Genomic DNA, 57,671 nt, shown 5'->3' on the forward strand with positions numbered 1-57,671 from the left:
GGGTGGTCTGGGTGCCGATCTGGTCGGCGGTGGCGCGCGCGCCGACGGCGAGGACCAGCGCCGCGCTCACCCGCTCCGGATGGCCGACCATCCACTCCAGCACCCGCATGCCGCCCATGGAGCCGCCGATCGCGGCGGCCAGCCGCTCGATGCCGAGCAGGTCGGCGAGCGCGATCTCGGCGGTCACCTGGTCCCGGATGGAGATGTCCGGGAACCGGCTGCCCCACGGCCTTCCGTCGGGTGCGGGCGACGACGGGCCCGTGCTTCCCTTGCAGCCACCGAGCACATTGGTGGCGATCACGCACCACTCGTCGGTGTCCAGCGGGGCGCCGGGGCCGACCATGCCCGCCCACCAGCCCGGCGCCGGGTTGTCCGGGGCGGCCGCGACGTGCGCGTCGCCGGTCAGCGCGTGCTCGACCAGGATCACGTTGTCCAGCGCGGGGGAGAGTTCGCCCCAGCGCTGCACGGCGAGCCGCACATCGGGGACGACCGCGCCGTTCTCCAGCTTGATGTCGCCCACCGCGAGCACGCCGGAGGTGCCGTCCGGCGGCGGTAGCAGGGCGGTGCCCGGTGCGGTACTCACGGTCACGACGCCGCGTCGAAGCCCGCGCGCAGGTCGGCCAGGATGTCCTGCAGCCCCTCGATGCCGACGGCGAGCCGGACCAGCCCCGGCGTGACGCCGGAGCTCGCCTGCTCGTCGGGGGTGAGCTGGGAGTGCGTGGTGGAGGCCGGGTGGATCACCAGCGAGCGCACGTCGCCGATATTGGCGACGTGGCTGTGCAGTGTCAGCGCGTCGACGAACTTCTTGCCCGCCTCGACGCCGCCCTTCAGCTCGAAGGCGATCACCGCGCCCGCGCCCTTCGGCGTCAGCTGCCTGCCGCGCTCGTACCAGGGCGAGGTGGGCAGCCCGGCGTAGGCGACCGAGGTGACCGCCGGGTGCGTCGCGAGGAACTCGGCGACCGCCTGCGCGTTCTGCACGTGCCGCTCCATGCGCAGGCTCAGCGTCTCGATGCCCTGGCTGATCAGGAAGGCGTTGAACGGCGAGACCGCGGAGCCGAGGTCGCGCAGCAGCTGCACCCGCGCCTTGAGCGCGAAGGCGGGCGCGCCGAGCTCGGCGAAGACTGCTCCGTGGTAGCTGGGGTCCGGGGTGGTGAAGCCGGGGAAGCGATCCTCGCCGGATTCGGTCTTTCCGGTCCAGTCGAAGGTGCCGCCGTCGACGATCGCCCCGGCGATGGCGGCGCCGTGGCCGCCCAGGTACTTGGTTGCCGAGTGCACGACGATGTCGGCGCCGTGCTCCAGCGGCCGCAGCAGGTACGGGGTGGCCACCGTGTTGTCCACGATCAGCGGGACGCCCGCCTCGTGCGCGACGGCGGAGATGCCGGGCAGGTCGAGGATGGCGCTGCTCGGGTTGGCGATGGTCTCGCCGTAGAACGCCTTGGTGTTCGGCCGGACGGCGCCGCGCCACTGCTCGAGGTCGTCCGGGTCGGCCACGAAGGAGACGGTGATGCCCAGTTTGGGCAGGGTGTAGTGCAAGAGGTTGTAGGTGCCGCCGTAGAGGTGCGGGCTGGAGACGATGTGATCACCGGCGTTCGCCAGGTTCAGGATGGCGAAGGTCTCGGCCGCCTGGCCCGAGGCGACGACCAGCGCCGCGACGCCGCCCTCCAGGGCCGCGATCCGCTGCTCCACCACGTCCTGGGTGGGGTTCATGATCCGGGTGTAGATGTTGCCCGGCTCGGCGAGGCCGAAGAGCGCCGCGGCGTGCGCGGTGTCCCGGAAGGTGTACGACGTGGTCTGGTAGATCGGCAGGGCGCGGGCGCTGGTGCTGCCGTCGGGAGCCTGACCCGCGTGCACCTGCTTGGTCTCGAAGGACCAGTTCGCGGTGGGATCGGTCGTCTCGGTCACGTGTTACCTCCAGAAGAGCGCGCTTGCTCCCGGCCGTCGGGAGCCGGGTCATCACCCGGAGCACCCCGCCGCTGCTGGAGGGTTGCCGGCCAGCGAGCCGGGGCTTCGCGCTGGCACTCATGACCTGTTCCACATCGTAACCGGACCGGGGTCTGCCGATCGAACCCCGGCGTGGAGTTATCCACAGGTGACCGTTGTGAATGCGGTCACAGGGGTTCGCGGACCTTTCCGAGTGGGTGGGTGCTGCGCCACGCGTGCCCCTCGTCGTACGCTCGAACGGTGCGCAAGGGGCGTGTCCTCGGTCACGCCGGAGCTACTCGCGGGTAACGAGCCGGGGTGCCCGAAGGGGCGACCCTCGCCGTGCAATGCGAGGTCGGGCAGCAGTACGCTTGTCTTGTTTGCACCACAGGGTCTCGCCGACCAAGCGGGACATAGACGTTGTCTGTTGGACAGCTGGGGTCCGCTCACAAGCGTGTTCGCCTGGCCGTGCAATGAGGGCACACACCCTAGGAGGACACGAAGATCCATGTCCAAGATCAAGGTTGAAGGCACCGTCGTAGAGCTCGACGGCGACGAGATGACACGGATCATCTGGCAGTTCATCAAGGACAAGCTGGTCCACCCGTACCTCGACGTGAACCTCGAGTACTACGACCTCGGCATCGAGTACCGCGACAAGACCGATGACCAGGTCACCGTGGACGCCGCCGAGGCGATCAAGCGGCACGGCGTCGGTGTCAAGTGCGCCACGATCACCCCGGACGAGGCGCGGGTCGAGGAATTCGGGCTGAAGAAGATGTGGCGGTCGCCGAACGGCACCATCCGCAACATTCTCGGCGGCACGATCTTCCGCGCGCCGATCATCATCTCCAACGTCCCGCGGCTGGTGCCGGGCTGGACCAAGCCGATCATCATCGGCCGCCACGCCTTCGGTGACCAGTACCGCGCCACCGACTTCAAGGTGTTCGAGGCGGGCACCGTCACGCTCACCTTCACCCCGGAGGACGGCAGCGAGCCGATCGTGCACGAGGTCGTGAAGATGCCGGAGGACGGCGGCGTCGTCATGGGCATGTACAACTTCAAGAAGTCCATCGAGGACTTCGCGCGGGCCTCGTTCAACTACGGCCTGCAGCAGAACTACCCGGTCTACATGTCGACCAAGAACACCATCCTCAAGGCGTACGACGGCATGTTCAAGGACACCTTCCAGGAGGTGTTCGACGCCGAGTTCAAGAGCCAGTTCGACGCCGCCGGGCTCACCTACGAGCACCGGCTGATCGACGACATGGTCGCCTCCTCCATGAAGTGGGAGGGCGGCTACGTCTGGGCCTGCAAGAACTACGACGGCGACGTGCAGTCCGACACCGTCGCGCAGGGCTTCGGCTCGCTCGGGCTGATGACCTCGGTGCTGCTCACCCCGGACGGCCAGACCTGTGAGGCCGAGGCCGCGCACGGCACCGTCACCAGGCACTTCCGCCAGCACCAGCAGGGCAAGCCGACGTCGACCAACCCGATCGCGTCGATCTTCGCCTGGACCCGCGGGCTCGAGCACCGCGGCAAGCTGGACAACACCCCCGAGGTGATCGGCTTCGCGCAGACGCTGGAGGACGTCGTCATCAAGACGGTCGAGGGCGGTCAGATGACCAAGGACCTCGCCGCGCTGGTCGGCGGCGACCAGGGGTACCTCAGCACCGAGGAGTTCCTCGGCGCGCTCGACGTCAACCTGGCGCGCGCGCTGCGCTGATCCCGTCCCCGACCGGCCCCCGTTCCGCTGCGCGCGGGGCGGGGGCCGGTCCGGTGCTACCGGCCGCCTGCCACCTGCTCTTCGTTCACCTCGAAGGTGAGCGCCGCGTCGCGCAGGTTGGTGGCGTTGGCCTGGAAGACGCCGACGAGCTGGGACAGGGTGTCGAAGACGCCGTCCCGGTTCACCCTGTACCCCTTCTCGCCCTCGGCGAACTGATTGCCCGCCTTGTCGTCGCCCCACGGCTCGCCCTTGCTGGAACAGGCATGGCTGAGGGTGTCCAGGATGTGCTGGGTGGTGTTCGCGACCTCCTCGAATCCGGCCGCGGCCCGGCGCACTCCATCGGGGTCGATCTCCACTGACTGGCTCATTGCGCTGGCTCCCTCGCGTTGCCTGCGGGTATCGCTGTCCTGCATTCACTGTGCCGGGCAACGGGGCTGCTCCGATACCGGTGCCGGTCCATTTAACGACGGTTTAACGCACAGTGAACATCCCTCCCGCATACTGGATTTCGGCGGCCTGTGCGTTCGCCGGTCGCGCAGCTCTCGGTCGGACGGCGAAGGAGATCGCACGGAATGAACAGTCCGCAGCCCGATCCCGCCGCCACTCCGGATATCGCGCTCAAGCTGGGTGCGGCCGCCGCCGCGGAGCCGCAGGCGCCGCCCGGCACCGGCGTCCCCCCGGCGGGTGATCCGCCCCCGGACGATGCCGCGGTCGCGATCGAGCGGCAGGCGACCGAACTCGCGCAGGAGATCGCCAGGGCGCTCGCCGCCGCGGGCCCGGAGGGGTGGCAGCGGCTGGAGGCGCACTTCGCCGTCACGGTCGCGGGCGGGGTGGCCTACACGCTGTACCACGGGGATGCCGAGGCGGTGGCCCGGCTGGAGCCCGCCGCGGAGATCATCGAACTGGCCGAGCGCCAGCGCGCGGTCTCGGCCGAGCTCGGTGACGGCCCGTGGTGGCGGATGGTGCTGCAGCTCGACACCGCGCTGCGGCTCGAGGTCGACTACGACTACGGCGACGAGCCCTTCCCCGACGATCAGCTGCTGATCCCGGAGGCGTACCTGGCCGATCTGCGGGCCTTCCCGCGCCGCCGGGTGCCGGTCTGGCTGGCGGCCTACGTCGGCCACGCCGACCGGCAGCGCCGGTCCCCGCGGCTGGCGGAGGCGCAGGCGCGGGCTGATCGGGAGGCCGGTGTCGCGCCGGTGCGCTCCATCGCGGATTTCCCCGCGCTGCCCGTGCTCTGGGCGCGCTGGGCGGTGATCGCGGCGGCCTTCGTCGCCGTCGGCTCGGCGTGGGGGCCGCGAATCCTGCCCGCGCTCGGCGTCTTCGATGGCGCTTCCCGCGGCGGCGCCACGCTGTACGTGTTGCCTGGCGGTCGCGCGGTGCTGTCCGGCGGGGTGTGGGAGGCTCCCGAGCTCGATGCCGCCTACAACGGCGGCGAGCCCATGCCGGAGCTCTACGCCGGTGCCCCGGGGTGGGTGGCCGACCAGGTGCTCAATCCGCGGGCCGCGCGCGGCGTGCTGTCGTTCTGCTACTGGTGGGAGCGGGACAGCTGGTTCCGCGGCGCCTCGGCGCCCGCGGACCGGCTCACCACCGCCGTCCCCGGCGTGTGGACGGCGGAGACCGCCGTCGATGTGGTCTGCGGGGTGGTGAGCGCCGACCCGAGCGATCGGCAACGCGCGGCCGCGGCGAACCTGGTGGCCGCCGCGGAGTCCGGCGTGGTGTCCCGCGGGACGCTGGCCGCCCTGTTCGACAACCCCTCCGACGACCTCGACGGGGCGCTGTACCAGCTGTCGCTGGCCGGCCTGGTGCTGGAGATCCCGGACGAGCTGCCGCGGGACCGCGCGATCGCCCTGGTGCGCGAACACATACTCGGTCTCGGGGTCGACACCTCCGACTACCCCGTCGACCAGCTGGTCGCGGAGCGGCTGAGCGTGGGCTGGATGGTCTTCGCGCCGACCGGGCCCGGCGAGATCGCGATCGGCCGCGCCCTGTTCTACATCGCGGACGACGGTGTGATCGAGCAGTCCTCGTCCTCCGTTCCGCCGTCCCGCTACGCCATCGGCTTCGCGGAGCGCTTCCGCGATCGGAAGACCCGCGCCGCCGCCGACTTCACCCTGTGAACTCCGCGCCCGTCCTCCTCGGGTAGGCGCTCCTCAGCGCCGGAGGTCGCCCTGGAGCCCGGCAAGGGTCTCCGCGACGGTGTACTCGGTGATCTCGGCATCGCCCGGTGCGCCCAGGTACGCCAGCAACTCGTCGAGCAGCAGCGGCAGCCTGCTCAGGGCGGGGTCGAAGACCTGCCAGGCGGCGATGCCGTCCTCGACGGTGTGCACCAGGGTGCCGACGTACCGATCGAGGGGGACGGAGCGCCCGTCGGGCGCGTTGCGGCCGGAGGGATCCGGCGGCGTGGTCGGGGCCCGCATCCCCTCGGCGGCGACCACGAACACGCGGGGGTGGGTGCCGAGCCGGATCAGCGCCGTCGCCATCCGGTCGGCGCGCGCGGCGGAGCCGACATCGGTGGCCCCCGGCGCGGTGTCGAGCGCTCGGATCCAGTCCATCGCCGTGTCCTCCAGGACCGGGGCCGGGTTGGTGCGCGGCGCCGGTGGCAGGGCGAAGACGTAGTCGATGAAGTCGTGCTCCCCGGGGAGCGCGGCGCGCAGGTCGGCGACGAGCTCGCGGCCGCCGCTGCCCGCGCGGTAGGCGGCCTGGACGGACCACAGGGTTCCCGGCTCGCGATCCACCCGCGCGACGAGGGCGAGCGCGGCGTGCGGCTGTCCGGCGGCGATCTCGTCCCGCACCGCCGCGGCGTACGCGCGCGCCTCCGGCGTATCCCCCCGGTGCGCGGAGCCGGGGACAGGCGGTGCCGACGCCGGGGCCGGCTCAGGCTCGCCGGTCAGCAGCCGCGCCAGGCGGGACGCCTCGGCGTCGGTCAACCGGCCCGTTTCGCGGGCCGACCGCACGGCCGCGGCGAGCGGTGTCGTGTGGAGCTGCCGGTAGGTGCCATCGAGGAAGGCGGGATCGCGCCGCACGGTCGCGTGCCGCAGCGTGCCGAGGAGCGCGCGGACATCGATCGGGCCGGTGCCGCGCAGGGCCGCGGCGAGCCGCGCGGCGTACTCCTCGTCGGCGTCGGTCTCCCGGTTCAGCGCCAGGAAGTCGGGGAACCGGGTCGGCAGGTGGTGCTGCAGGAGGTGCCGGAGCGCTGGGTTGTCCGCGAGCAGCCCGACCCGGGCCGGGTTGCCGCGCAGCCTGGATTCGATGAGGTCGAGGATGGTGTCCTCGGCAGGTGGCGTCCCCTCGGCCGCCCGGTCGAGCACGGCGGCGCGGATCTCGCCGCCCAGGCTCCGGCGGGCCAGCACATGCACGCTCCGCAGCAGGCGATCGTCGGCGTCGCCCGCGGCGAGGAGCCGGTCGAGTTCGGGCAGCGAGCCGGGGCGGCGCACCTCGCCGTCGGGCCCGGGGGGAAGCAACCGGCCGGGGGCGAGCGCGATCGCGTGCGAATCGGTGACGACGACGGTCTGCTCGCGCAGGTACCCGTCCCTCGTCCAGCGCAGCCAGCCCCGGTCGGCGGCGTCGTCCTCGGCGCGGCGCGCGGCGAAGGTGTCGACGATCCGGTCGGCGGGCCCCTCGAACCACTCGGCCCGCTCGGCGTCGAGGTTGATCGTCCGCAGCCAGTCGCGGCTCGGCACCGGCTCGTCGGCCACCGCGGGATCCCAGACCATCCACTCGGCCTTCCCGTCCCGGCCCCGCGTGTACACCAGGTTGGCGACGTGGTGCAGCCAGTTCAGCGCGGTGACCGAGCCGTCCGGGAGGGTCTGGTTCATCATCAGCTCCGCGCCGTTGACCAGAATCTTGCGCGGCTCGGTGCCGAGCGAGATCAGCTCCAGCGCGACGTGATGCGCCGACTGGACGCAGCCGGTGTCGAGGTAGCCGAACGGCATCGGGTAATCGCCGGACCAGTGTTCGAACCGGCTGCCCGCGAGGTGCTCGAACCAGGCGATCGCCGTGCCCCACTCCACCGGCACCGGCTCGCCGCCCGGCTCCCAGGACGAGCCCGGCTCCGCGAAGATGTGGTCCAGGTACTGCCGGTCCGCCGGCAGGTGGTCACGCAGATCGGCGGCCAGGTCGCGGCCGCCGGTGGCGTCGCGGTAGGCGTCCTGGAGCGCGCGCAGGCGGCGCGGATTGCGGTCCAGCTGTTCGACGAAGGCCAGCGTGTGGTCGATATCGCGCATCTCGAGCATCGCTGCCACGTACGCGCGCACCTGCGGCGCCGCCCCGGAGTGCCCCGGTGGCAGCGCCGTCCGGGGCGGGGTCACCCCGGCGGGTAGCTCGTTCCTCGGCTGCCAGCCCATCAGCCGGGCGAGCCGGCGTTCCTCGGCCGCGGTCAACCGCCCCTGCCGCACCGCCTCCCCGGCCACGTCCCGCATGGGCCTGCCGGAGGCGCCGAGGAACGCGTCGTCCAGCCGGTGCGCCGCGTGCGCGGCGTCGGCGTGCGTGAGGATGGTCAGTACCCGGGCGAAATCGACCCGGGTGTCGCCGGACAAAGCGGTGCTCAGCGCGGTGGCGTAGGCCGCTCGGGATGCGGATTCGGCGTCGGAGCGGGAGTCCGGGGCGGCGACGGGCGGCGCTACGGCCGATTCCCGCTCGGTGCCCGCGGTGTCGGGAAGCAGGACCTCGGCGTCGAGAATGATCAGGTCCTCGGCTTCGTCCCTGGTCGCTCCCGTGATGCGGTAGCGGGTGTCGCGGGCGAGGAGGAGTTCGTTGCCGTCGTGCACCCCGCTCTTGCGTCCGATCCACAGCCCGTGCGCGCCCGGTGGCACGGTCAGATTCAGCCGGTAAGCGAACGGCCGCGTGTCCGGTGTGACGACCAGGTCGCGACCGACCGCGGTGGAGAGGTAGCCGGGTTCCCGCTGCACGGTGCCGACGAACTGCCGCGCCATCTCGTCGAATTCCTTCGAGGGTTTCTCGCCGTCGTGGGTCCGCAGGAAGCCGATGTAGTCCAGGCCGCGCACGACCCGGATCGGTTCGCGGTTCGGCAGCGGTTGCCCGGTCGCCTCGTCGAGCAGCTCGATGCCCTGCTCCAGGCGGTCGATACGGGGTTCGGTGCCGTAGTACTTCCGGAAGAGCGGCTGCAGCATCTGCCGGTAGTTCTCGGCCTGCCGGATCATCTCGATGACCCTGTCGTACTCGCTGGGCACGGTGCCGATCCGATCGAGCAGCTGCCAGAGCTCGCCGGCCCGCCGCTGATCTCCGAGCACCGGACCGATGGCGTCCGCCCCGGCTCGGTGGTGCGCCACGAGTTCGGCGAGCGGGGGGTCTTCCCGCCCCGTCAGTTCGGTCAGCAGCGCCGCGTAGCGGGCGCCCTCGCGCCCGTCGGCCAATTCCCGCGCGAGGAGGTCGGGGCCGCCGCGCAGCAGGTCGTTGAAGATCGTGTTGGTGTCGTAGGTCCACACCGCGTGTTGCTGCATCGGGGTGAGCAGGTGCCAGCGGTTCAGCACGGTCTCGCCGTACGCAAGGCCGGCGGCGTCGGAGCCGAAGGCGCGGACGCCGCCGGCATCGACGGTCCCGATATCGGCGTGCCGCGTCCCGGTCGGTGGCGGCTGTTGCCGGTGTCCCGGCGGTGGTTCGAAGGCGACGGGGGTGTGCAGGTCGGCCACGGCGAGCCGGAGCGGGGCACCGTCGTCGGTGCGCGCCACGTGCAGGTGGCCGGGGTGTTCGGCGGAGGCGTAGAGCAGGGTGAAGGGGGCCTCGGCGCTGCCGTGGGAGTAGATGTCGCGTGGTGCGCCGGGCCGGAGCACGACGAGGTTGAGCGCGAGTTCCTCGGCGGCGATGGGCAGCAGGTCGGTGCTCATCAGGTGGTCGGTGGGCAGCGCCGGGTCGCGGAGGACGCCGAGCAGATGGTGCAGCCGGTCCCGGGCGCGTTGCTTGATGGCTTCGTCGAACTGCCGGACCGATTCCTCGAACTCCTCGGCCGCGCGGGTCCGCGCCGCGACCACATCGGCCGGTTCCGGTAGCGGATCGCTGACGCCGATCTCGCCGCGCATGAAGAGGGCGTAGTGCGCCTCGGACCGGCGCAGCCGCTCCCTGTTCTGCGCGAGGCCCCAGCGTGCCCGGCGCCTTTCCTCGATTCCCAGCTCCAGCCGTCCCGCGGGGGTAAAGGAGGGGAGCAGATCGACGTAGTGGTCGAGGTTGGCTGCCATGCGCTCAGCCAGCGCGGTGCGCAGCTCCCCGGCGGTCCGGTATCCGGCCGGAGGCACGAGCACCTCCAGCAGCTGGTTGCCATTGGCCGGGGCCGCCTGCCAGACCGGTTCGGCCGGTTGCCGGGGGTGGCTGCTCGGCTCCGCCGCAGGCCAGGGTTGGCTGCTGGGCTCGGCCGCTGGCTGGAGGTGGCTGCTGGGCTCGGCCGCTGGCTGGGGGTGGTTGGTCGGCTCGGCCGCGGGCCGGGGGTGGCTGCTGGGCTCGGCCGCGGGCCGGGGGTGGTTGGTCGGCTCCGTCCGCACCGGCGGCGCGGCTGCGGCGGGGCCGCGGAGCCGGGTCGCGAACCGCCGCAGGCGGCGGGAGCCGAGCAGGCGGGCGTGGCCGGGTGTCCTGCTGTCGATGACGGGGCTGGGGTTTTCGGGGGCGCCGATGCGGATGCCGGTGGGGAAGGTTCGGGGCGTGGCGACGGGGGAGAGCCGTGGGTGGGCGATCTGGCCGTCGGGGGTGTAGAGGATGGCGTGGACGGCGGTGTGCGGGCGCTGCCCCGGTGCCGTGTGGCCGGGGTCGGCGGCGTCGTGCACGCGGATGGTTCCGCTGTCGTTCACCATCCGGTAGGCGTGGCCGCCGATGCCGTCCGCCGTCGCGGTGGTGTGGACGGTGACGACCAGGGCCTGCGCACCGTAACCCTGGGTGAGCAGGGTGTCGGCGACGCTCTGCTGGTCGGGGTAGGCGCGCAGCTCGCCGCCCGCGGCCTGCTCGAGTTCGCTCCGACTGCGACCGGGCAGGGATGCGGGGTGTTCGGGCAGGCGGATGGTGTTGCCGCGCATGCTGTCACGGATGGCGGTCAGGGTGGTGAGGACGCAGTCGGTGCCGGTCGCCGGTGCCTGGCGCGGCCGGTGGGTGAGCGCGGCGCGGGTGGCGGTGCCGTCACCGTGGAAGATTCCCGCCGCCGGGGCGGGCGTTGTCGCGGGGGCCTTGCCCTTCCCTTCGGTTGGCCCGGTGTGGGTGGTGTCGTCGAGTACGACCTGGGCGGTGATGGTCGTGATGTCGGCGGCGTCGTCGCGGCTGATGCCGGTGATGCGGTAGCGGGTGTCGCGGGCGAGGAGGAGTTCGTTGTCGCGGGGGAGTCCGCTGTTGGGGCCGATCCACAGGGCCGGGGTGCCGGGGGGGAGGGTGAGGTCGAGCCGGTAGTGGAACGTGCGGCCGTCCGGGGTGACGACCAGGTCGTGGCCGACCGAGGTGGACATGTAGCCGGGTTCGTGCTGGACGGTGCCGAGGAGCTGGGTGTGGTCGTAGGGGTAGCTCATGCGCTCGCCGTCGCTGCCGCGGAGGAACGCGATGCCTTCCAGGCCGCGAGTGACGCGGATGGGTTCGGTGCTTGGCAGGGGGCGCATCGCCCGGTCGAGGAGGGTGATGCCGTGTTCGAGGGTGCGGATGCTCGGGGGTGTGCCGAAGTAGCGGTGCAGTGGTTGCAGGACGTCGTGGTGGTAGGGGGCGTCCCCGCGCAGCTGTTCGAGTGCCCCCTCCGGGTCCGGGGCCATGACGATCGTTTGTAGCCCTCGCCAGGTGGGACCTACGTTGTCCGGCTCCGAGAGCACGCTGTAGAGGTCGATGGGCCCGGCGTCGTGGTGTGCGCGGAGTTGTTCGAGCGTGGGTTCCTGGTTGCCGGTGAGTGCGGTGAGCAGGTCGACTTGGTGGGCGGCGCGGCTGTGTCGGTCCAGGATCTGCTGGATGGCATCGCTGCCCTCGCGCAGCAGTGTGTTGGGCAGGGCGGCGAAGTGGTAGGCCCAGACGGCGTGTTTCTGCGTCGGGGTGAGGCGGTGCCAGTGGTCGAGGACGGTTTCGCCGTAGTTCAGCCCGGCGTCGTCGGTGTCGAAGACGCGGGTGCCGGTGGGGTCGAGGTGTCCGGTGTCGGTGTGGTCGGGGTTGGTGGGTGTGGCGGGTCGGGGTTGCTGGGTGGCGGGCGGTGTGAAGGCGGCGGGGGCGCCGAGCCGGTCGGGGTGGAGCAGGTAGGGGGCGCCGGTGGGGGTGGTGGCGAGGTGGAGGTGGTCGGGGTTGCGGGCGGAGGCATAGAACAGGGTGTACGGGGTGCCGGTGGGGGCGTGGGTGTAGATGTCGCGGGGGGCGTCGGGGCGGAGCACGACGACGTTGAGGCCGAGTTCGCGGGCGGTGATGGGGAGCAGGTCGACGCTCATGAGGCGGTCGGTGGGGTGCCGCGGGTCGGTGAGGGCGGCGATGAGGTGCCGCAGCCGGTCCTGTGCGCGCCGGCGTACCGCCTCGTCGAACCGCTCGGCCGATTGCCGGAACTGCTCCTTGCGTTGCTTGCCCGCTTCGTCCACGGGCATGGACTCGGCGGCGGTGTCCAGCCCCGCGCGGCGGCGTTGCGATATCCAGTCGCCGATCTGGCGCATTTCCTCGCGGGATTGCTCGGCCTGCCGGCGCGCGCGGCGCAGTATCTCGGTCTTCGCTTCCTTCTGCCCCGCGAGGGTGAAGGTGGGCAGTAGTTCGACGTAGGTGTCGATGTCGGCGTGCAGGCGCTGGGCGAGGGTGGTGCGCATCGCCGTGCTGGTGGGGTGGCCTGCGGCGCGGGCGAGGGCGTCGAGTACCCGGTTGCCGTCCTCGGGGGACGGTGTCCAGGTCGGCGGGGAGCCGTCGGTGGCCGGGGCGGCCAGCGCGGCGGGGGTGATGGCGAACGCGGGTGTGGCGTCCGAGCGGTGGTCGCGCGCGAGCAGGTCACGGAATCGGCGGCCGGACGGCCCCGCCGCGGGCCGGGGGCGGGTGCTCTGGTCCGCGGGCGATGCGGGGGTGGTGGTCCGGCCGCCGAGGCGGGTCGCGAATCGTTCGAGGCGGCGGGAGCCGAGCAGGCGGGCCGGGCTCGACGTGGCGCCGGGATCGGGTGTGCTGCCGTCGCGGCCTGCCCGGTGGTTCTCGGGGGCGCCGATGCGGAGGCCGGTGGGGATCGTGGGGGTGGCGGCGCCGGCCGGGAGCGGCGGTGCGGCGATCTCGCCGCGGGGGGTGTAGAGGACGGCGTGCACCGGGGCGAGGTGGTTCCGGCCGGGCAGGGTGTGTTCGGGGTCGGCGGTGTCGTGGACGCGGATGGTTCCGTTGTCGTTGAACATGCGGTAGGCGTGGGCGCCGATGCCGTCGGTCGTCGGGGTGGTGTGCACGGCGACGACGAGCGCTTGGGCGCCGGGGCCCTGGATGATCAGGTTGTCCACGACGGCGTAGTCGTAGGGGTAGGCGCGCAGTTCGCCGCCCGCGGCGTCTTCGAGTTCCGCGCGGGTGCGGCCGGGCAGCGCGGCAGGCCGGGATGGCAGGCGGACGACGCTGCCCGGCAGGCTGTCGCGGATGGCGGTCAGGGTGGCGACGACGCAGTCGGTGCCGATCGGCGGGGGTGGATCGGAGCGGTGCGTGACCGTGGCGGTGCCGTCACCGAGGAACGTTCCGGTGGCCGGGGGTGCGGTCGTCGCGGGCGATTTGCCCTTGTCCTCGGTTTGGCCGGTGTGCGTGGGTTCGGCGGTGTCGTCGAGCACGACTTCGGCGTCGAGGATGACCACGTCGGCGGTGTCGTCGCGGGTCACGCCGGTGATGCGGTAGCGGGTGTCGCGGGCGAGGAGGAGTTCGTTGTCGCGGGGGAGCCCGCTGTTGGGGCCGATCCACAGCCCCGGCGTGCCGGGCGGGACGGTGAGTTCGAGCCGGTAGCCGAACGTGCGGCCGTCCGGCGTGACGACGAGGTCGTGGCCGACCGAGGTGGACATGTAGCCGGGTTCGTGCTGGACGGTGCCGATGAGTTGGGTGAAGTCGTAGGGGTAGCGCAGCGGCCGCCCGTTGGTGCCCAGCATGAACTCGATGCGTTCCAGCCCGCGCGAGACGCGGATCGGTTCGGTGTTGGGCAGCGGCCGCATCGCCTCGTCGACGGTGCGAACCCCGTGCGCGAGCACGTCGACGCTCGGCGCCGCGCCGAAGTACCGGTCGAAGAACGGCTGCCGGACCTGCTGGAACTGCTGTGCCTCGGAGATCAGCTGCATGAGGACCGCTTCGGGCTCGCTCGCGGTGAAGATCCAGCCGAGCGCCTGGGACGCCGTGTACACGCGGCGCGGTTCCAGCATCTCGAAGAGGTGGGCGCGCCCCTGCCGGTGGTGTTCGGCGAGCTCGTCCAGCGGCGGAATCGGTTTCCCGGTCAGCTCGACGAGCGCTCCGAGGCCGTCGGCGGCCCGGCGCTCCTGCTCCAGCGTGTACTCGACGGCGGTGGTGCCCTCGCGCAGCAGCGTGCTGTACATGGCGGCGAAGTGGTAGGCCCAGACGGCGTGCTGCTGCATCGGCGTGAGCCGTTGCCACTGGTCGAGGACGGTCTCGCCGTAGTTCAGCCCCGCGTCGTCGGAGTCGAAGACGCGGACCCCGGCCGGGTCGAGGTGTCCGATGTCGGTGCGGTCGGCGTTGGACGGGGTCGGCGGCCGGTGCCGGTGCGGGCCGGGGGGCTGGTAGGCGGCCGGGGTGTGCAGGGCGCCGGGGTGCAGCAGGTACGGGCCGCCATCGGCGGTGGTGGCGATGTGCAGCTCGCCCGGGTGCTCGGTGGAGGCGGAGAGCAGGGCGAACGGAGCGTCGGGCGGGCCGTGCCGGTAGATCTCCCGCGGCGCGCCCGGACGGAGCGCGACGACGTTGAGCCCCAGCTCGGCGGCGGCGATGGGGAGCAGGTCGACGCTCATCATGTGGTCGGTGGGCTGCCGCGGGTCGGCGACGGCCTCGATGAGCTGCCGCAGCCGGTCTCGGCCGCGCTGCTGTACCGCGGCGTCGAACAGCTCCGCCGACTCGTTGAACTGCTCCTCGCGGTGCTTGCCCGCTTCGTCCACCGGCATGGACTCGGCGTCGGTGTCGAGCCCCGCGCGCATGCGCTGCCGTATCCACTCGCCGATCAGGCGCATCTCTTCCCGGTCGTGCTCGGCCCGCCAGCCCGCGCGGCGCAGTATCTCGGTCTTGGCCTCCTTCTGCCCCGCCAGGGTGTATCCGGGAAGCTGCTCCGCATAGGTGTCGAAGCGTGCGGTCATGCGCTCGGCCAGGATGGCGCGCATCGCCTGCGGGCTCGGGTAGCCGAATACCGGCGCGAATAGGTCCAGCAGCCGATTGCCGTCCCGGGCCGAGGATGTCCAGGTCGGTGCGGAGCCATCGGTGGCCGGGGCGAACACCGCGGCGGGGGTGCGGGGCGGGGTGCTGTCGGCTCGGTGGTCGCGGGCGAGCAGGTCGCGGAATCGGCGGGCGGACGGTTCCGCCGCGGGCTGCGGGCGGTTGCTCTGCTCCGTCGGCGAGGTCCGGCCGCGCAGCCGGGTCGCGAACCGCCGCAGGCGGCGGGAGCCGAGCAGGCGGGCGGGGGCGGCCCCGGTGCTGACCGGGAAGGTGCCGGGGCGCGGGTCCTCGGGTGCGCCGATGCGGATGCCGGTGGGGAAGGTTCGGCTCGCTGTGTGTCCGGGGGATGGTGGGTGGGTGATGGTGCCGTCGGGGGTGTAGAGGATGGCGTGCAGGAGGGCTGGGGGGTGTTGTCCGGGTCGGGTGTGTTCCGGGTCGGCGGCGTCGTGGACGCGGATGGTTCCGTTGTCGTTGTGCATGCGGTAGGCGTGGCCGCCGATGCCGTTGGAGGTGGGGGTGGTGTGGAGGGTGACGACGAGGGCTTGGGCGCCGGGTCCCCGGGTGGCGAGGTGGTCGGTGATGGCGCGCTCGTCGGGGTAGGCGCGCAGCTCGCCGCCCGCGGCCTGCTCGAGCTCTCGGCGGGCGCGGCCGGGTAGCGGTGCGGGGTGTTCGGGCAGGCGGATGGTGTTGCCGGGCATGTTGTCGTCGATGGCGGTCAGGGTGGTGAGGACGCAGTCGGTGCCGGTCGCCGGTGCCTGGCGCGGCCGGTTGGTGAGCGCGGCGTGGGTGGCGGTGCCGTCGCCGTGGAAGGTTCTCGGCGCCGGGGCGGGCGTTGTCGCGGGGGCCTTGCCCTTGCCTTCGGTTCGGCCGGTGTGCGCGGGTTCGGCGGTGTCGGCGAGCACGACTTCGGCGTCGAGGATGACCATGTCGGCGGTGTCGTCGAGAGTTACGCCGGTGATGCGGTAGCGGGTGCCGTGGGCCAGAAGGAGTTCGTTGTCGCGGGGGAGTCCGCTGTTGGGGCCGATCCACAGGGCGGGGGTGCCGGGGGGGAGTGTGAGGTCGAGCCGGTAACCGAACGCGCGGCCGTCCGGCGTGACGACGAGGTCGTGGCCGACCGAGGTGGACATGTAGCCGGGTTCGTGCTGGACGGTGCCGATGAGCTGGGTGTAGTCGTAGGGGTAGCGCAGCGGGCGTCCGTTGGTGCCGAGCATGAATTCGATGCGTTCCAGGCCGCGCGAGACGCGGATCGGTTCGGTGCTGGGCAGGGGGCGCATCGCCTGGTCGAGGATGCCGATGCCGCGTTCGAGGGTGTGGATGGTCGGGGCCGTGCCGTAGTACCGGTGCAGTGGTCGCAGGACGTTCTCGTAATGCGCGGCGTCCGTGCTCAGCTGTCCCAGCTCCGCTTCCGGATCCGCCGCGGAGAGGATCGTCTGCAGTGCTCGCCAGGTGGGACCTACGTTGTCCGGCTCCGAGAGCGCGCTGTAGAGGTCGATGGGCCCGGCGTCGTGGTGTTCGCGGAGTTGTTCGAGTGTGGGTTCCTGGTTGCCGGTGAGTGCGGTGAGCAGGCCGAGCTGATGGGCGGCGCGGCTGTGCAGTTCGAGAGTGTTGCGCACCGCACCGCTGCCCTCGCGCAGCAGTGTGTTGGGCAGGGCGGCGAAGTGGTAGGCCCAGACGGCGTGTTTCTGTATCGGGGTGAGCCGGTGCCAGTGGTCGAGGACGGTTTCGCCGTAGTTCAGTCCCGCGTCGTCGGTGTCGAAGACGCGGACCCCGGCCGGGTCGAGGTGTCCGGTGTCGGTGTGGTCGGGGTTGGTGGGTGTGGCGGGTCGGGGTTGCTGGGTGGCGGGTGGTGTGAAAGCGGTTTCGGCGTCGAGGCGGTCGGGGTGGAGCAGGTAGGGGGCGCCGCTCGCGGTGGTGGCGATGTGCAGATGGTCGGGGTTGCGGGCGGAGGCGTAGAACAGGGTGTAGGGGGTGCCGGTGGGGGCGTGGGTGTGGATGTCGCGGGGGGCGTCGGGGTGCAGGACGACGATGTTGAGGCCGAGTTCGCGGGCGGTGATGGGGAGCAGGTCGACGCTCATGAGGTGGTCGGTCGCCTGCCGCGGATCGGCGACGGCCTCGATGAGCTGCCGCAGCCGGTCTCGGCCGCGCTGCTGTACCGCGGCGTCGAACAGCTCCGCCGACTCGTTGAACTGCTCCTTGCGGTGCTTGCCCGCTTCGTTCACGGGCATGGACTCCGCGGCGGTGTCGAGCCCCGCGCGCATGCGGTTCGCTCGCCACTCGCCGATCTGACGAATTTCTTCGCGGTATCGCTCGGCCTCCCAGCGCGCGCGGCGCAGTATTTCGGTCTTCGCCTCCTTCTGCCCCGCGAGGGTGAAAGTGGGGAGCAGGTCGAGGTAGGTGGCGGCGTTGGCGCGCAGGCCTTGGGCCAGGGTGGTGCGCAGCGCTTTGTCGTCGGGGTGGCCGGCGGCGCGGGCGAGGGTGTCGAGTACCTGGTTGCCGTCTCCGGGGGACGGTGTCCACGTGGGCGGGGAGCCGTCGGTGGCGGGGGCGGTCAGTGCGGCGGGGGTGATGGCGAAGGGTTGTGTGTTGTCGGCTCGGTGGTTGCGGGCGAGCAGGTCGCGGAGTCGGCGGGCGGACGGTTCTGCCGCGGATCGCGGGCGGGTGGTCTGGTCCGTGGGCGTGGTGGCGCGGCCGCCGAGGCGGGAGGCGAATCGTTCGAGGCGGCGCGAGCCGAGCAGGCGGGCGGGGCCCGATGTGGTGCCGGGATCGGGTGTGCTGCCGTCGAATCCGGGCCGGTGGTTCTCGGGTGCGCCGATCCGGATGGCGGACGGGAAGCCGGGGATTCCGGCGCGGTCCGGGAACAGGGGGCGGACGATGTCGCCCCGCGGGTTGTACAACACGGCGTAGATGGCGGCGTGCCGGCGCTGCCCCGGCACCGTGTGGCCGGGGTCGGCGGCGTCGTGCACGCGGACGAAACCGCGCTCGTTGACCATCCGGTAGGCGTGCGCGCCGATGCCGCCCGCGCTGGGAGCGGCGTGCTCGGCGACGACGAGCGCCTGGGCGCCCGGCCCCTGGATCATGAGGTTCCGGACGATCGCGCGCTCGTCCGGGTAGCCGCGGAGTTTGCCGCCCGCGGCCCGCTCCAGTTCCCCGCGCGTGCGGCCGGGCGACGGCGCTGGGTGCTGCGGCACCTGGATCCGGCTCGAGCCGAGGCTGTCCCGGACGCCGGTCAGCGCGGTCACGACGCAGTCGGTACTCGCTTGCGTATTCGGCGAGACCGGCCCCGGCCGCGCCGAATCCGTCCGGTTCGCGACCGCGGCGAGGATCGTGGTGCCGTCACCGCGGGCCGTGCGCCAAGGGCGTGACGGGGCGGCGCTGCTCAGCTGGGTGCGCAAACGCTGCACGGGGCTCCGGAAGAGATCACGAAGGTGGCGGCGGTGCGATGCGCTCTCGGTGGGGCGGGATGGGGTGGCGTCGGCCGCCCGGTCCGGAAGGGCGCGGATGCGGGTGACGAGGCCGCGCAACCGGTGTGCGGGGCCGGGAGTGTCGCGGGTGTGCGGGATCGGGTCGCCCGGCCGCGATGGAGTGGCGTTCGCTGCGGTGGTGTGCGGCCCGGCGCTGCCATCGGACGCGGGTACTGGTCGAGGTGCGGGTGTTGTGAGGGGTGCGGGCGCCGTGTGGGGTGCAGGTGCCGTGTGAGGTGTGGGCGCCGGAAAGGGTGTGAGCGCTGTGTGGGGTGCGGGTGCCTTGTGAGGTGTGGGCGCCGGGAGGGGTGCGGGTGCTGTGAAGGGTGTGGGCGCTGTGTGGGGTGCGGGTGCTGGGAGTGGTGCCTGTGCCGTGGGGGGTGCGGGAGCGGGGTGGGACCCGTCTTGCGGTGCGGTCGGCGTGGCGGGGGGCGCGACGACCTGGGCGGGCTGGGCCGCGCCGACCGGTGTGGCCTCGAAGGCGAGGGGTATCGCCTGACTCTCCGCGAACACCTCCGGCATCGCCATCGGTGTGAACGGCGCCGAGGTGACAGGTTGCGGAAGCGCGGGCAGCCTGAGATCGGTGCTCGGCACCGTTCCGCCGGAGAAGCGCGAGCTCCGCTCCCTGGTGACCGCGCCGAGCCGCCGCCAGCCGCGCGCTGGAGGTTGCCGCCCGTCCCGGCTGCCGAGCGGCGGGAGAGTGGCTGCGGGGCGGATGGCCTCGGCGGGCACGGCCAGGTAGTAGTGGTCGGCGGCGACGAGCACCGAGCCGTTCGGCGTGGCGTCGCTGTCCGCGCCGAAGGTCTGGCCGCCGCGGGTGATCCCGTGCGCGTAGAGACGCACGATGGTGCCCTGGGTCGCGAGTGCGGTCGCCGCGGCATGCGGGACCAGGTCGAAGATGTCGACGTTCCATATCCCCCTGCGCCGTATCCGTTCGACCTGCCGGTCGAAGGTCGCGCTGTGCCTGGCGAGGTCGTCCGGTGAGATCGGCGCGCGCAGTTGCTCCGGGGTGAGCGCCGCGCCGTCGTTCTCCGCGGCGGCCATGATGTTCAGGAAGGTCGCCAGGTAGTCCGGTCGCCGTGGCCCCGACAGTTCGTCGGCGGTGAGCCGGCGCAGCTCGGTGAGGCGCTCGTGGAGTTCCCTGCGTGAGCGTGGGGGCGCACTGTAAACCAGGCGCTCCAGGCCGTGGAAGAAGCAGTCGCCGTCGGCGGGCATCGATTCCCAGACGTGCCCCTCGGGTGCGGGAATGCCGTTCACAACCGGAGATCGCTCGCCGCCGACCCGGCCGACCGCCGGGGAGGACGGGTAGCGCCTGCCTCGCTTCGGCGCGAAGAGTGAGGGCGTCGCCTTCGGCCCCGTCCGCTTCGGTGTGCTCGCGGCGTCGGGCTCGGCCGCGGTCGCGGCCTTGGTCGCGGCGTCGGGCTCGGCCTTGCCCTTGCCCTTGTCCGTATCGGACTGCGCGGAAACGGGTTTCGGGACCTGCGAGCTCTCCGGCGCAACGCCGGCCTTCGGGACGATCACACTGTCCGGCGGCGTCTCGATGGTGCGCAGGACCATGTCACCGGTCACCCAGACGGTCCCCTCCGGCCCGCGCACCTCGACGAGCGCGAGCGTGCGCACCCGCTGCCCGGCGGTCGGCGCATTGGTGCGGAAGAGCTTGCGCCGGACGTTGCCGCCACCGCCGCTGCCGCCCTTGGTCGCGGTCTGGCCACCGAGCGGAAGGGCGGTGATACCCGCGCGGTTGTTGTTGTTCTCGGTGAGCTTGCCGGTCATGCTGAAATTCAGCGCGACCGTCGTGCCGTGTTCCTCGCCGGAGGCGGCGCTGTCGACCGTGAACTCGAAGCGGTCGATGGCGGTCGAGGTGGTGGCGTCCTCTTCCCGCAGCGCGTACAGGCTGACCTTGACCTCGATGCCGTCGACGGTGATCTCGGCGGCGTGCTGCCGCGGGGCGGGCGCGCCGTCCGACGGCTCGACGTTGAGGAACGGCGCGGTGGACTGCGGGCCGAGCCGCGTGAAGTTGCCGCTCGCCACGAGCGTGACGAGGCGGTTGTACGTCGCCTCCGCCGAACGGGTGCCGTCGTTGCCGCGCAGCGCGGGATCCACGGCCAGCAGCGCCGCGGCGAGCTGGGGCGACGCGTCGAACTCCCGGATGTCGAAGGACAGCGTGGGACGCCACGGCTCCCGCGACAGCAGCGCGCGCACGTCCGCGGGGATCTTCCCGGCCTGCTCGGTGCGGGCGGACTCCGTTCCGGTCTCGCGCGCGGACGGATCGAACGAGAAGATCCCCGGCCTGGTGCGAACGACCGCGGGGGCGTCGGAGCGCACCGCCGGGAGCGGCTTGGTGTCCGAAACATGCAGGCGGACATGGGAGGTGGCTCGCACCGTGGAGGATTCGGTGGCGCCGGGAGGGGGAAGCTCGGCCGGGACGAGCCCCTGCGCGACCGCGAGCCCCTGCCCGGCCATGATCATCGCGTTGCCGAGCTTCTCGGCCAGGTACGCCGTCAGGACCTCGGTCATCGGCCGCCAGTCGACGGTGACGGTGTACTCGGTCGGGACCTTGAACTCGTACTGCGCGTCGGCGCTGCGCTGCCACGCGCTCAGATCGCGGGTGGAGGTCTGGGTGTCGCTGTGCGTGCTACTGCGCCCGACGCCGACCGTGAAGGCGGGGCGCAGCCCGCTGTCCTTGGTCTCGGTGCCGGTGCTCCGGCCACCGATGGTGACGTTCAGCTCGTTGCTCCGGGAACGGCTGTTCTCGACGCTGGTCGCGTCCGGTTCGAGCAGGGCGTTGCCGTCGGCCCGGATGTGCCGGTGGACATTGTCCAGGGCGGCGGTGCGGGGCACCTGCTTGCCTTCCAGCGTGGCCAGGGTGGTGCCCGCCGGCATGTCCGCGTCCCGCCGGGGGCGGGCGGTGAAGGTGACGCCGACCAGGCGGGGAAAGAGCCCGGTCCGGTCGACGAAGTGGAACGAGTGGTTGCCCTCGGACCCGGCGTTGGCGAGGTTCCGCACGCCGAAACTCGTGGTGTGCGCGTTGATCAGCGTGGCGACGCCGGGGTGGTAGTTGTTCGAGCCGACGACGGTGGCGCCGGGTGCGAGCTTCTCCACCAGCGCCGTGGCGGCGTTCTCCAGGGCGCCGCGGCCGTCGTCGAAGACGACCTCGGTGACCGCGCCGAAGGAGAGCAGCCCCTTGGCGGTCGCCGGTTCGTCGGTGCGTGCGCCCGTGTAGGCGTCGGGGAGCAGGCGGCGCTCGGTCTGCGCCCAGGTCTTGTCGCTCTGCTGCACCCGTTCCTCGGGGACCACCGGGTCGGCGACGCCCTTGTTCGCGGCCCACCGGCGTACCAGCGCCAGGTACTCGGGGTTGTTGTGCAGGTCGTTGTCGGTGAGGAAGAACTCGAATCGCCGCGGCCCGTCGACGATGCCGATGCGGGTGCTGGTGGGCTTACGCGCCATCGCGTTGTGCACGAAGTTGCGCAGGCCGGTCTTGACTGTGACGAGGTAGTGGGAGTCGGCGAGGAAGCGGTACACATTGCCGCCGTAGTCGGAGGTGACCCGCATGGTGTCGGTGGTGTCGGCGGCGGTGACCTGCTTGCTGGTCGAGTCCGTGGCGTGCCAGCCGCCGCTGGGGCGGAAGCCGCCGTCGGCCTTGGCGCCGTAGGCGCCCTGCAGGCTGAGCCCGCCCTCGTTGCCGCTGGTGTGCGTCTTCCCGCGCGCGGTGGTGTTGGTGCCCTCCAGCCAGTGCTCGGTGTCGATGGGCACCGGGCCGAGCGTTTCGATGTTGTCGAGGAAGCCGCGGATGTCGATGCTGTAGTCCCTTCCGGCGACGTTGCCGGAAACCTCGGCCTCGATCTTGTGCGAGTCGCGGAAGACCAACGGCGCGAAGGAGGTCGAGTGATGCGGCGACAGCGCGGCGTGCACGACCGATGCCACCGCTGAGGTGGGGTGCAGCACCGGGACGCCGAATGCGGTGCGCCACAGCCAGTGGCCGAGGCCGGAGGCTCGGTCCCACACCCAGGTGCCGATGTCGGGCTGCGCCGGATCGCCCTCCTCGGTCGCGGCCGCCGCGCTGTCGTCGGGCCAGGCGCCGGGCGGTCGCGGGAGGCTCTCGCTCGCGCCGTCCGCGGCTTCCGCCGGGTCGGCCTCGTCGTCGGAGAGCTCGAAGTAATCGGGGTGGGGCAGCTCGGTGATGTCGATCTCGGCGGGCACGTCCGGGCGCTCGGGCAGGACGGCGGGCGCGGCGGGCGCGGGCACCGCCAGGGTCGGCAGCTCGATGTTCTCCGGTTCGGGAGTGCGCGGGCCGAACCACGACCGGACGGCGGCGGTGAACGCGCTCGCGTCCGGCAGGAAGGCGCCGAGGCTCCGCCGGGAGGCGCCCGCCGGAGCGTCGCCGATGTCCGGCCGGACGGTCGGGAGTAGGTCCGCCGGGGTCGCCGGGAAGTTGCCTGGCATCGCCGGGCGTTCCTCGTCGTCCGCGGCTTCGGCGGCTTCCCGTTCGATATCGCCGATGAGCCCCATCGTGGCCTCGTACAGGATCTCGCCGACCGGGTGGGCGGCGACCACGGCGGAGAGCGGGAGCCTGCCGACGCCGTCGTCGATCGAGGTGGTCGCGGCGCGGCCGAGCCGCTCGGTGACCTCGGCGATATCGGAGTCCCCGTGGTCCCTGATACGCGGCGCGGCGGGCCGCTCGGTAGTGCTGGTCGCGGTCGTCAGGTAGGTCGGGACGGCCAGGTGGAGGCTGCCCGTGCCCTCGATCGGGGCGGGGCCGGGCCCGTGGCTGTAGGCGATCTCCACGTAGTACCTGGTGGGCACGCCGAAGATCTGGATGCCGGGCTCGTCGGCCTTCGGCCCCGGGCTGAAGGTGTAGTTCTCCTCGGCGTGGTTGTGGTCGCTCTGGACGGTCTCCGACGTGCCGCCCGTCCGGTCGTACGAGCCGTTGAAGCTCGCCAGGGCCTGCTTGCCCTCCAGGTCGAGCGGGTTGGTGAGCGCGAACGCGACGCCGAGATCCCACTGGAACGGGGTGTTCTCGGAGCGCTCCCCGGTGGCCAGGATGACGCCGGAGTAGTTCATCGTCTGGACGTACGGGGTCATCCATTCGTGCGTGACGCCCTGGTTCGGGTCGATGTCCCCGCGGTACCCGCCGTCCTCGGTCGGGTAGGCCCGCGCGGCCTTGATGGTGACGGTGATGCGCTGGTTGTCCAGCCCGTCGGACTTCTCGAAGACCGTGCGGGAGCCGCCCTGGAGCATTTCGTCCGCCGACCCGAGAAGGTTCATCCTGGTCTTGATCTGCGCGAGCTTCCGGTAGTTCTCCAGCAGCTGATCCTTGGTGGAGTCGTGCTCGACCAGCTTCGACCAGGCACCCGCGGGGGGCAGGAACCCCCGATCGGAGACGAACGCCTCGATCCCGTCGAGCACGGGCTGCGGGATGCCGACCCGCAGCGGGGTGACCAGCAGCCCGAGCCGGTTCAGGTGCAGCAGGTCGGGGGGCAGGTAGCGCGGTTGGGTCGGCTTGCTGCCCAGCGAGGCCTTGGACGGCACCAGCATGTTGATCGGGTAGCGCTTGCCCGGCGCCGCGGCCGGATCGGCCGGGGCGAGCGGGCTGCCCGCCTTCGGCTGGATCTCCGGCCCGTCGGGCCGGACGAAGGTGATCTCCACCTGCATCTCGGGGGTGATGTGCAGCAGATGCGCGACCAGGCGCAGCGCGCGCGAGGTGTAGGCCCGGCCGCCGTAGGCGATGGACCGGCTGAGCCGCTGCACGCCGCCGACGGTCAGGGGGGTGAGGTTCGCGCCGACCCGGGGGTAGCCGGTCGACTCGTAGGGCTTGGCCTTTCCCAGCCCGAAGGAGAGCGACAGCAGCCCGCCGTGCGCATTGGCGATGGTGGAGGTGGCGAGCGTGCGCAACGCCCGCAGCACGTTGAACTCGAGCCGGGAGGCATTGGGCGTCGTGGTCGGGCCGGTGAGGGTCTGCCCGCCGTGGAAGTCGGGGATCCGCGCCTGGAAGAAGCCGAGCGGCTTGCCCGCGGCGGTGTACAGCGTCGGCGACTGCACCGAGCCGCCGTGCATGATCGGGATGTTGCCGCGGAAGTTGCCGAAGAACTCCCGCAGCTGCGCCGCTGAGCTCTGCGAGACGTGCTCGACCTGGTCCGGGAACGAGGCCATGACATCGGCGAAGAGCCGGTCGTGCTGCGGGAAATCGAGCGGCCCGTAGAAGGGCAGCTCCGCGAGGGAGAGGTGCGGCTCCGGATTCGCCGGATCCTGATGGAACGGCGGCGGGACGGTGGCGTCGTCCGCGGGGTCGACCACCGGCAGCCCGGTGCTCTCGTCCAGGAACTTCGGGAACCACGCCACCAGATCGTCCGGTGCGGGCTCCGCGATGGGCGTCCAGCCCTCCGCCTCCGGCAGCGTCGGCGCCAGCACACCGGCGATCCCGTCGTCGTTGAGCCGGAGCTCCCACTGCATCTCGTAGTCGTGCGGCACCGCGGCGGCTTCGGTGCTGCGCTTCTTGATGATCGACTGGATCGTCGAGTAGGTGGAGGAGCCCGATGACAGCTCGTTGTGCGTGAAGGTGGGGCGCACCGAGAAGCCCACCCGGAGGAAGGTCTCGTCGAAGATGTCCCACAGGCGGCTGTACAGGAGAAGTCCGAAGGACCGCAGATTGTGGCTGCCCGTCGAGTCGCTGTTCTCGACCTGCGCGTAGGTCCAGTCCTGCGTACTCACCGTCGGCCCCTCGTTGGGCCGGGAATCCGCTCGCGCCCGCAGTTTCAGGCGCAGGAACACCGGATACGGCTTGCCCCGGTACTCCACGCTGAGCGGCAGCCCGGACGGGCTCAGCAGCCGGTCCATCTCGGCGGTGGTGAGGCGATGGGTGAGCTTCCGGCCGACGGCATCGCGGAACTCCTGGTCGGGCGCGCCCGTCGCCGCGGCGCGCAGCCCGGTCGCGCGCAGGGCGCGGCCGACCCGCGCGGTCGCCGGACCGGTGGCCAGCATGCGCTCGACCGAATCCCGGAATTGCTGGTCGACCTCGAGATTCTCCAGGGCCGTGCGGATCTCGCCGGGGGTCGCGTCCGGGTTGTGCTCGCGCACCTCCTGCAGCCACTGGGTCGCCTCGAACTTGCCGCCCCTGGTCTCCACCACGTGGATCACGTTCCGGCGCAGCCAATCGATCGTGCGCTGCGGAACCGGCCAGACGTGGACCAGCCCCTGGGCGCCCTGCCGCGCGGCGCCGAAATTCCGGACCGGGTCGCTCAGCGGGCGGGCGCCGATCAGGGTGTTCTCCGGCAGCTCCTCGGCGTTCGCGGGGGCGATGAACACGGGCAGCCCCGCCGCGTCGTAGAGCACCGCGTGGGTGTGCGTCGTCTCGTGCGGGAGGTGCGGCGGGAAGTTCCTGGTGTCGGGGTCGGCGGAGTCGTGCACCGCGACGACGCCGTCGGCGCCGAGGCGCAGCAGGTAGGCGTGGGCTCCGGCGCCGTCGGTGCCGGTCGGGCCGCGGTAGGCATCTACCACCAGCGCCACCGCGCCCGGCCCGAGCGGGGTCAGCTGGGCGGCGATGTCGCCGTGATCGCGGAACGGCCGCAGCGGCGCACCCGCCAGGCCGGGCAACGCCTCGGCGGTGATCCCGGTGACGCCGCTCGGCACCACGCCGAACTGCGGCGCCGGGCGTCCGGTGAACGCCGAGAGCTGCTCCAGCGCGACGATGACGCAGTTCGGCAGGCGCGCGGGCGGGGTCGGCGCCGCGGTGGTGAACCGCGGCTGCTCCCCGGTGCGCTGCGGCTCCGCCGACCCGTCGTGCACCGGCACATCCCGGTCGTGCCTGGCCGGGACCGCGACCTCCGCTGCGGGGTGTCCGGGCCGGTGCGGCGGGTCGAGCGCGGGAATCGCCCGGTGCGGCGGCTGCGCGCCGGGCATGCGGCCGCCCGGCTGCTCGGGGGCTGGGACGGGCCGCAGGGGCGGGCCGTCGTGCCCGCGCACCGCGCTGCTGCCGTCGCCGGCCGGGGGCAGGCGTTCCGCCCGGGCCGGGGCGCCATCGGGGGCTTCGGGGGGACGGGCGGCGGGACGTCCGGCGCCGCTGTCGGCCGCGACCGGCGGCGCGCGCGCGAGCTCCGCGCCGCCGCGGTGCGAATCCAGCAGGTGCTGCTCCACCGCCGCCTTCTGCAGCGGCGTGGCGAAGTCGCGCAGGTCGCGCTCGGCGGTGCTGAGCGCGGCCCTGGCCTCCGTCAGCGTCGCCTCGGTGGTCGCGCTCGGAGCGCCGCGGTGCGCCGCGGTGGCGTCGCGGTGCTCACCCGCCGCCTCCCGGTAGCGCGTGATGAAGGTCGTGACCCGCGCGTCCGGTGCGGCGCTGCGGTAATCCTCCGGCGAGATGTAGTGCACGGCCTCGCCGGGGGTGCCGCCGGTCTCCCAGTCCCCGTTCGGGTTGCCGCTGCGGGCCGCGCGGGTCTCGGCCTGGTGGTTCACCCGCTCCGAATAGGCGGGGCCGCCACTGATCTTCACCTTCAGCCCGCCGTTCGCGATGGCCGCCGCGGACGGGGTGATATCGACGCCACGGCCCATCATCTTGTTGCCGAGGATGATCCGGCCCAGCTCACCACCGTTGGCGATGATCCGCTGCAGCTCCTCGTTCGCCCGGTCCCTGCTCCCGTGCGAATCGACCCAGGCGACGTCGAGTGCGTCGTAGGCGACGGCGAGGCCGCGCTCCGCCGCGGCCCGATCGAGCGCCTCGGAGAGCCGGGCGACGTCGGCGTTGTCCATGGCGATCGCCAGCTGCGGTGCGCCCCGCTGCTCCCAGGCCCCGGTCTCGGGGTGCCGCACGAACGCGGTGTCGAGGATGTCGTCGGCCATGGCGGCGAACTTGTCCGCGCCGGAGCTGAAGTGCCTGGCGTCCGGGGTCGCGAGCTGCGACTTGAAGAATCGGTCCACCTTGGCGATCGGCCCGGTGCCGTACTCCGCGTGCATGACGTCCTCGACGCCGCGGGGATTGCCCTCCGAGGGGGTGAGCAGGGTCCCCGACATCCCGGTGATGTGGTCGAAGTGGCCGCCGGTGAAGATCTGCTTCCCGGTGACGCTCAGCGAATGCTCCGAATCCGCCGTGATCGCCAGGCCGTGTTTCGCCTCGAGATACTTCGCGAAACCGTCCCACCGGCTCGAGCTCTGCTTCTCCGGATCGTCCATCACCTGGTCGTTGGTCTGCGAGGCGATGATCTTGATCTTGCCGTCCTCGCTGATGTGGTAGTCCGAGTTCCGCTCCGGCCCCCAGGCCGCCTGCGCGGCGTGCGCGTACTCGGCGGCGTCCGCGTCGCTGAGCTCCGAGCCGAGCATGTCCGCCAGCCTGGCCCGCCCGTCCGGGGTCAGCCGCGCGTCGAAGATCCCGCGCCGGTCCGGGTCCTTGCCGAAATCCGCCGGTCCGAGCACGCCGCGCTCCTCGGCCTGGCGCAGCGTGCCCCAGATGTCCTGCACGCGCTGCGCGAAGATCTCGTCCGCCGGACCCGACCGGCCGGGGGAGAGGACATAGTGGGTCTGCTCGTCGATCAGCTGCGCGTCGATCTCGTCGATGATGAGGCTGCCGCTGGGGAACGGCTCGAAGCGGTCGGGAATGTCCCTGGCCGCGGCCGCGGCGTCGAGCAGCCCCTTGTACTCGCGCAGCGACGGCGCCGCCTCCAGCTCCGCGCGCAGCCGCGCCAGCTCGTCGGCGGGCATGCCGCTGTCCCGCAACCGGTCGACCACCGCCTGCGCCTCCTTGACCGCACGGAAGCCGTAGTCCTGGGCGGTGCCGAGGACGATCAGCCTGCGGCCATCCGTGCGCTGCGGGAAGGGCTGGTCCGAGTCGAGGCGGTACACGTCGATGCCGAGGCCGTGCTCACCGGCCACGAGGCTCTCGAACTCGTGCTTCATATGCACCACCAGGGGGTCGCTGCTGGTCATCACATGGGCGATGCCCTGGTCCAGGACGGTGCGGGTGGCCCGGGAGATGGCGGTGAGCTCCTTGCCCTCGCCGGTGTCCATCTCGACCGGGCCGTGCTGCATGAGGATCTCCGAGGTGAGCTGGGTCCAGCGCAGGATCTTGCCGCCGGGCCCGCCGATCTCGCCGCCGGTGCCCCGCCGGAACAGCTCGATCTGCGCGGCGCGGGAATCCTGCTCCGAGCCGCCGAGCACCCGCTGCTCCAGCTCGGTGGGGCTCAGCCGCGCCAGCGGGCCGGAGCTGTCCCTGCCCGCCTGGATGTCGTAGTGCGCCAGCAGCGCCTCGGCCGCCGCCTTCGCGGCCGACACCCGCTGCCTGCGCACCAGCGGGAAGGCCTCGTCGCGGCCGATCTCCCCGGCCTGGAACGCATTCCAGGTATCGGTTCCCGCTTTCTTCGCGTCGGCCATGAGTGTGTCGACGGCCGTCGACACCAGCTGCCGGTGATCGTCGGTCGCCCGCGCGTGGGCCGCGCTCGCCTCGGCGATGCGCTTCTCGTCTCGGCTCGCCGTCGCCGTCGCGAGTGCCTGCCCGGCCTTCTCGACGCCCGCGCTCGACTGCTCGATGGCCTGCTTCACCTGGTGCTGACGCTGCTCGGTGCGCTCCTGCGCGGCCAGTCGGTGCTGCTGGGCATCCGAGGCGCGCGTGGCGGCGGGAGCACCGTGCGGCCCCGGCTCGCGCTGCGCGGTCACCGGTCCGCCCGGCGCGGTGGTGGCCGGGGCGCCGGTGAGCTTCGAACCCGACTGGATCGGGTTCGTCGTCGTCGAACTCGGGACCGCCCGTGGGCCGGTCTCTTCCCGGCGCCCGAGCGGCGCCCCGGACTCGCGACCGCTCGCGGGGGACTCACGCGCGGAATTTGGGATCGGCGCGGCCGTGCCGGTCGAGAGGCCGATGCGGGCATCGCCGATGGCGCGGACGCCGTCGATGCCGAGGCCGGGGGACTGGACCGGCCTGCCGTCGGCGGAGTAGAGCACGGCGGTCACCACCGCGACGTCGTCGTTGTCGCGGAGTACCAGCGGTGTCTCCCCGCCGGTGGCGGGATCCCACACCCACGGGGTGTCGTTGCGGACGGTCATCAGCACCGCGTGCGCGCCGACTCCGTGCTGATCGGCAGGGCCGTGGTAGGTCTCGACGACCGCCGCCTTCGCGCCGGGGCCGAGCCCGCGCAGCGCGTTGCCGACGGCCTCGTGGTTGGGGAAGGTCTGCAGGATCCCGTCGGAGCGCAGCTCGAATTCGAAGGCGTCCATGCCGCGCAGCCCCACCGGGTCCGCGGGCGGGTGGATGTCCCGGTTGCCGGGGAACTCGGTGGCCAAGCGCTGCAGCACCTGCTGGCTGCAGTCGTTGTCGCGGCGGAAGTCCGCGCGGTGGTCGGGTGTCGTGGAGTCGCCCCGGTCCGGGGAGATCGGTGTCATGGCGTCGTCGCCGAGCCCGGCGGTGTGCGCGGAGTCGTCGAGCCCGGTGTGGTCGAGCCCGGTGTGGTCGAGCCCGGTGTGGTCGAGCCCGGTGTGGTCGACGCGCCCGCCGTCCTCGGCGAACTGCGCCGTGTTCTCCGGCGTCACCGGGGATGCGAGCGGGTCGGCGCGGTGCTCGAGGGGAGCTTCGACGCGGTTCGGAGCACCGGTCTCGGTGCCCGGCGTGCGCTCTTCGCGCGGCACCTCGGCGCTCTCCTCCCGGACGACCGTGGGCTGGGAGATCTCGTCGGCGGCGTGCTGGTGGATCGCGCTCTCGGCGGGCGAGTCGGGGGAGCGGAGCTCGGCGGTCTGCTCGGCGGTGACCTGCGCCGACCCGTGGTCCAGGGATTCGGTGTCGAGCCCGGCGCGGAGCTGGTCGGTGCCATTGGCGGTGAAGGGGGTGGCCGAGAGCTCCGTGCCGCCGCCGACGACCGCCGGTTGCCCCTGGGCGCCGGGGGGCAGCTGGGTGAGCGGAGCTGTGCCGTCCGCGATCCGCTGGTCCGGGGAGTAGCTCCGCGGCGGCTGGGCCGGGCGCGCCGCCGAGTTCTCGCTGTTCGGCGCCGGTGCCTGCTGGACCGGCGAGGTGGAGCGCGAGATCTCGGCGGGGCGGGCGGGCGAGGCAACCGGATCGTGGTGCGCGACGGGGCCCGCCTGCGGGCGGCCGTCGGTCGTCGAGAGGCCGCCGAGATCGCTGCGGCCCAGCTGGGACGGCACACCGCCGGGCACGATCCCGCTCGCGTTCGGCAGCCGATCGCGGTGCTCCTGATCCTGATCCTGCGGAGGCTGCTCGACCGGGATCGGGGCGGCGGTGGCGGGACCCTCGACCGGAGCACCGGAGTTCGCGTCCTTCTGCCCGGGAAGCGCGGCGCTCCCGTCGTGGTAGGGCGGTGGCGCCTCGTCCGGAGCGCCGGAATCCACCTTCTCCCCGCCGGGCAGCCCCGCGAAGCCGTTGGCCTGATAGTGCGCCGCGACCGCCTGGCCCTGGAAATAGCCGGACACGCCGTGCATGCCACCGGCGAGACCGCCGGCGACACCACCGGCCAGCGCGGCGGGATCGAACTCCCACGTACCGGTCAGCACCCCGTAGCCGACCATGCTCGCCGTCGCACCGACCAGACCGGCCGGAATACCGGCCCCGATCGCAACCAGCCCGCCCTTCCACCAGGTCATCGGGCCGTTCTTGCTGACCCAGCCGCCCAGCGCCTTGCCGCCGTAGTGGCCGATCGGCGCGGCCACGGCACCGGCGAAACCGCTCACCGCGCCGGAGACGAGCATCTGGGAGGTGTCGAAATTCTCGCGGTGCCCCTCCGCCAGCTGGATCCCCTGGGCCAGCGCCTCGATGCCCATGCCGATCGCGGCCTCCTGGAGCGCCTCGATCGCGGTCAGCTTCCACAGCGGCCGCTCGGCCAGCCGCGCGGCGCGCGCCGCCAGCATCGTGGCCAGCCGGGAGGCGATTGTCGACATGACCCCGGCACCCGTCGCCTCGATGACCGGCACCATCCAGGCCCCGAACGCACTGGCCATCGCCCAGGCGATCTCGATGGCCATCCACGCCAGGGTGATGATGATCTGCAGCTTCGCGTACTCGACCTGCGTCCCGCAGTCGAAGACCGCCTCGGAGAGCTGCTGCAGCCCCTCGGCGATCTTGTCCAGCGAGCTGTCGCCGGAGAAGAACTGCTGGAACTGGGCTTCCATCTGATCCGCGCCGCTGCCCGCGTAGTTCTGCGCCGCGGTATCGCTCGCCGCGCGGACCTGATCGATGATCGCGGTCAGGGCATTCGCCGCCTCGGCCCAGTCCGCGCTGAGCTCGAAGAGCAGATCCTCGTCGCCCTGTGGCCACGCGGCCCCGGCGAAGTAGGACAGCCACTGCAATCCGGGTGGAATCTCGATGCTCATCGCTCAATCGACCTCGTGCGTTCCACCTGCCTCGCCGGAGCAATGCGCCCGCTCCGCCAAACGGTACCCGAAAACCGTTGGAACGCACGGTATCGCGGAGCGACCGGCGAATTGCGCCGCGCCCGGCCACGCGCCGTGCCGCTGCTCGACTCCGTCCAGCCGGAAGGATCGCCGCGGTAATTGTATTCGTCTGATGGGCAACGGATTACGTGTGCAAGGCGGCCGAAGCGATCCCGATGGCGGGCTCGGCCGCCGGGGCGCGACGTTTCCGGCCGGTGAAGCCCGCGTTGCGCCGAATATTCGCTTCGAGAGCCATATCTCGTTCGTCTTGACAGACGTCGGGCACACCGAGAGCGTAGGCCCGTGATGACACGAACCGAGCACGATTCGCTCGGCGACCGCGAGGTCCCGGCCGCGGCACTCTACGGAGTGCACACCGCGAGGGCAGTGGACAATTTCCCGATCACCGGCATCGCCATCGGGGCACACAGCGAGCTCGTGCGCGCGCTGGCCGCGGTGAAACAGGCAGCGGCACGGGCGAATCGCGAGCTCGGGCTGCTGCCCGCCGACATCGCCGATGCCATCGAGGCGGCGTGCGCGGAGATCTACGCCGGGGCCTGGCACGAGCACTTCGTCGTCGACGTGCTGCAGGGCGGCGCGGGCACCTCGACCAATATGAACGCCAACGAGGTGGTGGCGAACCGCGCCCTCGAGCTGCTCGGCCTCGACCGCGGCCGGTACGACCGGATTCACCCGATCGACCACGTCAACCGTGGTCAAAGCACCAACGACGTGTACCCGACGGCGATCAAGGTCGGGCTGCAGGCCGCCATGGTCGGGCTGCGCGCCGGGCTGAGTGAGCTGGTGGCGGCGCTGCTCGCCAAATCGGCGGAGTTCTCCGGGATCCTGAAGGTCGGCCGCACCCAGCTCCAGGACGCGGTTCCGATGACGCTGGGCCAGGAATTCGGCGCCTGGGGGCTGATGCTGCGCGAGGACATCGAGCGGATCACCGAGTCGGCCGCCCTGATCACCGAGATCAACCTCGGCGGCACCGCGATCGGCACCGGGCTCAACGCCCACCCGCGCTACGCCGAGCTGGCGACGGCCCAGCTGCGCGAGATCACCGGCTTCCCCGTGGTCACCGCCTCCGACCTGGTCGAAGCCACCCAGGATGTGGGCGCTTTCGTGCAGCTCTCCGGTGTCCTGAAGCGCACCGCGGTCAAGATGTCGAAGATCTGCAACGACCTCCGGCTGCTCTCCTCCGGGCCGCGGGCGGGGTTCAACGAGATCACCCTGCCGAGCATGCAGGCCGGGTCGTCGATCATGCCGGGGAAGGTCAACCCGGTGATCCCGGAGATGGTCAACCAGGTCGCCTACCGCGTCATCGGGAACGATCTGACCATCACCATGGCCGCGGAGAGCGGGCAGTTGCAGCTGAACGCCTTCGAACCCGTGATCGCGCACTGCCTGTTCGACTCCATCGAGATGCTCGGCCGCGCCTGCCGGATCCTCGCCACCAAGTGCGTCGACGGGATCGAGGCCAACGCCGAGCGGTTGCGCGGGATGGTCGACATCTCGATCGGCGTCGTCACGGCGCTGACCCCGCACCTCGGGTACCACGCCGCGGCCGAGGTGGCCGCCGAGGCGCTCGTCTCGGGGCGGACCGTGCCGTCGCTGATCCTGGAGAAGGCACTGATGACCGAGGAGCAGCTGGCTCTCGCCCTCTCGCCGGCGAACCTCGTGCAGACGGTTGGGCTCGGCGGGGCATAGGGATCACCGCGCGGCCGAGAGCGCGGGACGCAGGGCCGCGACCGCGCGGGTGAAGCTCGCGGCGCCGTGCCCGGCCTTCTCCTGCGCCTCGAAGATCCGCAGCAGCGGGTCGATGAGGTCGGTGCGGACGCCCGCGTCGGCGGCGGTGGCCTGGATGTCGGCGAGCCCGCTGCGGTTGACCGCCAGGTCGGAGAAGCTGACCGGGTACTCGCCGGAGTCGATCTCGTCGGCGAGCAGGGGGAGCAGGTCGAGCAGCGCGCGCAGCCAGGGGACGAGCAGGTCGTCGGTGAAGCCGCGGGCCGAGCCGCCGACCATGGCCGTGGCCTGGAAGAACCCGGCGAACAGGCCGTACATGCCGCCGAGCACCGCCATGTCGTGCAGTGCGGCCGCGCCGGGGTCGGTGCCGAGGTAGCGGGTGGTGCCCCAGGCGGCGAGGACGTCGGCGTGCTCGGCGCTCGCGGATTCGGAGCCGCTGTGCAGCAGCAGGCTCTCCGGGGTGCCGAGGGTCTGCGGCACGGCGAGCATGGCGCCGTCCAGGAAGCGGGCGCCGTGCTGCTCCAGCTCGGCGGCGAGCTCGCGGGCCTGGTCCGGGCGGCCGGTGGCGACGTTCAGCACCGTGCGGCCGCGCAGCCCGGGGCCGAGCGGGAGCAGCGTTTCGGCGGCCGCGGCGGTGCTCGCCGAGACGGAGACGATCAGCGGGCTCGCGGCGACGGCGCTCGCGAGCGAAGTGGCGACGGTGGCGCCGGTCAGTTCGGCGCCGCGGCCGGGGGTGCGATTCCAGACCGTGACGGGGTGGCCGGCGCGCAGCAGCACCGCGGCGATGGCGGAGCCCATGCGGCCGAGGCCGAGCACGGTGACGGGGGTCGAGGTCATCGGGAATTCCTTTCCAGGGGGTCGGCATCCAGTTTTCGGGCCGCACACCCCCCGGCGACAGTGGCAGGACCGACCACTTGCGAACGATTACTGCCATACCCTTGGCGGTATGCGGAACCGCACCGTCGCCCTCGCGCTCGCCCCCGGCGCGCTGCACCCCTGGGACCTCTACGAACTCGGCGTGGTCGCCGCCGTCTTCGGCACCCCGCAGCCCGACCTCGCCGACCCCTGGTACGAGCTGCGGGTCTGCGCCGTCGGCGGCGCCGGGGTGGAGCGGCCGATCGGCTTCGGCACGGTCATCCGGCCGGAGTACGGGCCGGATGGGCTGCTCGGCGCGGACACGGTGATCGTGCCGTCGGTCTCGCAGGAGTGCGTCGGCGCCGAGCGCCCGGTGCCGGCGGAGCTGGTCGACGCGCTGGCCGCCGCGCACCGCTCCGGGGCCAGGATGGTCGCGCTCTGTGACGGCGTCTTCGCGCTCGCGGCCGCCGGGGTGCTCGACGACCGCAGGGTGACGGTGCACTGGGAGCACGCCGAGGTGCTCGCGCGCAGGCACCCCCGGATCCGGGTGGACGAATCGGTGCTCTACGTGGACGACGGCGATGTGCTGACCAGCGCCGGGATGACGGCGGCGGTCGACGTCTGCCTGCATCTCGTGCGCCGCGATCTGGGCGCCGCCGTGGCGAACAAGCTGGCACGGCGGATGGTGGTGCCGCCGCACCGGTCCGGCGGGCAGGCCCAGTTCGTGGAGCTCGCGGTGCCCGAACGTCCCGCCGACGACCTCGGCCCGGTGCTGCAGTGGGCGCTCGCCCACCTGGACGAACCGCTCACCGTCGATGCCCTCGCCGCCCGCGCCGCCATGAGCCCGCGCACCTTCCACCGGCGGCTGCTGAAATCGACCGGCTCGACCCCCATGCGGTGGTTGCTGAGCCAGCGGCTGTCCCACGCGCGGACCCTGCTGGAGACCACGGCGCTGCCGGTCGAGCGGATCGCCCTGCTGTGTGGGCTCGGCACCGCGACCAACCTGCGCAGGCACTTCGCCGCCGGGCTCGGCGTCTCCCCGGCCCAGTACCGGCGCACCTTCGAACAGCGCTGAGTCCCGGGGTGGCCGATCTCACCCCGGGATCGGGAACCCCGCAGCGCCGCGACCGGGTTGCACGAGAGCGTGACTTCTACCGCGATCGCCGTCGAGACCCCGCGCACCAGCTGGCACCTGCCCGCCGTGCTGGCCATGGCGCTCGGCGGGTTCGGGATCGGCACCACCGAGTTCGTGACCATGGGGTTGCTGCCCGATATCGCGGGCGCCATGAACGTCTCCGAGCCGACGGCCGGGCACGCGGTCTCCGCCTACGCGCTCGGCGTGGTGATCGGCGCGCCGGTGATCGCGGCGGCCTTCGCGCGGCTGCCGCGGAAGAAGCTGCTGGTCGGGTTGATGGTGGCGTTCACCGTCGGCAATCTGGCGACGGTGCTCGCGCCGAACTACGGCACGCTGGTGGCGGCGCGCTTCGTGGCGGGGCTGCCGCACGGCGCCTACTTCGGCGTCGCCTCGCTGGCCGCCGCGAGCCTGGCGCCCGCCGGGCAGCGGGCCAAGGCGGTGGCGGCGGTGATGCTCGGGCTCAGCGTGGCCAATGTGGTGGGGGTGCCCGCCGCCACCTGGCTGGGGCAGGCATTCGGGTGGCGGTCGGCGTTCGTGGTGGTCGCGGTGATCGGGCTCGCGACGATCGGGGCGCTGCTGCGGTTCGTGCCGCCGTTCACCGGGATCGTCACCACCAACCCGCTCACCGAGCTCGGCGCGCTGCGCAGGCCGCAGGTGCTGCTCACGCTGGCGGTCGGGGCCGTCGGCTTCGGCGGCATGTTCGCGGTGTACACCTACGTCGCCACCACGCTCACCGATGTGGCCGGGCTCGGCGCCGGGCTGGTGCCGCTGGTGCTCGCGCTCTTCGGGGTCGGGATGGTGATCGGCAATATCGCAGGCGGGTTCCTGGCCGATCGCGGGGTGGATCGCTCGATCTTCATCGGCATGGTCGCCATGGTGGTGATCCTGGCCGGATTCGTCGCCGCCGCGCACAACCCGGTGACAGCCGCGATCGGCGCGTTGCTGGTCGGGGCCTCGGGCGCCGCGCTCGCGCCCGGGTTGCAGACCCGGCTGATGGATGTCGCCGCCGACGCCCAGACGCTCGCCGCCGCGCTCAACCACGCCGCGCTGAACATCGCCAACGCCGCGGGCGCCTGGCTCGGCGGTCTCGTGATCGCCGCGGGCTACGGCTACACCGCGCCCGCCGCGGTCGGCGCCGCCCTCGCCATCAGCGGCGTCCTGCTCTTCGCCGTGACCGTCGCACTGGCCCGGCGCACCCCCGCGCACTGACGCAGCGCGTCCGCCGCGCACGGACGCAGCGCACCTCCGCGCACTGACGCGGCGCGTCCGCCGCCCGCGCTCGTCGTAACCGCGCGGCCCGCGCTCGTCGCGCCCGGTCCGCGCGCACCCCGGCGCCGCCCGGCCCGCGCGTAGAATCCGCTGATGGCCAGCAGCGTGGCGGGCGGCCGCCGCACCCAGCACGAGCGCAGCAGCGCCATGCGTGAGCGGCTGCTCGACGCCACCGTCGACTGCCTGGTCGAGTACGGCTACGCGGGCACGACCACGCCGCGCATCGCGGCCCGGGCCGGTGTCACCAGGGGCGCCCAGGTGCACCACTTCGGCGCCAAGGCCGATCTGGTGGTCGCCGCGGTCCGGCACCTTGCGCAGCGCCGCTCGGAGATCGCGGTCCGCGAGCTGGACCGCGCCACCACCAGCGCCGACCCACTCGGCGTCGCACTGGAGCTGCTCTGGGAGACCCACCAGGGCCCGCTCTTTGCCGCCTCCGCCGAACTCTGGATCGCGGGCCGCACCGACCCGGTGCTCGCCGCCGCGCTGCGCGAGGCCGAGCCGGTGATCGACGAGATGGTCCTGGCCACCATCGCCCACCTGCTTCCCGCCGACCGCGACGCCCGCCCGCTCCGCGACCTCCTCTACACCGCCATGGACGTGCTGCGCGGAATCCTGGTCGCCGACTTCGTCGGCACCGACCCGGCCCGAGCCCGCCGCCGCTGGCTCCGCGCCAGCACCGAATTGCGCCGCACGCTGCCGGAACAGCCCCCCGGCGTGCCCCGCTGACACCGGTTGCGGCGAACCCGCCCCGCCCCCGCGGGCCCGCCGGTATGGTCACTTTCATACAAGCGTGCACGCATGTGTGCCGGGAGGAACAACGATGTTCGAGTGGTCCGAGACCGACCTGATGATCCGCGACGCGGTCCGCGGTTTCGTGGACAAGGAGCTCCGGCCCCGGCTGGACGAGCTGGAGAGCGGCGAGCTGCCGCCGTACCCGGTGATCCGGAAACTGTTCGCGCAGTTCGGGATCGACGCCATGTCGGACGAGGCGGTGCGCAAGTCGCTGGCCCGCGAGCGCGCGGGCGAGAGCGCCGATGGCACGGGCGAGGAGAACTCGCAGGACTCCATGATGGCGGTGCTCATCTCGGAGCTCTCCGGCGTGAGCCTCGGCCTGGTCAGCGCGCTCGGCGTGAGCCTCGGGCTGGGCGCGGCCACCATCCGGGCGCGCGGCACGCTGGCGCAGAAGGAGCGCTGGCTCGCCGACCTGATGACCATGCGCAAGGTCGCCTCCTGGGCGATCACCGAACCGGACTCCGGCTCGGACGCCTTCGGCGGCATGCAGACCACCGTCCGCCGGGACGGCGACGACTACATCCTGAACGGCCAGAAGACCTTCATCACCAACGGCCCCTACGCCGACGTGGTCATCGTCTACGCCAAACTCGACGACGGCACCACCGCCAAGCGCGACCGCAAGGTCCTCACCTTCGTGCTCGACTCCGGCATGCCCGGCTTCACCCAGGGCAAGCCGTTCAAGAAGATGGGGCTGCACGCCTCGCCCACCGGCCAGCTCTTCTTCGACGACGTCCGGCTCGGCCGCGACCGGCTGCTCGGCGAGACCGAGGAGCACAGCAGCGGCGACGGCAGGGAGAGCGCGCGCTCCAGCTTCACCGCCGAGCGGGTCGGGGTGGCGTTCCAGGCGCTCGGCATCATCGAGGAGTGTCTGCGGCTCTCCGTCGACTACGCCCGCGCCCGCACGCTGTGGGGGCAGGAGATCGGCCGCTTCCAGCTCATCCAGCTCAAGCTGGCGAAGATGGAGGTGGCCAGGATCAATGTGCGCAACATGGTCTTCAGCACCCTCGAGCGCGGCCGGGCCGGAAAGCCGCCGAGCCTGGCCGAGGCGTCGGCGATGAAGTTGTACGCCTCGGAGGCGGCTACCGACGTGGCCATGGACGCGATCCAGCTGTTCGGCGGCAACGGGTACATGCAGGAGTACCGGGTGGAGCAGCTGGCGCGGGACGCGAAGTCGCTGATGATCTACGCGGGCAGCAATGAAATCCAGGTCACCCACATCGCCAAGGGGTTGCTCGCCGACTCCGCCACCAAGCGCTGAGAGGAACTCCCATGGCAACGGCAACCACCATCGCTGGCAAGGTCGTCGTCATCACCGGCGGCGCGCGCGGCATCGGCTTCGCCACCGCGAAGCACCTCCGTGACCAGGGCGCCCAGGTGGCGATCGGCGATATCGACGAGGCGAAGGTCAAGGAGGCCGGCGCCGACCTCGGCCTGGAGGTCTACGGCAGGCTCGACGTCACCGACCCGGAATCCTTCGCCGCCTTCCTCGACCAGGTGGAGCGGCAACTCGGCCCGGTGGACGTGCTGGTCAACAATGCCGGGATCATGCCCGCGGGCCGCTTCGACGCCGAACCCGACCGGGTGAGCCGCCGGATCATGGACATCAACGTGCACGGCGTGATCGTCGGCAGCAAGCTCGCCACCCAGCGGATGGTGCCGCGCGGCCGCGGGCAGGTCATCAATATCGCCTCGCTGGCCGGCGAGGCGCCCACGCCCGGCCTCGCCACCTACTGCGCCAGCAAGGCGGCGGTGCTCGCGCTCACCGACACGCTGCGGGCGGAGTACCGGGAACAGGGCGTCGAGTTCTCCGCCGTGCTCCCGACCTTCACCAACACCGAGCTGGTCTCCGGCACGGCGGGCGCCAAGGGCATGAAGAACGCCGAGCCCGAGGAGATCGCGGCGGCGGTCGCCGGGCTGATCGCCAAGCCGAAGCGCCGGGTCGCGGTCACCAAGCTGGCCGGGGCGCTGGTGGCCTCGCAGTACTTCCTGCCGACCAAGGTGAGCGAGTATCTCGCGCACGCCTTCGGCCTGGAGAAGGTCTTCCTGGACGATGTCGACACCGCCGCGCGCAGCGCCTACGAGCGCCGCGCGCGGGGCGAGGACGAGTAGCTACAGCGCGCGCAGCCGGTTCCGGCTGGCATAGACGTGCTCGGCGATGAGCGTGGCGATCCGGTCCGGCGCCTCCAGCATGGGGACGTGGCCGACGCCGTTGACCAGGATGCGGTCGGCGGAGTCGGGGAGTTCGGCCAGGTAGCGGCGGGCGTAGACCCGGTTCGGGATCACCCGGTCGTACTCGGCGAGCAGGAGCCGCACCGGGGTGCCGAGCGTGGCGAGGTCGGGGAGCGCGGGGTGGCGCGCGCCGCCGAGCAGCAGGGGAACCATGGCCGCGCACTGCAGGACGGCCTGCACGGCGGCGCTGGAATCCCGGCGCGCGATCCGGCCCGGGTGCTTGGCCAGCGCGTACCCGGCCAGCCTTCGCACGACCGGGTTGTCCATCGGCCGCACCCCGATCCGCTTTCCCGCCTCGGCGAGCGGGACCAGCGCGAGGAACTTCAGCCCGACCCGGAACTGGGTCAGGCTCGGCGAGCCCCAGCCGCCCGCCGGGGCGATCAGCGTCAGCGTGCGGGCCCGGCCGCGCCGCGCCAGCTCGGCGCCGATCCAGCCGCCGAGCGAGTTGCCCGCGATATGGCAGGTGCGCCAGCCTTTTTCGTCGAGCATTCTTTCGATCTCATCGGCCAGTGTGCGCACGTCGAGGTGGCCGTCGATCGGAGGGCCGCCCCAGTGGCCAGGCAGCGCCGGTGCGAAGACCTCGCACCGTGCCGCCATCCGTGCCGCCACCTGCTCCCAGCAGTGCGGGGAGAGCAGGAAGCCGTGCAGGAGCAGGAGCGGGTCGCCGGAGCCGATGTGGATCGCCGCGATGGGCTGCGGGCGGGCGGGGGTGGGGCGCTTCGGTTTCGGTGCTGGTTCCGGGGCCGGGCGCACGGGTAGCGGCACTACCCGGCGGGTGCCGGAGGGGCGGGTCAGGGGTTCGGTGTCCGGGGCGGAAGCCGGCTGCGATCGGTGCGGTAGATCCGCGAAGCCCTGTGCGGCGTCTGCCTCGGCGCATGCGGTGCTCACCTCCGGTGGGGTGGATGCCGCCATGGACGGGGTGGTGGCCCTCGCGTCGAGGGCGGCGTCCGAGGCCACTGCGAGCGCCGGGGCCGGAAGCGGCTCGCCTACGGCGGGAGCCAGCGTTCGCGGGTCCGGAACGATCGCGTCGAGCGGCCCGACCCTGCGGCGGCGGACGAAGGTGGCGCGCGGGAAAGTGCGGCGGAATGAACCGGTGTCGGACGACATCGTCAACACCCCTTCCTGGGCGGTGACGGCGGTGTCGCGACGCCCGGGGGTCGTTCGCCGGGGCCGGTCGGCTCCGGAGTTGCGGAGCCCGCCGGTGCGGAGGGCTCCCGCGGACGCCCGGCGCCGGGTGTGGCGCCGGAAACGTACGTGTGACCAGCATTGTACGGTTTTCCGGTGCCAGGAATCATCACAACCGTGAACGTCAACGGCGTCCGGGCGGCAACCGGCAAGGGGCTGCTGGAGTGGCTCGCCACCACCGCGGCCGACGTCGTCTGCCTGCAGGAGACCAGGGCCAGCGACCCCCAGACCCGCGCCGCGCTCGCCCCCGCGCTCGGCGAGTGGCACCTGGCGAACGCCGAGCCAGGGGCGAAGGGCCGCGCCGGCGTCGCGATCCTCTCCCGGCGGGAGCCGTCGGCCGTCCGGATCGGCTTCGGCAGTGCGGAATTCGACGGGAGTGGCCGGTACCTGGAGGCGGACTTCGACGGGCTGACCGTCGCCAGCGTCTACGTCCCCTCCGGCGACGTCGGCACCCCGCGCCAGGACGAGAAGTCCCGCTTCCTCACCGAATTCGGCGCACACCTGGCGGCTCGCGGCGGTGCCGCTGTCGTGGCGGGCGACTGGAATATCGCGCACACCGAGCGGGATTTGAAGGCTTGGAAAGCCAATCGCAAGTCGTCCGGGTTCCTCCCCGAGGAGCGGGCCTGGATCGACGGACTCCTCGCCGACGGGTGGGTGGACGTCGTCCGCGCCCTGCACCCCGAGGGTGACGGCCCGTACTCCTGGTGGTCCTACCGCGGCCGCGCCTACGACAACGACGCCGGCTGGCGCATCGACGCGGTCTTCGCGACCCCTGATGTCGCGCACTTCGCGGAGTCCGCGCGCGTGGAGCGGGCGGCGACCTACGCCGAGCGGTGGTCCGATCACGCCCCGGTCACGGTCGGATTCAGCGAGCTTCCGGGGATCACCGGCACCCGGACCGGCACGGCCCTGGTGGGAAGCCGCACCTCCTAGGTGATCAGGTACAGCCGTTCGTTCGGCAGACGGCGAAACTGCGGAGCGCAGTCGCTGTCCACCCGCACCGCATCCACATACCGGCGTTCCGCGTGCTCCTGCACGAAGATCAGCGCCGCCGTCAGGCAGGCGATGTAGTCCAGCGGTATTCCGCCGAGCCGGATGCTCAGATGCACGTCCGGCTCGTCGGGCGCCGGAGAGGCGGGCATCGGCAGCACGGGACGTTCTCGCCCGCCGGGAGCCGGCCCCTCCCAGTTGCGGAGCGCGACTGCGACGGCTTCCAACGTCTCCGCTGAGACAGTGCGGTGTTGCCCCCGTATCCGAGGATGCGGAACACGTTGTGGCAGTGACCTTCTCATCAGTTCCCCCTTCGCTGCCTGGTTCGCGCTCGACACCAGGAGCGGAGGAGCCGATACCCTTGATGCGAGGTGACGCCAGGCGGGAAGGTGGTCCCACGATGACAATCGACGAACTCCCGATCGGGATGCGCATCAAACGGCTCCGGACACGGAGGGGCATGTCGAGGCCGGTGCTGGCCGGACTTCTCGGCCGGTCCGCCGAGTGGGTCAAGGCCGTGGAGAACGGCCGTATCAAGACCCCGGCGCTACCGATGCTGCTCCGCATTGCCCGGGCTCTCGAAATCAAAGACCTGGCCGAGCTGACCGGAGACGGTTACGCGGTCCCCGTCGGCGTATTCGCCGGCGAACGACATGCGGCACTGACCGACGTGCAACAGGCGCTCACCGATTACCGAATGCACAACGCGTCACGACCGGAATCGGTGGGGCACCTGGCGGTGCGCCTGAATCAGGCTTGGACGATTCGCCATTCCAGCCCGGATCACAGAACACAACTGGGTGCCCTGTTACCCGGTCTTATCCGGGATGCGCAGGGCGCGGTACGAGCCGGCGGACCGGACCGCCGATCCGCACGCCGGGTACTTGCGGGCGTCTATCAACTGGCGGATTTCTACGTCGCCTATCAACCCGCCCCTGAGCTGGTCTGGCTCGTCGCCGACCGGGCATTGAACGAGGGGTACGAATCCGACGACCCCTACGTCATCGCCTGTGGCGCCTGGGCGATGGTCCAGGCGCTGCGGGATTCGGGGCGTTGGGAGGAAGCGATCGGCCTCGCCCGGACAGCGGGTGAACGAATCGCTCCCTATCTCGATCGCGACAACACGCCGAACGATTGGCGCGGCATCGCTGGGGCGCTGGACGCCGAGCTCGCCTACGTCCACGCTCGCCGCGGTCGGCATGGTGAAGCATGGGCATACTGGGAGAGGGCCGATCGGGTGGCCAGTGCGCTCGGCGCTGACTATCGGCACGTCCAGACCTCGTTCTCGACGCCGGTTATGGCAGCACACGCCACGACCCTCGGCGTGGAATTGCGACGATCCGGAGAAGCGGTGCGGGCAGCGAACAGCTTCGACGCCGGCAGCATCGCGTCGGTGCCGCGACGATCCCGCCACTTCATCGAGGTGGCGCGAGCACACACGCAGCGTGCTGAACACGTGGTCGCATTCGCGCTGCTGGACAAGGCGGCACAAACCGCGCCCGAGACTATTCGGTACAACGGTTTCGCGCGGGAGATGTTGCACGGGTTGCGGAAGAATCCGCCGTCGGGGTTGCGCACCGATATTCGGCGATTGTGCGATGAGGTCGGTATCGCGGCGTAGTCGGGCAGTGCGCGGCAGTGTCACATCGACGCAAGGATTCGCGGGTGGGCGCACGGCGTGATCACTACCGAGACCCGGACGCGCCACTTCCGAACTCGCTGAGGCCGGGGGCTGCGGCACTGGTCACCGATGAGTGCGGACGCGTGCTGATGCAGCGCCGCGGTGACTCGGGCAACTGGTCGCTTCCCGGCGGGATCATGGAAGTGGGTGAGACGCTCGGAGAGTGCGCTGTCCGGGAGACCCGCGAAGAAACCGGGCTCGATATAGCGATCACCGGACTGCTGGGCATCTATACCGACCCCCAGCACGTGATCGCCTATGCGAACGGCGAGGTCAGACAGGAGTTCGCGGTGGTCTACTACGGCCGGGTGACCGGTGGGGAGATCGCGGAGTCCGACGAGTCGACGGAAGTGAGATTTATGCTCTACCTACAGTCCGAGCCGCCCGACTGGACCGCTCTCTTCGACGAATGCCGAGCGGAAGCGTTCCATCTGGAGGTCGGGGACGTCTACGCCGTGCCCACCGAGTCGGAGCGATTCCGCCGCTTCCTCGAGGGTGAGCCCGCGCTGCCGGACGAGCACAAGAACCGGTGGAACGATCTCATCCGAGAGACCACGCGAAGGGGCGTAGTCGTCGGCCGGGTGCGGGTCGTCACCGTCCCGCACACCGACTACCACCGCTGGCTGCTCTCGGTGACCGACACGAACACGGCCGCGGGTGAGGACATCCGATACGTTCTTCGGCATCTCGCTGGAGAGGTCCCGCCCGATGACTGGTGGCTCCTCGACAACGAACGGGTCGTCTACAACATGGTCGGCGCGGACCGGAAACCGGCAGGGCTGGCGGTGACCGCCGACGCCGGAATCGTCGGGTACTGCCGGAGTGTGAAAGAACGGCTGTGGGCGTCGGCCATCCCCTATGGCGAGTACGTCGGCCGTGCCCGAGCTACCGACGGGTGACGTAGATTTCTCTGTCATGACGACAAGCCGCGCGACCGGCAAGGCGCAGTACCGATGAGCGAGGCGCAGAAGGGCAGAAGCGCCCTGACGAAGGTCCTGATAGCGCTCGGCGGGCTGGTCGTCGTAGTCCTGGTCGGGTTGTTCGCCCGCGGCGGTGACGATCCCGGCAGCGCAGCGCCGGCGACATCCGCGGCGACCCAACCGGCGAAGCCGGCGGCGCCGTCGACCACGCCGGGCGAGCGGAACGCCCCGATCACCGCCCAGGCACCGGGCGTCCCGCCCCGCGCCTACGACACCCTGACCGAGATCGACGCCGGCCGCTGGCCGGACTCCGCCGACGCCCCCGGGACCAAGGGCGGCGACCGCTGGCAGAACCGCGAGGGCACCCTGCCGCGCACCGGCACCGACGGCAAACCCGTCACCTACCAGGAGTGGGACGTCAACCCCAAGCAGCGCAACCGGACCCGCGACGCCGAGAGAATAGTCACCGGCAGCGACGGCACCGCCTGGTACACCGGCGACCACTACGCCACCTTCACGAGGATGCGCTGATGACCAGGCCCGTCTCGCTGGCCCGCTTCTTGACGCAGGAACACCCCCCGCTCGGCTCGCTGGCGGTCGACCCGGCCGAATTCAGCGAGGTCAGGCACCGCGCACCGGCCGGCTTCGTGGTGCGCGAGCTGCGCGGCAGCCGGATGCGCACCATCCACGGGGTGTTCGACGAGTTCGCCGCCGCCTTCCAGTTCCCGTACTACTTCGGCGCCAACAAGGACGCCTTCGACGAGTGCCTGCGCGATCTCGACGAGAGTCTCGGCGCGGCCCCGGGGTACCTGGCGGTGATCAGGGATTCGGCCGAGCTGCTGGCCGAGCAGCCCGCCGAGCGGGGCTGGTTCGCGGAGGCGGTGCGGGACGGCGCGGAGTACTGGGCGCGCCGCGAGGTCCGGTTCCGGGTGGTGCTGCAGGGCGAGCCCGCCCCGGTGCGCGCGGTGCCGCTCACGCTCTGAAGCGGCGCGCCAGATCCTCGCCGAGCAGCACGAACACATCGGTGGTGTGCTCGATCAGCTGCTCCTTGCTCATGGTCAGGTCGCCCTGTAGCCAGACCGTCAGGGTCTGCACGAGGCCGCCGACGAGGTAGGTGGCGCGGAAGTCGATGAGCGGGTCCGAGGTGGGGTCGGTGACGCCGTAGATGTCGCCGCCCTGGGCCGCCACCAACCGGGCGAAGGCGCGGACCGTGGCATTGGTGCGGGCCCGCAGCTCGGGGGTCGCCATGCCGGCGATCAGCGCGACCTCGGCCTTGCGCGGGTCGTCGGTGAGCAGGTGGATGCCCGCGGCGATGGCGGCGTGCGCCTTGGCGCCCGGCTCGTCGGGGGCGGTGCGCAGCGCGGTCAGGATGGCGACGGCGAGCTCCTCGGCGATGTCGTCGATCAGCGCGCTGAGCACCGCGTCCCTGCTGTCGAAGCTCTCGTAGTAGTACCGCTCGTTCAGCCCGGCCGCGGTGCACAGCCCGGAGACGGTGAGCTTACCGAGGCCGTGCGCGCCGATGATCTCCAGCGCCGCCGTGAGCAGGGCCGATCGCCGCTGCGCCCGCCGCTCGTCGGCGGAGACGCCGCCGTAGGTCCGCTGGGCTGTCACAGTCTCGATTCTGACACGGCCGTGTTCCGACTCCGCGCGGTTGCCCCGGGCCATAATCTGGGGGATCATCTTGCCAGATGCCACGAGCGGAAGGCGGCACCCCCGATGAGCACCGGATACTTCGCGGACGGCTCCATGGTCAGGCGGGTCATGAGCAAGCGGATCGTCGGCCTGACCTACGGGCAGCGCGCGCTCGTGGTCGGCGCGGTGAATCCGCTGCTCTACGTCGGCACCGCCGAGAACACCGCGCACCGCGCCACCCCGTACACCCGGCTCGCGCTCACCGGCAAGCTCTTCGAGGCGGTCTTCCTCGGCACGAAGGACGAGGCCGACCGGGCCCTTGCCTACACCGCGCGCAGGCACGCCCCGGTGCACGGCGCGCTGCCCGAGGACGCGGGCCCGCACCACCCGGCGGGCACCGCGTACTCCGCGAACGACCCGCAGCTGATGTTCCTGACCATGGCCTTCACCTTCGACTCCGCCGAGGTCATGTACGACCTGCTGGTGCACCGGCTCACCGACGGCGAGCGCGAGGGGCTCTACCAGGACTACGTCCGCTGGGGCGAGCTCTTCGGCATGCCGCGCGGCGCGGCCCCCGCGAGCTACCGCGGCTTCCGCGCGTACTTCGACGGCTACCTCGCCTCGGACGAGCTGTTCCTCACCGAGGAGGCGAGGCTGGTCGGCTCCTACCTGGCCGGGCAGCAGGTGCCGTACCCGCAGCGGCCGCCGCTGCAACAGGTCACCTCCGGCTTCTTCCTGCTGGTCCAGGGCAGCCTGCCGCCGCGCATCAGGGAGCTGTACGAGATGCGCTGGGGGCTGCGCGAGGAGGCCGGGTACCGCGCGCTGGCGCGGGCGGTGCGCGCCGCGCACCTGCGCCCGCCGCTGCTGCCGCCGGTGCTGCGCTCCACGCTGGCCGGGCCGAGCGCGCCGGTGTACCGGCTGGTCTCCAAGCGCGAGCAGGAGCTGGTGCGCACCGGAAGGCCGAGCATGCCGGGGGTGGACACCCGGAATTCCGCTTGATGCCGCGTGCGAAGATCGGGGCATGTCCAGCTCCGCGCAGCCCGGTGAGCGCAAACAGCGCGTGCTCTCCGGGATCCAGCCGACCAGTTCCTCGTTCCACCTCGGCAACTACCTGGGCGCGCTGCAGTACTGGGTCACCATGCAGGACGACTACGACGCCCTGTACTTCATCCCCGACCTGCACGCCATCACCGTCCCCCAGGACCCGAAGGAGCTGCGCGCCCGCACCCGCGGCGCCGCCGCGCAGCTGCTCGCCATCGGCATCGACCCGAAGAAGTCGACGCTCTTCGTGCAGAGCCAGGTGCCCGAGCACGCCGAGCTCGCCTGGGTGCTGAGCTGCATCACCGGCTTCGGCGAGGCGAGCCGGATGACCCAGTTCAAGGACAAGTCGCTCAAGCAGGGCGCGGACAACACCACCGTCGGGCTCTTCACCTACCCGGTGCTCATGGCCGCCGACATCCTGCTCTACCGCCCGCACCAGGTGCCGGTCGGCGAGGACCAGCGCCAGCACCTGGAGCTGACCCGGAATCTCGCGCAGCGCTTCAACACCCGCTTCAAGAAGACCTTCGTCGTGCCGGAGGCACACATCGTGAAGGGCACCGCCAAGATCTACGACCTGCAGGACCCGACCGCCAAGATGAGCAAATCGGCCTCGACCGACGCCGGGCTGATCAACCTGCTCGACGACCCGAAGGTGACGGCCAAGAAGATCCGCTCCGCGGTCACCGACACCGAGCGCGAGATTCGCTTCGACCAGGCGGCCAAGCCGGGCGTCAGCAACCTGCTGGTGATCCTGAGTTCGGTCACCGGCACCCCGATCGACACCCTCGAGAAGGATTACGCGGGCAAGGGTTACGGCGACCTGAAAGCCGACGTCGCCGCGGCCCTTGTCGAGTTCGTCACCCCGTTCCGCGCCCGGGTCGACGAGTACCTGAGTGATCAGGGCGAACTCGACCGCATCCTCGCCGCCGGTGCCGCGCGGGCGCGCGAGATCGCCGGCAACACGCTCGCACAGGTTTACGATCGGGTGGGGCTGCTCACTCGGTGAGTAAGCGCGGGGGCCGAGCCGAGGGGCGAGACCATGCAGGTGATCGACGACACCAAGGCCGGGATCGAGCGGCGCATCCAGGCCAGGCCGTGGCTGGACCACGTGGTCCGGGCCGGTGGCCGCTACCAGCGCCAGCGCGGTGACTACTACGCCGCCGGGATCACCTACTTCACCGTGCTCTCGCTCTTCCCGCTGCTCATGGTGGCCTTCGCGGTCGCCGGGTTCGTGCTCGCGGGCAACCCCGACCTGCTCGGGCAGGTGCAGGAGAAGGTCATCGAGAACGTCCCCGGCTCGATGGGCGACCAGCTCAACGACCTGATCGACCAGGCCATCCGCTCCCGGAGCACGGTCGGCGTGCTCGGGCTGCTCACCGGCGTCTACACCGGGCTCGGCTGGATGGCGAACCTGCGCGCGGCGCTCACCGAGCAGTGGGACCAGAAGACCGAGGAGGGGAACTGGTTCACCACCAAACTCTCCGACTTCGTCGCGCTGCTCGGGCTCGGGCTGGCCATGGCGGTCTCGCTCGGGCTCTCCGGGCTGGCCTCCAGCGGGCTGGGCGAGTCGCTGCTGCGGTTCTTCAAGCTCTCCGAGCTGCCGGGGGCGCGGTTCCTGCTGGTGCTGATCGGCATCGTGCTCGGCTCGCTCGCCTCGTGGGCGGTGTTCTGCTGGATCATCGCCCGGCTGCCGCGCGAGCCGGTGACGCTGAAGAGCGCGGCCAAGGCGGCGGCGATCGCGGCGGTGGTCTTCGAGGTGTTCAAGCTGGTGGCCTCGCTCTACCTGCAGACGGTGCTGAGCAGTCCGGCCGGGGCGACCTTCGGGTCGATCATCGGCCTGATGGTGTTCAGCTACATCACCTATCGGATCGTGCTCTTCGCCACGGCGTGGGCGGCGACCGCGCGGGAGAACGAGCGCGAGGTGACGGTTCCGGCCCCCGCTCCCGCTGTCATCGAGCCGCGGGTCGGGCCCGCCGGGACCACCGCCGCGGCGGGGGCCGCCTGGTTCGGCGCGGGCGCCGCTGCCGCGCTGGGGATTTGGCTGTTGCGCAAGCGCTGAGCCGAACCACTTCCGGTGCGCGCCACGGCTGCGCGTCGCGGTGTCGGCGCGCCGAGCCGCTCCGGGCAGCGGATGCCGTGCCGACCTGGCGGATCGCCCGGGCTCGGGTCAGCGCCTACGGCGGTTGACGCTGCGCGCGGCGACGAGCAGGGCCAGGACGATGAAAACGCCCGCTGCGATGAAGAAGATCCGGGCGCGGTCGCGGGCATCGCTGCCGGTACGGGGCATGTCGCGGTCGCCGGTGGCCCCCGCGGGCGGCGCGGCCAGCGTCGGACCCCCGTCGGACGGCGCGGCGGAACCGTCCGGCAGGGCCCCGACCCCGGCCCCCCGCTGCACGGCGAACCCGTAGTCGAGCAGCCGGGCCGCCTGCTCCCACGGCCGCAGCGGCAGCACGTCCGCCTTGAGCAGCGTCACCACCAGCCTGCGGCCGCCGCGCTCGGCGCCGGCGACGAAGGTCTGCCTGGCGTCGTCGGTGAACCCGGTCTTGCCGCCGAGCGCGCCCTCGTAGTTGTAGAGCAGGTGGTTGTCGTTGCCGATCACGAAACCGGGGTGGTCGGGGTCGCCGGGGATGCGCGGATCGGGCGGGAAGCCGGGGAAGTCGATCTGTTCGGTGCGGATGAACTCGGCGAATCGCGGCTCGGTCATGGCCTCGCGGAAGAGCGCCGCCAGGTCGTAGGCGGAGGTGCTCATGCCGGGCCCGTCCAGCCCGGACGGCGTCGCGGCCCTGGTGTCCAGCGCCCGCAGCGAGCGGGCCAGGTCGTTCATCTTCGCGACCGCGACCTGGTCGCCGCCGAGCTGGGCGGAGAGCGCGTGCGCGGCGTCGTTGCCCGACGCCATCACCAGCGCCTGGAGCAGCTGCCGGTTGGTGTAGCGCCCGCCGGGGCCGATGCCGACGCGCGTTCCCTCCACGTCGGCGTCCGCGGCGGTGCCGGTGACCACGGTGTCGAGTTTCAGCGCGCGCAGCGCCACCGTGGCGAGCAGCACCTTGATGGTGCTCGCGGGCCGGTAGCGGCCGTGCGGGTCCTTGGCCGCGAGCACCTCGCCGGTGTCCAGGTCGGCGACCACCCAGGCGGTGGCGGAGATCTCGGCGGGCACGGATCCGGCCGAATCGGGCAGTACGACACCGCATTCCGCCATCCGTCTACCGCCGACGGCAGGCGAAGGCACCGGCAGCGGCTCGGGCGCCCGCTCGCCCGGCGCGGGCACCTCGGAGGCGTCGATCGGGGCGGGCGGCTTGGTCCGCTGCGCGCAGTCGGCGGTGTCCGGCGTGCTGAACGGGGTGGTGGTCGGCGGTGCGGGGGGCTGGGCGATGGCCGGCGCGGCCACGGCGCCGGCGAGCAGGGCGGCGGTGGCCAGCACCGCGGCGACCGCGCGCCACGGGTCGCGAGTGTTCATCAGGGAGCAGCGTATCGAGGTCTGGACAGCTCGAAAAAACTGGTAGAGACTGTCAAACAATAGTAACTGTCATTTTTGGAGACGCTGTGCCCCCTTCCGCCACCCACCGCTGGTCCGCGCTCGGCGCGATGGCGCTGGCCATGACCGTCATCGGCCTCGACATGACGGTGCTGACCGTCGCGCTGCCGACGCTCGCCATCGACCTCGGCGCGGGAAGCGCTGCACTGCAGTGGTTCTCCACCGCCTACACGCTCGCGCTGGCCGCCGTCCTGCTCCCCGCGGGCACGCTCGGTGACCGGTACGGCAGGCGCTCGCTGCTGCTCGGCGCGCTGCTCGTCTTCGGGCTCGCCTCGGTGGCCTGCGCCTACGCGGACTCGCCCGGTCAGCTGATCGCCGCCCGCACGGTGCTCGGGATCGCCGCGGCCGCCATGATCCCGATGACCATGGCCACCGTGACCGTGCTCTTCGCCGATCCGGCCGAGCGCGCGCGGGCCATGTCCATCTGGGTGACCGCCACCGCGATCGGGCTGCCGCTCGGCCCGATCCTCGGCGGCTGGCTGCTGACCACCTTCTGGTGGGGCTCGGTGTTCCTGATCAACGTGCCGGTGGTGCTGATCGGCATGGCCGCGGTGGCGGCGCTGGTCCCGGAGTCGCGGGATCCGGGGCGGCGCCCGATGGATCTGCCGGGAACCGGTCTCTCCGTCGCCGGGATGCTCGCGCTCACCTACGGTCTGATCCGGCTCGGCGAGGACGGCCTCGCCGACCCGCTCGGCTGGCTGAGTACGGCCGCCGGTGTCGCCCTGCTGGTGGCGCTCGTGTACCACCAGCGGCGCGCCGCGTACCCGCTGGCCGATCTGGAGTTGTTCCGGCGCAGCGGTTTCCGCTGGGGCTCGGTGTTCGCGGTGGTCATCACCTTCGGGCTGTTCGGGCTCTTCTTCACGCTGCCGCAGTACTACCGCGCCGTGCTGGAGGTGGACGCGCTCGGCAGCGGGCTGCGGCTGCTGCCGCTGATCGCCGGGTTGCTGGTGGGGTCGCGGGCGGGCGATGTGCTTCGGGTCCGGCTCGGCACCGCGCGCACGGTCGGGTTCGGCCTCGGGCTGCTCGCGCTCGGCCTCGGGCTCGGCGGCTGCACCTCGGTGGCGAGCGGGTTCGGCTTCGTGGCGCTGTGGGTGGCGCTGACCGGCGCGGGCATGGGCGCCGCGCTGCCCGCGGCGATGGCGGCGGCGCTGGACGACCTCGCCGGCGATCGCGCGGGCGCGGGCTCCGCGCTGATCCAGGCGCTGCGCCAGGCCGCGGGGACGATCGCGGTCGCCTTCCTCGGCGCGGTGCTCGCCGCGGTCTACCGGTCCGAGCTCGGCGCCGCGAACCGGCCGCCGGTCGACGAGAGCGTGAACGCCGGGGTAGCGGTGGCGCGGCAGCTCGGGGACGCCGCGCTGCTGGAGCGGGTCCAGGCCGCCTTCGTCGCCGGAATGGGCGTCATGCTCGCGCTCTGCGCGCTGCTCTGCCTGGTCGCGGCGCCGGTGGCGCTGCGGACGTTGCCCGGGCGCGCCGCGCCGCGGCTCGCCGATCCGTCAGAATCGGGGCATGGCCGATGACGTCGCGGTGCGCGGACTGCGCGAACGCAAGAAGGAACGCACCCGCCGCACCATTCGCGAGCAGGCCTTCCGGCTGTTCCGGGAGCAGGGCTACGCGGAGACGACCGTCGAGCAGATCGCGGCGGCCGCCGAGGTCTCGCCGAGCACCTTCTTCCGCTACTTCCCGGCCAAGGAGCAGCTGATCCTGGCCGACGACCTGGATGCCCCGCTGATCGCCGAGTACCGGGCGCAGCCGCCGGAGCTGAGCCTGTTCGCGGCGTTCCGGGCGGCCATGGCGACGGTCCTGAGCTCGGTGCCGCCGGCGGACCTCGCCTTCGAGCAGGAACGCCAGGACCTGCTCTACCACACCCCGGAGCTGCGCTCGGCCATCGCGGTGGAGCTCGAGCGCGGGATCGACATGCTGAGCGGGCTCTTCGCCGAGCGGCTCGGCCGCGACCCGGACGACGAGGAGGTCAGGGTGACGGCGGGCGCGTTCACCGGGGCGGTGCTCGTCACCGCGCTCGGCAGCCCGCTGGACTGGGCGGCGCTGGACCGAGCGCTCGCGCTGCTGGAGAACGGCCTGCCGCTGGGCCGGTCAGCCGGATAACCGCCCGTCCCTGGCGCAGCGGGCGGGGGTGTCGTCGTCCATGCCGGTGAAGAAGGCGCCGAGCACCTCCTCGACCTCGGTGAACGAGCGGGCGCAGTAGAGCACCGGCTGGTAGTGCGTGATGTCGTAGACCGCGGTGCCCATGGCGGCCACGTCCAGCGGGCGCAGCAGGGCCGCGCGGAACTCCTCGATCTCGCCGTACGAGGAGAGCAGCCCGGCCCCGTAGCAGCGGAGCTCGCCGCGCTCCCGGAGCACCCCGAACTCCAGCGAGAACCAGAAGACGTCGGCCAGGAACTTCAGCGCGGCGTCGGTGCGCAGCCGCCGCGCCGCCGCGCCGACCGCGACGTAGAGCGCGGCCAGCCTGGCACTGGCCAGCTGGGTGCCGTGCCCGACGATCTCGTGCACCGCGTCCGGCTCCGGGGTGTAGAGCGGCGCGCTGTGGTGCCGCAGGTACTGGGTGGCGTGGAAGACCCGGTCCGCGAACGCGCCGAAGAACTCCCGCAGCGGCACCAGCCCGGCGGCGGGCGCGTAGCGGAACCCGCTCAGCGGCGCCAGCGCGGCGGAGACCTGGTCCAGCTGCGGCACGTGGTCGGTCGGCAGCCCGAATTCCCGCGCAGCGAGCCGGATCTCGGCGCAGGCGTAGGTGCGGTGCTTGCGCGCGAGCTCGGTGGAGACGGTGCGCCAGACGGCGTGCTCGCGCTCGGTGTAGGCCACCCGGGGGGCGGGCTCGCCCGGGGTGTGCGCCAGCGCCAGCGCCGCGATGGCGTCGCGCCGGGCCCGGTACTCCCGGTCCCGCGCGCCCGGGTGCTCCGCGCTCAGCCGGACCCGGACCGCGCCGTCGCCGCCGCGGGTCACCGGCGAGTAGAGCTGCGCTTCGGTGAACATACCCCGATGCAAGCACCGCGGGCCCGGCGCGGCAACGCGCCCCGCCGCAGCTGTACACACTGCTCAGCTGGGCGCGCCGCGCTGTGTGATTCGGACCGAAGCCCTCGCGCCGGCGGCGTTCATGACGCAAGATGGCGAATGTAACAAGGAGGACGCATGCGTACAGTGCGGATCGATCTCGACCAGCGGCTGCTGGCCGCCGCCGCAGCCATCCTGGGCACCTCGAACAGCAACGCCACGGTCAACGAGGCGCTGCGCCGGATCGTGGTGCACGAGCGCAGGCTGCTGCACCTGGAGCGGCTGGCCGCGGACTCGCTCGCCGCGCCCGCGCCGCGCGAACCGGCCGTGCTCGACGGCTGACCGGTCTGTCGGTACCCCCTGGCACCATGGCAACCCTGCACCGTGCATGGAGGGGGTTCGATGTCGGTACCGTTGGCCGGTCTACCCGGTGATCAGCGTCCGAGGGAGCGGCTGCTCGCGCTCGGAGCGCACGCGCTCACCGACGGTGAGCTGCTCGCCCTGTTGTTGCGCGAGGGGAACCGCGGCATCGGCGTCATCGATCTCGCGCACGCCCTGCTCGCCGAGTACGGCGGGCCCGCCGGGCTGGCGGCGGCGCGGCCGGAGGAGCTCGCCCGGCGCACCGGGATGGGCGTCGCCAAGGCGTCGACGGTGGTCGCCGCCTTCCACCTGGCCGCGCGGGCCCGCGGCGCCGCCCCCGGGCGGGTGCTCGCCGGCGCCGCCGATGTCGCGGCGGTGGCGTCCCCGCTGTTCACCGGCGCGCGGGTGGAGTGGCTGCTGGTCCTGGTCTGCGATGCCAGGCACCGGCTGCGGCACCGGGTCTTCGTCGCGCAGGGCGCGCTGGACGAGGTCGCCGTCCCGGTGCGGGAGATCCTGAACACCGTGCTCAGGCACGACGGCCGCGCCTTCGCCGTCGTGCACAACCACCCGTCCGGCGATCCCTCGCCCAGCTACGACGACCGGCGCGCCAGCACCGTGCTCGGCGCCGCCGCCGGCACCGTCGGGCTCCGCTTCCTCGGCCACGTCGTGCTCGCCGGCGAGCGCTGGTCGCGCGCGGACCCGCTGCCGGACGGCTGGTGAGACGGCGACGGCCGCCCTCGCGCGGAGCGAGAGCGGCCGTCGCCGCGGAACCGGGGAGCTCAGCGGGCGAAGAGCAGGGCCCGCTTGACCTCCTGGATCGCCTTGGTCACCTCGATGCCACGGGGGCAGGCGTCGGTGCAGTTGAAGGTGGTGCGGCAGCGCCACACGCCCTCGACGTCGTTCAGGATGTCGAGCCGCTCGCGCGCGCCCTCGTCCCTGCTGTCGAAGATGAAGCGGTGCGCGTTCACGATCGCGGCCGGGCCGAAGTAGCTGCCGTCGTGCCAGTACACCGGGCACGAGGTGGTGCAGCAGGCGCAGAGGATGCACTTGGTGGTGTCGTCGAACCTGGCCCGATCGGCCTGGCTCTGGATCCGCTCGCGGGTCGGCTCGTTGCCCGAGGTCATCAGGTAGGGCTTCACCGCGCGGAACGCGTCGAAGAACGGCTCCATGTTCACGATGAGGTCCTTCTCCACCGGCAGGCCGCGGATCGGCTCGACGGAGACGGTGATGCTCTTGCCGTCCTTGGGCAGCATGTCCTTCATCAGGACCTTGCAGGCCAGCCGGTTCACCCCGTTGATCCGCATGGCGTCGGAGCCGCAGACCCCGTGCGCGCAGGAGCGGCGGAAGGTGAGCGTGCCGTCCAGGTAGGACTTGATGTAGGTCAGCACGTTCAGGAACCGGTCGGTGGTGAGCACCGGCACCTGGAACGACTCCCAGTGCGCGCCGAGGTCGTCCTCCGGGTTGAACCGCGCCACCTTGACGGTGATCATGGTCGAACCCTCCGGCACCGGCGCAGCGGCGGCCGGCGTCGACTTGTCCAGTACGGCAGTCATCAGTACTTACGCTCCATCGGCTCGTAGCGGGTCTGCACGACCGGCTTGAAGTCGAGGCGGATGTCGGAGAGCAGCTCCGCGCCCTCCTTGTACGCCATCGTGTGCCGCATGAAGTTGACGTCGTCCCGGTCCGGGTAGTCCTCGCGGGCGTGCCCGCCGCGCGACTCCTTGCGGTTCAGCGCGCCGACGACGGTGACCTCGGCCAGCTCCAGCAGGAAGCCGAGCTCGACCGCCTCGAGCAGGTCGCTGTTGTATCGCTTGCCCTTGTCCTGCACGGTGATCCGCGCGTAACGCTCCTTGAGCGTGTGGATGTCGGTCAGCGCCTGCTTCAGCGTGTCCTCGGTGCGGAACACCGACGCGTTGTTGTCCATCGACCGCTGCAGCTCGGTGCGGATGTCGGCCACCCGCTCGTTGCCGTGGTCGGAGAGGATCAGCGCGAGCCAGTCCTGCACCATGGCCGCCGGGTTCTCCGGCAGCTCGACGAACTCGGAGCGCTCCGCGTACTCGGCGGCGGCGATGCCCGCCCGCCTGCCGAAGACGTTGATGTCGAGCAGCGAGTTGGTGCCGAGCCGGTTGGCGCCGTGCACCGAGACGCAGGCGCACTCGCCCGCGGCGTACAGCCCGGGCACCACGTTCTCGTTGTCGCGCAGCACCTCGCCGCGGATCCGGGTCGGGATGCCGCCCATCACGTAGTGACAGGTCGGGAATACCGGGACCAGCTCCTTCACCGGGTCGACCCCGAGGTAGGTGCGGGAGAACTCGGTGATGTCGGGCAGCTTCTCCTCGAGCACGTCCGCGCCGAGGTGGGTCACGTCGATGTAGACGTAGTCCTTGTTCGGGCCCGCGCCGCGGCCCTCCAGCACCTCGAGCACCATCGAGCGGGCGACGATGTCGCGCGGCGCGAGGTCCTTGATGGTGGGGGCGTAGCGCTCCATGAAGCGCTCGCCCTCGGCGTTGCGCAGGATGCCGCCCTCGCCGCGGACCGCCTCGGAGATCAGGATGCCGAGCCCGGCCAGCCCCGTGGGATGGAACTGGTGGAACTCCATGTCCTCCAGCGGCAGCCCCTTGCGGAACACGATGGCCATGCCGTCGCCGGTCAGGGTGTGCGCGTTCGAGGTGGTCTTGTACATCCGGCCGGAGCCGCCGGTGGCGAAGATGATCGACTTCGCGTGGAAGACGTGCAGCTCACCGGTGGCCAGCTCGTAGGCGACGATGCCGGTGGCGACCGGGCCGTGGTCGGTCTCGGTGAGCACCAGGTCGAGCGCGTAGTACTCGTTGAAGAACTCCACGTCGTGCTTGACGCAGTTCTGGTACAGCGTCTGCAGGATCATGTGGCCGGTGCGGTCCGCGGCGTAGCAGGCGCGGCGCACCGGCGCCTTGCCGTGGTCGCGGGTGTGCCCGCCGAAGCGGCGCTGGTCGATCCGGCCCTCGGGGGTCCGGTTGAACGGAAGCCCCATCTTCTCCAGGTCGAGCACCGCGTCGATGGCCTCCTTGGCCATGATCTCGGCGGCGTCCTGGTCGACGATGTAGTCGCCACCCTTGACGGTGTCGAAGGTGTGCCACTCCCAGTTGTCTTCTTCGACGTTGGCCAGCGCCGCGCACATGCCGCCCTGGGCCGCGCCGGTGTGGCTGCGGGTCGGGTACAGCTTGGTCAGGACCGCGGTCCTGGCGCGCGGCCCCGCCTCGATCGCCGCGCGCATGCCCGCGCCGCCCGCACCGACGATCAGGACGTCGTAGCGGTGCTCTTGAACAGGACGAATTTCTGTCATCGAGGGTGCCTGTTCCTAACTGATGTTGGGGTCGAAGGTGAAGATGACGTACGTGCCGACGCTGACGATCAGGATGATCGAGATCGCGAGCAGCGAGTTCAGCCAGAACCGGGTCGAGTCCTTGCGGGAGTAGTCCGCGATCACGGTGCGCAGCCCGTTGCCGCCGTGCAGCTGGGCGAGCCAGAGCATCGACAGGTCCCAGACCT

The 57,671-nt window shown here is 71.9% G+C and carries 33 protein-coding genes and 1 riboswitch (2 of these 34 cut by a window edge); of the genes, 20 read left to right on the plus strand and 13 right to left on the minus strand.

Annotated elements, in window-relative coordinates; all coding sequences use genetic code 11:
- A protein-coding gene (gene metX, locus LTT61_RS23130; RefSeq protein ID WP_420094687.1) for a homoserine O-acetyltransferase MetX crosses the window boundary here: on the minus strand, positions 1-589 show its 5' portion. 539 nt of this gene lie to the left of the window's left edge; 589 of the gene's 1,128 nt are visible here — the first part of the coding sequence; it begins with the start codon at positions 587-589; the stop codon falls past the left edge of the window.
- Positions 586-1,902: a bifunctional o-acetylhomoserine/o-acetylserine sulfhydrylase gene (locus LTT61_RS23135; RefSeq protein WP_233016153.1), complete on the minus strand. Its 1,317-nt coding sequence runs from the start codon at positions 1,900-1,902 to the stop codon at positions 586-588. Before LTT61_RS23135 ends, metX begins: the two co-directional genes overlap by 4 nt.
- A 14-nt stretch (positions 1,903-1,916) precedes the next feature.
- Positions 1,917-2,027, minus strand: a riboswitch (SAM riboswitch).
- A gap of 401 nt (positions 2,028-2,428) precedes the next feature.
- Here LTT61_RS23135 and LTT61_RS23140 point away from each other — a divergent pair.
- Positions 2,429-3,646 (plus strand): NADP-dependent isocitrate dehydrogenase, encoded by a 1,218-nt coding sequence (locus LTT61_RS23140; protein ID WP_233016154.1) that lies wholly within the window; start codon positions 2,429-2,431, stop codon positions 3,644-3,646.
- A 56-nt stretch (positions 3,647-3,702) separates the two neighbouring features.
- Here LTT61_RS23140 and LTT61_RS23145 read toward each other — a convergent pair whose 3' ends face one another.
- The gene (locus tag LTT61_RS23145) at positions 3,703-4,014 is read right to left on the minus strand and encodes a hypothetical protein (RefSeq protein ID WP_233016155.1); all 312 of its coding nucleotides are present in this window, start codon (positions 4,012-4,014) and stop codon (positions 3,703-3,705) included.
- 204 nt (positions 4,015-4,218) lie between these two features.
- Here LTT61_RS23145 and LTT61_RS23150 point away from each other — a divergent pair, with 204 nt between their 5' ends.
- Positions 4,219-5,766: a hypothetical protein gene (locus LTT61_RS23150; protein ID WP_233016156.1), complete on the plus strand. Its 1,548-nt coding sequence runs from the start codon at positions 4,219-4,221 to the stop codon at positions 5,764-5,766.
- A gap of 33 nt (positions 5,767-5,799) precedes the next feature.
- Here the strand turns inward: LTT61_RS23150 and LTT61_RS32705 are convergent, their stop codons facing one another.
- Positions 5,800-31,707 (minus strand): ADP-ribosyltransferase, encoded by a 25,908-nt coding sequence (locus tag LTT61_RS32705; protein ID WP_269821788.1) that lies wholly within the window; start codon positions 31,705-31,707, stop codon positions 5,800-5,802.
- 366 nt (positions 31,708-32,073) lie between these two features.
- Here LTT61_RS32705 and LTT61_RS23165 point away from each other — a divergent pair, with 366 nt between their 5' ends.
- Entirely contained in the window at positions 32,074-33,477 is a 1,404-nt protein-coding gene (locus tag LTT61_RS23165; RefSeq protein WP_233021155.1) for an aspartate ammonia-lyase, read from the plus strand.
- Between the two features lie 3 nt (positions 33,478-33,480).
- Here LTT61_RS23165 and LTT61_RS23170 read toward each other — a convergent pair whose 3' ends face one another.
- Positions 33,481-34,350 (minus strand): NAD(P)-dependent oxidoreductase, encoded by an 870-nt coding sequence (locus LTT61_RS23170; protein ID WP_233016157.1) that lies wholly within the window; start codon positions 34,348-34,350, stop codon positions 33,481-33,483.
- A gap of 109 nt (positions 34,351-34,459) precedes the next feature.
- Between LTT61_RS23170 and LTT61_RS23175 the strand changes: the two genes are divergently transcribed.
- The 5 genes from LTT61_RS23175 (at position 34,460) to LTT61_RS23195 (ending at position 39,676) form a co-directional block, all read left to right on the plus strand.
- Positions 34,460-35,443, plus strand: coding sequence for a helix-turn-helix domain-containing protein (locus LTT61_RS23175; protein ID WP_233016158.1), 984 nt, complete (start codon positions 34,460-34,462; stop codon positions 35,441-35,443).
- A 135-nt stretch (positions 35,444-35,578) separates the two neighbouring features.
- Positions 35,579-36,712, plus strand: a complete 1,134-nt coding sequence (locus tag LTT61_RS23180) for an MFS transporter (RefSeq protein ID WP_420094826.1) — start codon at positions 35,579-35,581, stop codon at positions 36,710-36,712.
- A 153-nt stretch (positions 36,713-36,865) separates the two neighbouring features.
- Entirely contained in the window at positions 36,866-37,498 is a 633-nt protein-coding gene (locus LTT61_RS23185) for a TetR/AcrR family transcriptional regulator (protein ID WP_233016160.1), read from the plus strand.
- Positions 37,499-37,592: 94 nt separating this feature from the next.
- Positions 37,593-38,825, plus strand: a complete 1,233-nt coding sequence (locus tag LTT61_RS23190; protein WP_233016161.1) for an acyl-CoA dehydrogenase family protein — start codon at positions 37,593-37,595, stop codon at positions 38,823-38,825.
- Positions 38,826-38,836: 11 nt separating this feature from the next.
- The gene (locus LTT61_RS23195) at positions 38,837-39,676 is read left to right on the plus strand and encodes an SDR family oxidoreductase (RefSeq protein ID WP_233016162.1); all 840 of its coding nucleotides are present in this window, start codon (positions 38,837-38,839) and stop codon (positions 39,674-39,676) included.
- On the opposite strand, the gene LTT61_RS23200 is transcribed toward LTT61_RS23195, so the two are convergent.
- The gene (locus tag LTT61_RS23200; RefSeq protein ID WP_233016163.1) at positions 39,677-40,903 is read right to left on the minus strand and encodes an alpha/beta fold hydrolase; all 1,227 of its coding nucleotides are present in this window, start codon (positions 40,901-40,903) and stop codon (positions 39,677-39,679) included. It lies immediately after the preceding gene.
- Between the two features lie 174 nt (positions 40,904-41,077).
- Between LTT61_RS23200 and LTT61_RS23205 the strand changes: the two genes are divergently transcribed.
- On the plus strand, positions 41,078-41,914 hold the full coding sequence (locus LTT61_RS23205; RefSeq protein WP_233016164.1) for an exodeoxyribonuclease III: 837 nt from the start codon (positions 41,078-41,080) through the stop codon (positions 41,912-41,914).
- Here the strand turns inward: LTT61_RS23205 and LTT61_RS23210 are convergent.
- A complete protein-coding gene (locus tag LTT61_RS23210) occupies positions 41,911-42,132 on the minus strand; it encodes a hypothetical protein (protein ID WP_233016165.1) in 222 nt (73 codons plus the stop codon). The two genes, LTT61_RS23205 and LTT61_RS23210, sit on opposite strands and share 4 nt — an antisense overlap.
- Before the next feature lie 239 nt (positions 42,133-42,371).
- Here LTT61_RS23210 and LTT61_RS23215 point away from each other — a divergent pair, with 239 nt between their 5' ends.
- From LTT61_RS23215 to LTT61_RS23230, 4 genes are read left to right on the plus strand one after another with little or no spacing between them, the layout of a single operon-like run.
- Positions 42,372-43,592 (plus strand): helix-turn-helix domain-containing protein, encoded by a 1,221-nt coding sequence (locus LTT61_RS23215; protein ID WP_233016166.1) that lies wholly within the window; start codon positions 42,372-42,374, stop codon positions 43,590-43,592.
- A gap of 44 nt (positions 43,593-43,636) precedes the next feature.
- Positions 43,637-44,551 (plus strand): DUF6879 family protein, encoded by a 915-nt coding sequence (locus LTT61_RS23220; protein ID WP_233016167.1) that lies wholly within the window; start codon positions 43,637-43,639, stop codon positions 44,549-44,551.
- Positions 44,552-44,605: 54 nt separating this feature from the next.
- Positions 44,606-45,103: a ribonuclease domain-containing protein gene (locus LTT61_RS23225; protein ID WP_233016168.1), complete on the plus strand. Its 498-nt coding sequence runs from the start codon at positions 44,606-44,608 to the stop codon at positions 45,101-45,103.
- Complete coding sequence (locus LTT61_RS23230) at positions 45,103-45,555, plus strand: barstar family protein (RefSeq protein ID WP_233016169.1); 453 nt, start codon at positions 45,103-45,105, stop codon at positions 45,553-45,555. Before LTT61_RS23225 ends, LTT61_RS23230 begins: the two co-directional genes overlap by 1 nt.
- Here LTT61_RS23230 and LTT61_RS23235 read toward each other — a convergent pair.
- A complete protein-coding gene (locus LTT61_RS23235; RefSeq protein WP_233016170.1) occupies positions 45,545-46,183 on the minus strand; it encodes a TetR/AcrR family transcriptional regulator in 639 nt (212 codons plus the stop codon). The genes LTT61_RS23230 and LTT61_RS23235 overlap by 11 nt on opposite strands.
- 105 nt (positions 46,184-46,288) lie before the next feature.
- Between LTT61_RS23235 and LTT61_RS23240 the strand changes: the two genes are divergently transcribed.
- Genes LTT61_RS23240 through yhjD form a run of 3 tightly spaced genes read left to right on the plus strand, consistent with a single transcriptional unit; the run spans position 46,289 to position 49,304 of the window.
- On the plus strand, positions 46,289-47,203 hold the full coding sequence (locus LTT61_RS23240) for an oxygenase MpaB family protein (protein WP_233016171.1): 915 nt from the start codon (positions 46,289-46,291) through the stop codon (positions 47,201-47,203).
- A 22-nt stretch (positions 47,204-47,225) separates the two neighbouring features.
- Positions 47,226-48,251, plus strand: coding sequence for a tryptophan--tRNA ligase (trpS, locus tag LTT61_RS23245; RefSeq protein WP_233016172.1), 1,026 nt, complete (start codon positions 47,226-47,228; stop codon positions 48,249-48,251).
- 33 nt (positions 48,252-48,284) lie between these two features.
- On the plus strand, positions 48,285-49,304 hold the full coding sequence (yhjD, locus tag LTT61_RS23250; RefSeq protein WP_233016173.1) for an inner membrane protein YhjD: 1,020 nt from the start codon (positions 48,285-48,287) through the stop codon (positions 49,302-49,304).
- Between the two features lie 108 nt (positions 49,305-49,412).
- On the opposite strand, the gene LTT61_RS23255 is transcribed toward yhjD, so the two are convergent.
- Complete coding sequence (locus tag LTT61_RS23255; protein ID WP_233016174.1) at positions 49,413-50,699, minus strand: D-alanyl-D-alanine carboxypeptidase family protein; 1,287 nt, start codon at positions 50,697-50,699, stop codon at positions 49,413-49,415.
- Between the two features lie 86 nt (positions 50,700-50,785).
- Here LTT61_RS23255 and LTT61_RS23260 point away from each other — a divergent pair, with 86 nt between their 5' ends.
- Both LTT61_RS23260 and LTT61_RS23265 read left to right on the plus strand, forming a co-directional pair.
- Complete coding sequence (locus LTT61_RS23260) at positions 50,786-52,294, plus strand: DHA2 family efflux MFS transporter permease subunit (protein ID WP_332909200.1); 1,509 nt, start codon at positions 50,786-50,788, stop codon at positions 52,292-52,294.
- A complete protein-coding gene (locus LTT61_RS23265; RefSeq protein ID WP_233016175.1) occupies positions 52,284-52,880 on the plus strand; it encodes a TetR family transcriptional regulator in 597 nt (198 codons plus the stop codon). The genes LTT61_RS23260 and LTT61_RS23265 overlap by 11 nt, the downstream gene beginning before the upstream one ends.
- On the opposite strand, the gene LTT61_RS23270 is transcribed toward LTT61_RS23265, so the two are convergent.
- A complete protein-coding gene (locus LTT61_RS23270) occupies positions 52,869-53,765 on the minus strand; it encodes a phenylalanine 4-monooxygenase (protein ID WP_233016176.1) in 897 nt (298 codons plus the stop codon). The genes LTT61_RS23265 and LTT61_RS23270 overlap by 12 nt on opposite strands.
- 156 nt (positions 53,766-53,921) lie before the next feature.
- Here LTT61_RS23270 and LTT61_RS23275 point away from each other — a divergent pair, with 156 nt between their 5' ends.
- Together LTT61_RS23275 and LTT61_RS23280 are read left to right on the plus strand one after the other, a co-directional pair.
- Entirely contained in the window at positions 53,922-54,125 is a 204-nt protein-coding gene (locus LTT61_RS23275; protein ID WP_233016177.1) for a type II toxin-antitoxin system VapB family antitoxin, read from the plus strand.
- Positions 54,126-54,185: 60 nt separating this feature from the next.
- The gene (locus LTT61_RS23280) at positions 54,186-54,863 is read left to right on the plus strand and encodes a JAB domain-containing protein (RefSeq protein WP_233016178.1); all 678 of its coding nucleotides are present in this window, start codon (positions 54,186-54,188) and stop codon (positions 54,861-54,863) included.
- 59 nt (positions 54,864-54,922) lie between these two features.
- Here LTT61_RS23280 and LTT61_RS23285 read toward each other — a convergent pair whose 3' ends face one another.
- The 3 genes in view from LTT61_RS23285 to LTT61_RS23295 are tightly spaced (at most 15 nt apart) and all read right to left on the minus strand, a layout consistent with a single transcriptional unit that may run on beyond the window.
- Positions 54,923-55,696, minus strand: coding sequence for a succinate dehydrogenase iron-sulfur subunit (locus tag LTT61_RS23285; RefSeq protein ID WP_233016179.1), 774 nt, complete (start codon positions 55,694-55,696; stop codon positions 54,923-54,925).
- Positions 55,696-57,465 carry a succinate dehydrogenase flavoprotein subunit gene (gene sdhA, locus LTT61_RS23290; RefSeq protein ID WP_233016180.1) on the minus strand — a complete coding sequence of 590 codons (1,770 nt, stop codon included), beginning with the start codon at positions 57,463-57,465 and terminating at the stop codon, positions 55,696-55,698. The genes LTT61_RS23285 and sdhA overlap by 1 nt, the downstream gene beginning before the upstream one ends.
- A 15-nt stretch (positions 57,466-57,480) precedes the next feature.
- Positions 57,481-57,671, minus strand: partial view of a succinate dehydrogenase hydrophobic membrane anchor subunit gene (locus LTT61_RS23295; protein ID WP_233016181.1) — the end only. Its footprint extends 241 nt past the window's final position; the window shows 191 of its 432 coding nt (coding positions 242-432); its start codon lies off the right edge, out of view; it ends in the stop codon at positions 57,481-57,483.

This window comes from Nocardia asteroides, assembly GCF_021183625.1.
GTDB classification, from domain to species: Bacteria; Actinomycetota; Actinomycetes; order Mycobacteriales; family Mycobacteriaceae; genus Nocardia; species Nocardia asteroides_A.

Excerpts from the sequence above, each read along its gene's own strand:
- LTT61_RS23140 (WP_233016154.1), top strand. The coding sequence starts at position 2,429 with ATGTCCAAGATCAAGGTTGAAGGCACCGTCGTAGAGCTCGACGGCGAC.
- LTT61_RS23145 (WP_233016155.1), bottom strand. The coding sequence starts at position 4,014 with ATGAGCCAGTCAGTGGAGATCGACCCCGATGGAGTGCGCCGGGCCGCG.
- LTT61_RS23150 (WP_233016156.1), top strand. The coding sequence starts at position 4,219 with ATGAACAGTCCGCAGCCCGATCCCGCCGCCACTCCGGATATCGCGCTC.
- LTT61_RS32705 (WP_269821788.1), bottom strand. The coding sequence starts at position 31,707 with ATGAGCATCGAGATTCCACCCGGATTGCAGTGGCTGTCCTACTTCGCC.
- LTT61_RS23165 (WP_233021155.1), top strand. The coding sequence starts at position 32,074 with ATGACACGAACCGAGCACGATTCGCTCGGCGACCGCGAGGTCCCGGCC.
- LTT61_RS23170 (WP_233016157.1), bottom strand. The coding sequence starts at position 34,350 with ATGACCTCGACCCCCGTCACCGTGCTCGGCCTCGGCCGCATGGGCTCC.
- LTT61_RS23175 (WP_233016158.1), top strand. The coding sequence starts at position 34,460 with ATGCGGAACCGCACCGTCGCCCTCGCGCTCGCCCCCGGCGCGCTGCAC.
- LTT61_RS23180 (WP_420094826.1), top strand. The coding sequence starts at position 35,579 with ATGGCGCTCGGCGGGTTCGGGATCGGCACCACCGAGTTCGTGACCATG.
- LTT61_RS23185 (WP_233016160.1), top strand. The coding sequence starts at position 36,866 with ATGGCCAGCAGCGTGGCGGGCGGCCGCCGCACCCAGCACGAGCGCAGC.
- LTT61_RS23190 (WP_233016161.1), top strand. The coding sequence starts at position 37,593 with ATGTTCGAGTGGTCCGAGACCGACCTGATGATCCGCGACGCGGTCCGC.
- LTT61_RS23195 (WP_233016162.1), top strand. The coding sequence starts at position 38,837 with ATGGCAACGGCAACCACCATCGCTGGCAAGGTCGTCGTCATCACCGGC.
- LTT61_RS23200 (WP_233016163.1), bottom strand. The coding sequence starts at position 40,903 with ATGTCGTCCGACACCGGTTCATTCCGCCGCACTTTCCCGCGCGCCACC.
- LTT61_RS23215 (WP_233016166.1), top strand. The coding sequence starts at position 42,372 with ATGACAATCGACGAACTCCCGATCGGGATGCGCATCAAACGGCTCCGG.
- LTT61_RS23225 (WP_233016168.1), top strand. The coding sequence starts at position 44,606 with ATGAGCGAGGCGCAGAAGGGCAGAAGCGCCCTGACGAAGGTCCTGATA.
- LTT61_RS23230 (WP_233016169.1), top strand. The coding sequence starts at position 45,103 with ATGACCAGGCCCGTCTCGCTGGCCCGCTTCTTGACGCAGGAACACCCC.
- LTT61_RS23240 (WP_233016171.1), top strand. The coding sequence starts at position 46,289 with ATGAGCACCGGATACTTCGCGGACGGCTCCATGGTCAGGCGGGTCATG.
- trpS (WP_233016172.1), top strand. The coding sequence starts at position 47,226 with ATGTCCAGCTCCGCGCAGCCCGGTGAGCGCAAACAGCGCGTGCTCTCC.
- yhjD (WP_233016173.1), top strand. The coding sequence starts at position 48,285 with ATGCAGGTGATCGACGACACCAAGGCCGGGATCGAGCGGCGCATCCAG.
- LTT61_RS23255 (WP_233016174.1), bottom strand. The coding sequence starts at position 50,699 with ATGAACACTCGCGACCCGTGGCGCGCGGTCGCCGCGGTGCTGGCCACC.
- LTT61_RS23265 (WP_233016175.1), top strand. The coding sequence starts at position 52,284 with ATGGCCGATGACGTCGCGGTGCGCGGACTGCGCGAACGCAAGAAGGAA.
- LTT61_RS23270 (WP_233016176.1), bottom strand. The coding sequence starts at position 53,765 with ATGTTCACCGAAGCGCAGCTCTACTCGCCGGTGACCCGCGGCGGCGAC.
- LTT61_RS23275 (WP_233016177.1), top strand. The coding sequence starts at position 53,922 with ATGCGTACAGTGCGGATCGATCTCGACCAGCGGCTGCTGGCCGCCGCC.
- LTT61_RS23280 (WP_233016178.1), top strand. The coding sequence starts at position 54,186 with ATGTCGGTACCGTTGGCCGGTCTACCCGGTGATCAGCGTCCGAGGGAG.
- LTT61_RS23285 (WP_233016179.1), bottom strand. The coding sequence starts at position 55,696 with ATGACTGCCGTACTGGACAAGTCGACGCCGGCCGCCGCTGCGCCGGTG.
- sdhA (WP_233016180.1), bottom strand. The coding sequence starts at position 57,465 with ATGACAGAAATTCGTCCTGTTCAAGAGCACCGCTACGACGTCCTGATC.